Consider the following 57671-nt stretch of genomic DNA (forward strand, 5'->3'; position numbering starts at 1 on the left):
ATGCGCAATAAAAAGGCACGTCCCATCGCTGCCGCAAAACCCGGGTCAAATATTAATCGCATCGGGCTACACGGCAACTCATCAGACAAGTTTGGGAAACGACGCTGGCAATAAGTGACCAGATCACGAAACGTGCGCGGCTCCATCTGGAACAGGGACAAGGCTGGCCCCCTGACCTGCTTTGAATAAGTAAACCCGCCGGATTCATGGGCGGCAATCATACATAGCAACCTTATAGCAGACTCACTGGTGGGAAGCCCATAACGACCCAGTGCCTCCTCAATCATCTGGCGGCAGGCCTTGCCCTCTTCGGTCATTTTCTGTCAGGCTTTGTGATTGACTTGACTGCCCACATAACCCCCTCCTCAAAAGCGGTCATGGCCAGCGCAGTACAACGGTCATCCTTTCCATAAAAATGAACAAGGTCGATTAATTCAACCGCAAGACTCTTAATCTCGGTGACACGAGTATCCCCACTGGGATTAAAATCAATCCTGACACGGTGTTCACCTTCTGTAATGGGCTTTTTTTCTTTCAACTTATAAGCTGCTTTGCCAGTCCGCATCAGGTGTCTCCAAGGTGGTAGATAACATAAGGCTCCCAGAGCCGTTTCGTGGCCTCGGGCATTTCCGACAGCGCACGTTCTACTGCATTCTCACGGTATTCATACCATTGCCCGACCAGTAACAGCAGGCCGTGGCAGATGTCCATGCGCAGGGGGATGTCATCAAACTCGAGGGTGTCGGGGTCAGTGCCGGTCAGGCGCAGGGTTCTGCCGGTAAAGGTGTTAAACCGGCTCACGGCGGCCTCAACCAGATATTTCAGGTAGTCGTCCTCATCATCCCGTTCGCTGCGGATGTGTTTTTTCACCAGCGGCAAGAGCTTATCCATAGCGCCGGGTCTCCGCAGGCCTGATAACCTTCCGCCTGGGCGCGTCCGGCTCAGGCACGGCGATTTTGTCATGCACCATGCGCCCGCCCTCCAGCGGGCTGACTTCCAGCACTTTTCCCTGTTGATAAAGCTGGTCTTCATAGATGACCGGCACCCTCAGGCGGACTTTCATTTTGGTGCCTTCTTCATCTTCAGGGTTTTGACAGCCTCGCTATCCATGAGGTTCGAGTCAGTACGCATAAAGGCAAGAAAACCAATCTGGCCATAATCGATGTATTTCTCAACCATGCGATGCAGGGTAAAACCAAGCACGTCCCGGATAACAAACTCACTCAGGTCGCCGTAAGCCATCGTCACCACATCAGACGCCGGATCAGGGCAGCCCTGGTCGATGACAAACGGGTCGCCGTCAATCAAGGCAGGCGTCCCATCGGCCATGGAGGGCTTCCACAACGGACGATTGTTGTCGTCCAGCATTTCCTTGAGCTGCAACAGCACCTTGTCATTGAACAACCAACGACAGCTGGCCATGTTCCGGTAGGCGGGATCAATAGAATGTTTAAGGTGCAGCAGGTCTTTGTAGTTAATGTCTGTCGGACTTGAAGATGTGTGGCCCACACTGGCGGCAGGCAGCAAGCCCTGCGGCTGTCCACTGCCCGTGCCGGTGGCATAGTGCCTGGCGGTAATTCTGCCAAGGCGCTGCCCAAACTTGCGTGTTATAAAGCTGTCCAGGGCAAAAGCGTTGTCCTGCAACAGCTCAATGCTGACCCTGATTACCTTACTGGAATATTTGTAGGCTCCCAGCGCCTTTTGCCCGAACACCAAATCGCCTTCATCGACTTTGGCATGCTCTGCCACAATCTCGCCTTCGTTGCCGGTGTCGTCGTTGGTGGGCCAGTTAATGACCTCTCCGGCTGTTGTGTTCATAACCGTAGCAAACTGACGTATGCCGCCGTATGCCTGCATGGTTTCAATAATTCGGTTGGACAGTGTCGTGGGGATCAGATAGCCGCCACTGCTGCTTGGTACAACACCTTGCGCCCTCTCTTCTTTGACATAATGATCACGCAGAATCTGTCGTTGGTTCTGATCAAGGTCAAGCATGCCAGGTTGCCCGGAGCGTAACAGGGCCATAAAGGCGTCGGTGTACTGCTGCGCCTCATCCGCCCGCTGGTCTTTCGAGGGTTTCTTCAGCATCACGGGGTTGCCGAAGTCGTCCAGCTCATACTCCCGCGTCTCGGCGGGCAGCGGGTTTAAAGGCACCTCAACTGACCGGCGATGCTCTATCGCCTCTTTCAAGTCAGCAATACGCTGGTCCATCGCTTCCAGCTCGGTACGCATGGTGTTCCACTGGCCGCGCTCATCGCTGGATATGCCGCGATCCTCTTTTTCGGCTACCTCAACCAGCTTTGCCATTTTGTCAGCTATGGTTGCCCGCTTTTCCTGCAGGCGTTTCAGTTCGTCGCTCATGGTGAACGTTCCTTTTATTGGTGGTAGAAATGCCTGCAGGTGTCAGGCGTGTTGAATCAGGTACAGTCGGAATTTGTCCCGCTCAAGGGTCTGTCGGGTTAGCGTATTCCTGTATTGCTGGCAGCTTCTGGCCGCAACACTGGTGTCCGGATAAGCCGGGTAAGTGACCGGGGATATATCGTAGAGTCGCCGGAACTTCTTAACAGTACGGATCACCCGACCGTCCTTGTCCTCGTCCCAGCTGTCGTCCTCCACCCAGAAAGCAAAGCTGCTCTGCGTGACGTCACCTCGCTCAATGCTTTTAATCAAATCTCGGGCGTACTGGGTGTCAGGCGGGTCAATCCGATAACGCAGGCCGGTGTCATCCAGGGACAGCTGCAGGGTATCCGCTGTCGTCCTGCCTAAAATCAGGTGCGGCTCATGGTTGAACAACGCCCGGACGTCGTCCTGCATCACCTGGTCAAAAGCACCGGGCGCTATCTGCTCACGAAAGCCACCGAGGTTTTCCGACAAGCTGTTGAACATGGCGGCGTAGCCACTGATGCGCTGCTCGCCGTCATCGTCCCGCAGCTCGATGGTGCCGAGGCGGGACTCTCGATTTTCTTTCATAAAAAAGCCTTAATCCGGTAAAAAAACGTTCAATAATAAATATACCAATGGTATAATGTAACCATGCTTTCAAGGACAAGGAGTAACGATGACCGAGAAAGAAAAAGCCGAGATCACTAAGCTGGAGGCTGAAGCCAGAAAGCTGAACGCCGAAGCGGACGAGATCAAAGGTAAGGAGCTAAGGCGATGGTTAATATGGTTCTCAATCATTGCCGCAGGACAAACCGCAGCACCGAGTATTTTCAAGGAATTAATTAAAATGATTTAAACAAAACCCGCTCTTCTGAGCGGGACTTAACAGAATGTTGACAAAACTATCCCTTTGGGATATTGTAAGACTGTATTTAAGGAGTTACTTATGAACAAGCAAAGCGCAGACCGCACTATGAAACCAGAAACCCTGTTTTACATTGGACTGACAATTTCTCTGGCTTGTCTGGCCGTAGGTTACTGGATCGCACTATGACACCAAAGGCATTTAGCGACGCACTCGAACGTCTGGGTGTACCCAAGCAAAAGGAGGCGGCTGCATTTCTTCGTGTAGCTCAGTCAAAAGTTTCGGACTACAGAAGCGGAAAGCGCACGGTGCCTGGCTATATAGAGGCCGGTCTGCAGGCTCATTTATTGCTTTCTCCCGAGCAACTCGCCACCCTGCGGCAACTCAGAGGCGTAGACTAGATACTTCTTGTCTTTGAAAGTTAAAAACAAGGTGGACTTTTGTCCACCATCTTTGGCTTAAACCAAGTCTTCCAGTTCCAACTGCATTTGAAATTCTTGCAGTAACTGTTTGTGTCGCTCTTTTAGCTCTAATATTTCTTTCCTCCGCTCTGACAAACCTTTACCGTGAAAACTTCCTAACTTCTTTGAAAAGCGTTCTGCAATCACATAATCATGCAGGGCTTGCCAGCCTTTTTTATGTTTCAGTTCACCTGAGAAGTATTTGTCCAGAACCGTATAGGCACCAACTTCAAAATCAGGATCTATCCAACCCGCATATTTATAAGCCAATAGCTTGTATGCCCATGTCCCTGCTGACTTTCCACCCTTTACTATCTTCAAAACCGGATATCCGGTTTTGACTTCCAGTGACTTGATAAAACCTTTTGTAGAGTCATTATTTACAAACTTTCCAGCAAGATTTTTGGACTTTCCTCCACTGGCCTTCCACATGTCCGTCAGTGATACAAACCCGTCATCATTAACACGAACAGTTTGACCACACAGTTCAAGATTTTTTATTACATCTACTCTTATTCCCCATGTTCAAAAAGTAAAAGCCATCCATGGCGACCCATGTTTCACTTTGGGTTGTTAGTCAAAAAAAATTACTCAGCCCCTGCCGTTTTTCTGGCAGATAAAAAACACCCCTAGCAACCATGTTCGCCAAGGGCTTTTAGTAATCGGGTTATTCGGTGTCGGGCGTGGGTTCGTCTTCGGTAGCGTTCTGGCCGCTACCCATATTCAGCGGTTGCAGGTATTCATCCAGACCGTCAATCCGGTTCAGGTCTTCCAGCTCCCTGACCTCATTACGGGACAGCCAGCCATACTCTATCGCTGTCTTGTAATAGTCTTTCCGTTCGGTCAGTGTGCCACGCAGCAGCCCCTGCAAATTGAACTTCACAAAATAGGTGTTGCTGTCAGGGAACAGCTTCCGGTTAAGTTCCTGCTCCCATCGGACAATCCATGGGGTCATGGTGTAGCGCAGGAAACCAAGGTAAAGCTCGCTGATATTGTTAAAGGTGGCTTTATCAAGGTCGTTGATCATATGGCTGGGGACATTATAAATACGTCCGATCTCAGCTATCTGAAATTTTCGGGTTTGTAAAAACTGGGCGTCTTCCGGATTAATGCCAATTTTCTGGAACTCCATGCCTTCTTCAAGCACGGCGACGTTATGGGCGTTCTCCAGACCGCTGTATAAGTCTTTCCATTGCTTTCTCAGTCTCTCGACCGGACTTGGGTCATCCGGATTTTCTGCTTTCCGCTTTAACCGACCAGGGTGCTTCAGGACACCCGCCACTAATGAACCACTGCCAAACAATTTAGCGCCGAACTTCTGGGCAGACTGAGCCAGCCCGATGGCCTCCCTGTGCAGGGAAACCGGCGAGAGTCCGACCAGTCCGTCAAACCCTAAAGCCGGTATATGCAGAATATCTTCCGGTTCTGCCTCCAGGGGTATCTCATTGATTTGTGTCTGGTACCTCAACTGGTTATCAATGGCCTGCGGATAAGTCCGGTCAGGTAACAGCGGCACTAAAGCCCGAGGCTCACCCATCTGGTTGCGAACAATATAGCTGTAACCATTGCCCCAGCCCACACAATGACTCATGACGGTATTACGCCAGTTGAATGAAGTCATCCATCGGTTCGGGGTGTTATGCAGAATGTTATACAAAGGGTGGTTAACAGCCAGTTCGCTACCTTCAGACGTCCTGCGCCTTACGTTCAGCGGCAACTGTGCCAGGGTTTCCGACAGCAGCCGTATGCAGGCATAGACCGCTGACATTTGCAGGGCTGAATGCTGGTTTACCTGTACGCCGCTGTCGTTGGGCATCAAAACATCGAAGCCAGAACTGCTTGGTTGTGGCGGTGGCGTCTCAGCGGGTTTTGCCCGAAACAGGCTATCTATGATCATGGCGTTTACAGGCGTAGCTTAACAAGGAGGCGTAACTCATCAACATCAGCCCGGCAACAATAAGTACCGCCCAAAGGCTCCAGGCAAGCCAGAGGCCGGTCAAGAACAAAGCTGCGCCAGTGACGCCAAGCAGGTCACATAACCAGAAGGTCTTCTTCGTCATAGACTGAGTCGTTTTCAATTTGTAACAGGGCGCGGTTCATCCCCATAAACAGGGCCACCGGACCGTCAATCTTGCAGTCATCATTCAGTTTGTTCGGAAACACATTGTCGTTCTTGTCCACCCGGGCGTTGACGTTTGACATCATCCACGCCATAACGGGACTGTGTTCATGGTGGATGCGGTGGTCTATCATCACGGCGTCGGTTTCTTTCATCGCCTCACTGAAGTTTTTAACAGACTGCTGTACCTGGACAATGGTAAAACCGTCTTCCTGCAGCTGGGTTGCCATCTGGGTTGCGCCCCAGGGGTCAAAAGCAATCTCGGCGGCGTCGTAATGCTGCGCCCAGTCTTTGGCATCCTTATAAATGACGCTGTAATCAATGATCTGTCCCGGCGTCAGGGTCAGCCAGCCATCCTTTGCCCATTGCTGGTAGAGCTTCTGGATGTGGTGCGCCTTGCCGGACTTCAGCGGGTCAAGTACCGCTTCGGGCAGGTAGAACTTCACCTTCAGGTGGTAATGCCGGTTGTCATCTGGGAACAGACCGACCAGTGCCGTAATATCGCGCTTACTGGACAGGTCAATGGCAAGGTAACAGGGCAGGCTTTTAAGCCTTGGGTCAGGTGCCAGTTCCGGGCAGAGCCGCCAGTGTTCCATATTAAAGTAGGCGGTCTCACCCTCGCACCAAATGTCCAGCCGCTTTCGTTTAAACTCGCTGGCGGCACTGGGCGTTTGCCGGGCTTTCTGACACAATCGGCGCATATCGTATATTTTGACCGATATGCCGAGATTGGGGTTAGCCTGAACCCATAGTGTTTCGTTTGTCCATTCTTCCGGGTCGTCCAGGGTGTAGATCATCCCGAAACAGCTGTCGTCCTCAAACACACCCTCAAGGACTTTGGTCAGGTAGTCCCGCACTTCATAACAGATGCCGGTCCGGTCATCGCCTGCAGTGGTGATGACCAGCAGCAGCGGCTGGCTGCGGGAAGCCATTGACAGCTCGAGTACGTCATAGACCCGGCGGTTCTTATGGGCATGAAGTTCGTCAATAAGCGCAGCATGGCTGTTCTTTCCCTCCAGTGTGTCGCTGTCCGACGCCAGTGGCTTGAAGGCGCTGCTGGAGCCTTCATGGCAGACGCTATGGTTGTATGCCTGGATATGGTTCTTCAGCTTGCTGTTGCGGGTCATATCGCGGGCCGTGTCAAACACAATACGCGCCTGGTCGCGGCTGGTCGCGGCACTGTAGACCTCGGCACCAGGCTCATCGTCCCATCGGGTCATGTACAGCCCCAGGGGCGCGATAAAAGTACTCTTGCCGTTCTTTCTTCCGACTTCTATATAGGCGCTGCGAAACCGTCGTCTTCCGGTGTCCGCCCAGACCCAGCCGTACAGGTTGATGACTATAAACACCTGCCAGTCTGACGGGGTAATGGGCTGGCCAGCCCACTCGCCCTTGATGTGCGGTACATGGTCAAAGAAGTCCAGAACGTCCTGCGCCTTGTCAACATCAAACACCAGGCCGCGTTCGTGGCCGTGTTCCATATCATCAAGGAACCGGCGACAGGCAAGGCGTACCCACTTGCAGGCGGGAATGGTTTCACTGGTTACATCCAGTGCATATTCGTAACCAGCCTGCCAGTTAACAGCCATCAGACACCCTCACGCGCCATCCTTCTTCTCTTCTGCCAGTCCTCAAACTCATCCTGTGGCTTGTCGGTATCAGCACGGATACGGGAACGGCTGGACGGGGTCATGCCAAATTCACACAACATTTGTTTCATCTGCTCGGACAGCTTCAGGCTTGCCTTGAAATAAGGGGACAGTACCGGAACGGTCATGGGGCGGCCTTCACTGGTCTTGCGGTCGGCATAGCGGGGATCGGCAATCACCATGCCTTTCTTCTTGATCATTTCACCCGCCTCAACCCACTGGGCATACAGCTCACAGTAAACTGCCAGGGCATCCTGGTCCATGTTGGTCAGTACGCCACATTCCTCCAGCTCCTTGGTAATACTCCGCCAGTGCTTGCGAGCCAAATCGGAAAGCGCTCTGGGAGCCAATGGCCGTTTGGCTTTTTCCGGTCTCGGTTCCTGGCTGTTGACACGGCAGGGCTGGGCAGTGCCTCTGATAACTTTGAGGTTAGTGGGGATCGGTTTTCTGCCTTTCATGTTTCACTTCTTCAAACGTTTTCCCGGTTGAGCTATGGACTGCCTGCTGGTCGGCGTACTGCTGCCAGCGGTTAATGATCACATCACAGAACCGGGGGTCTATCTCAATCATGCGACAGCGTCGACCTGATTTTTCACAGGCTATCAGTGTGGATCCTGAACCCCCAAAAGGGTCATAGACAATGTCACCTTCTTTACTGCTGTTGGTGATGCAGCGCAGGGACAGTTCAACGGGTTTCTGGGTGGGGTGTACGTAGTCTTTTGACAGGTCGCGGTGTATCTGGAAGACGTCGGAGCAGTTGTCGGCTTTCCTGCCACCATGCCAGAACCTCTTCCCCCCCCATTTCCCTTCCATCCAAAGAAAATCAGCTCGTACTGGCTGTGGTAGTTGGCATTGCGCATCAGGATGTTTTCTTTTACCCAGACAATAATCTTCGCTTCCTTGTGCAGGTGCAGGTTAAACAGGGAAAAATACATAGGGCAGTTAAGGCAGCCACCACACATATAAATCCGTGCGTTCTCATTCAGCACATGCTCAACCGAAACATGGAAACTGACCGGAATCACCGACTGCGTAATATCACCCACAATCGAATCCTGCTTTGTAGAGATGTAATTCACCCCATACGGCGGATCGGTAAACATCATCTCCGCCCGTTCTTCCTTTATATAGTCACGGACTTCATCTCGCAGGGTAGCGTCACCGCAGAACAGACGGTGTTCTCCCAGTTGCCAGACATCGCCCCATTGTGACACCAGCGGCTGATTGTCGTCAGGCTCAGGGCATTGGTTCTCTTTGGCCAGGCTGTCGTCTTCCTCACCGTTGTCAATGAAGTCGTCCTCGGTAAAGCCAGTCAACTCAATATCAAAGTTTGCCGCCTGCAGGTCGGATAACTCAACCCGAAGCAGGTCATCGTTCCAGCCACCGCCCAGCTCCTGCAGACGATTGTCTGCCAGCATAAAGGCTTTTTTCTGGTGTTCATCCAGGTGACTGAGCGTGATGGTCGGCACTTCATCCAGTCCAATACGCTTTGCTGCCAGTACACGGCCATGACCCGACACAATCCGGCAATTGTCATCAATCAGTACCGGCACGTTAAACCCGAACTCAGTAATGGAGGCGGCGATCCGGCTTATTTGGTCATTGTCATGTTGTTTGGGATTGCCAGCATAGGGAATGAGCTGGTCGGTTTTAACCTGCGAAATAAGCATAAAAAATCAGATCAACCAAATTTGCACGTATAAAAAATTAGCTGGGCGCGACGGTATTCGCCCAAAGGCTACAACTATCGGATACCCCCTACCCCAATTCGGATTTTACCTATCTCAGATTCGGAAAACCGAAGCAAGGCTCGACCCATCGGCAGACCAGTACTACAATGGCAGACCTGATCTGAGGTCTGTATGAAAGAATGCCACTGCACAGGGACCGTGAAGCGTATCAACCGCCACTGGTCTGTCGTCTGTCTTGTCCTGTCATTATTGAGCCTGAGTACCGGCATCGTTGTTGGTCTGGGTATCAGTCTGTGAGCGTATCAGCCGATTGATAATCCTTGACCACTTGAAAGGATAAGTGGCGCTGTGTTCAACCTCGTCACCACTTGGTATGCACAACACTTTCATTACCGCGCCGTCGCTTTCACGGTTATAAACCAGCGCATCAAAGCTCAGCTGATGGCACTCGTCCAGGCTTTCACGGACAGCCTGTGGTTGCATGGCACAGCCAGACAGTAACAGACAGGCAAGCACCAGTAACAGGCACCGCTTAATACCAGTCATCATTCTTTTCCCTCGCGGTTTTCTTATCATGGCAGCGCTTACACAACGACTGCCAGTTGTCACGGTTCCAGAACTTCATCCGGTCGCCCCGGTGCGGTTCGATGTGGTCAACGACGGTGGCCTCTACAATCAGGCCCAGTTCAGCGCAACGAATACACAGCGGGTTGTCCATCAGGAACAATCGACGTGCCTTGCTCCATTGCCGGTCATAACCGCGCCGGTAGGCATTGGGACGCTGTTTGTCATTCCGGCAACGACGGCGTACATCACGCTTCAGATGTACGTGTTGCAGGCAGTAATGGTTTGTTGTCGTGTTAGGGCAACCGAAGGCTCTGCAAGGGGTGGGGATTGATGAAGGCAAAATGTTATCCAGAAACAAGCCGTAAACGGCACTGGTGGTAGTCCCTTAACTGGCTTTTACGTTTCTGGTAATCATAACCCAGTGTCAGAAGCCTGGCGTCATAGTGGCGCAACTCTGAGACTTCCTTAAGCTGGTCGTCGTTCAGGGCTTCTGTTATAGGCTTGTCATCTGGCAGGCTCATATCTTCACGCAGGTGCTTTGCATCCTTTCCGAACACAACACCATAAATAAGGTTGTGTTCATTGATGTAATGGTGGGCTTTTGTTTCCTTGCCAATAGCTTCCCGTGTGTCCTGAAGTAACCGGCACATATCCAGACTTCCGGATCGAGAATCAAGGCTGTCTCGAATGTATTCCTCCATCCGGTCAAACTGGTCGATATAATCCAGCTTGAACTGGTTGGCTTTCTTGCCGGTAAAACCAAGAATCAGGTAACTGAAACCACGGCGGGTCATTTCATAACAGTCATAAGACTGCCCTTTTATAGAATATTTGGCTGCTGAAAAGTCAGCAGCCAAACTTGGTTGTTCGACCATACATTTTCTAATGCTATCAAGCACATTTCTGTGTTCCCTTTCAAAGTAATTTGCCACATCCGTACTAACGGCATACAACCGGCCAGTGTGCTTCCTGATCTTAACGACAGGCGCAACTTTCAGTGCATTCATTGGTTTACCTTCTTACAGACGCAACCTGTCGCTGGCGGTGATGGCAAGAAGGTAAAAAAAGCCATCAGCCAGGACAGGCTGCATAACAGGAAAAAAACTGTGAGTATAAAAAAAGCCCTTTCGGGCTGCTTTAAAATGGGGGTTTCTGCGACGATCAGGCACTAAAAACCTGATCTTAGATAAAAGAGTAGTTTTAAATGGGTGTTTTGCAAGTTTTTATAATAATTTTATTTTTCAGTCCGAGCCAGGCACTCAAGGGCAAACTGTACGACATAGGGTGCCTTGCTGTTTTCTTTCGCAGGATTCAGGTAATCACGCATCGTGCGCTCAGGTATGCCAATTTGCTTGGCAGCGCCTCTTTGTGAAAAGCCTGCTTTTTCTATTATATCCCGCAAGTACATTGCGTCAGGGTTGTACAGGCTGCAATCCGGTTTCATAAGCTCTCCATAAAAAATGCCCAGTCAACGCTGGGCAACAAATTAATTAGTTAATTAAAAAAGCGATGGCTAATCCTAATAAAGCCCCCACAATAACTAACTTTGTTCCAAGTTTAAAAATTTCTTTGTATTCGTTATTCATTGTTGCTTGTCTCATGTGGCTGCCTCTAAAATTCATAATTAAGTTGATTGGAGGGCTGTCCCTAGCCCTTTCCGTTTACATTATTTTGTCCCAAATCCAAGCAAATCCTGCGGCTAGCATTGCGATAATCCTTATAAATCGCTCAATAATTTCTAATCGTTTGTTTAACTTCTCTCTGTTTCTTTCTGACTCTGTCACGTCGCCTCCTCAGGCTCGATATTTGCCTAACCGTTATTGGTTGGCATGCGCATATAATAGGCGATCACCGCCTAATAGTCCACCTTTTTCATAGCATTAACTGCCTGTTCTCAAAGGTTTTTTCCAAAGAAACTGACCACCGTTTTTCTCGATAATGTCCTCAGCCTGTAGCCTTTGAAAAAAACCACGCGCCTGGCGGTCTTTAAGGTTCATTTCACGAATACACGCCCGCTGGGACAGAACGCCCTTGCCCTGTTCACGACGTGCCAGCATGGCCCGTTTAAACGCCGGGTAGCTGTTATCCATTGCCGTCACATTACCAGTATCAGCCTGCTGTGTAACAGGCAGGGCAGGTGTCACAGGTTTATCATCCGTTTCGAACACCGGCTGCCTTGTCTCAGGGTCCGGATCATTGTCTTTGTCAGTCATCAGCCGACCCAGAACCCCGTCCCTGATAAACGTCACAGTCAGCGCATCCAGCAAGCAGGCCAGCAGCAGGATGACCGCCGCCTGAACCCACTGAAGCGGCATGGCCAGCAAGGTCGCCAGCAATGACAGTACAGCGGTCAATTCGGGCATATCAGCCTGTTCCAGGTTAGCCAGGTTCGCCTGAAGGTTGGATAACTGCGCCTGCAAGCGGGTCTGCTCCTGTTGCAACTGGCGGTTCTGTTCCTGTAGCGGGCGGGCATCAGAGCGGATCCGGTCCAGCTCAATATACCGATCAATCGACCGGCTGTTCTGGGCGATGGTGTCGTTATTCTGGGCCATCGCCTGCAAGGTCTGGTCAATCTGCGCCTGAAGCCCTGCCCGCTGCTGCTGGTGTGCGCCCAGGCTGGCATCCGCCACCGTCAAAGCCCGGTTCAGGCCACCGGCACTGCCCAGCACAGAAACGCCAATCAGCAGCCATGTAATTAAACGCTTACGGTCGTTTATTGTGACTATTTTCCCCAACTCAAGCGCCAGTGCAATACCCATTAAAATGACCCCACTCAATCGGGAATCGGCAACGGACGTAAACAGTAAAACCGACAGAACCAGACTTAACCCACTGGTCAATATAAAACCAACGTTCCAGAAAAAATAAGGATTATTACCCATAATTCGAAATTTGCTCCCCAAAATTCGCCCTATATTCGCCGCCCTTTTTTGGCTGAAGCCCTTGCGGCACTAGAATATTCGAAAATTCGCTAAATTCTCTATAGATAAACGTGTGTCTGTAAATACTGATTATTAAAAACAGGTTTCTTTATAACCGTTTTAAAAAATAAACAATCAATCAGGTTTTAAAATTTCCTGACCTTCCGGTTATTTCATTCAGGGTATCAATTACCCATTTATTCCTGTTTCAATAATTGCATGACACAAGACGTTTATTAGCCACCGGCCTTTAACCAGCCACGAACAAATGAAGTGCCTTTTCCTATCACCCAGTCCGGTACCAGGGCGGTCACAATCTGGTTGTTAATAGTCAGCGTGATATGAAAGCCATTACAGGCGTCGGCCACAATCCTTGGCCGCACTACACGGACTAACGGCACCAAAACAAAATCAAAGGCAAGCTGGATCATGACAGGGCTCCTTCTGAAATTAAAACGGCCAGTTCAATGTCGCTTTTTGCTAATGGCTTAACACGGATCGGGGTGTTGACCTGATACCAGGCAATAATGCTGTGTCCGTACTTGCAGATAAAGACACGCAGGGCATCCTGAAGAATCTCACAGCGCAGGCCGTTGGCACGGAACAGGGTCAAAGCGTTTTCCGACCATTCAAGGCCGGTCAGGATTCGGGTCTTAACAAACTGGTAAATAAACGGGTGGCAGGCTTTATAGCACTCCTCGTCTTCACAGTGCTGGATGCCTGACTGGGGATCAATGTTTTCCAGTGCATGATTGATGTCTTCATCACTAAAAAACGGAATCAAGTCATCTTCACGTTCAAACCGGGACTGGCTGCTATCAACATTGTCTGACTGGTTAGTCAATTCAGGTAAGGAAGAGGCGGCAGCCTCTTGCTTACCACTCTCAGCCTCTTCAATAACCTCTACTTCATTACAGAAATAATCACTGTCATTAATACAGTCTTTATTAAAATTATTTAAAACCATAGTACCATTAACACCGTTAAACGAATTCTTTAACGGTGTTTTTAGTACTATAGTTTTATATTCAGTTACAGACTTACTCCCATCTGCTTCTTTACAACTATCTAACTGTCCAGATATAGAATTACCTGACTCACCAGTTAAAGAACTGTCGTACAACTCAACAGAATTATTTTCTGTTCCGGTTTCAATTGGCTGGTCAGCCAGATTATTAACCAGCATGTTCAGCAACGCCTGATCCAGCCAGAACCAAATCCTGATCCCCAGATTGGTGCGCTCCCTGCGCTCTTTCAACAATCCCATGTTACGCAGCTGCTGACGCGCTTTTTCCTGCTGGTAACGACTCAGCCAGGTCTCAGCCTGCCATTCTGTCCGGGACTTATAAAACCAGCCCTGTCGCTGGATAACGAGGTCACTTTTAGTTGACCAGTACAGGCATTGCGCGAGAAACCGGGCCACATTGGGCGACCCGGTCAGGCGTACCTGTTCATTAGTAACAAATACGCCTTTGCTCATTTGTCCCCCATAAAATCCAAAGCTTCATCTAAATGTTTTAAATCCTTAAACAGCCAGTTATCCAGCCGGGACTTTGACAAATCATCGAGGGACGATACGTCATCCCTGTTCACGTTCAGCCACAATTCATACGCTCCGAATGCCTCCGCATGAAGGCGTTGTACCGTCTGGTAACTATCAAAATAAAACGCCTCCATCCCTGCCTCTGTCTTGTCTTTCAGCAGGGCCATCAGGGCGACGGTCATCGGGTTTTCCAGCAGGGCATCGTAACGGGTGTGTAAGGTTCGGATGGTAACGCTCATTGGGACACTCTCCGGCCGCAAATCAGTGCGCCGATCTGGTCAGCGACCGTGCGGGCTTCCTTGTAGCTATAAGCAGTAATGTGGGTGTAACGCAGGACAGAGGTGTTACCCAGGTGTTCGGTAACTTCAGCAAGAATTGCCAGGCGGTAGGTTTTTGGCATTTTGTATCCTAAGTTTTGAGAATTACCCCGGAGGGCAATTACCTACTCACTCTGACCCTTAGGATGGTCCCTTGGTTTTTCACGCAATTGCGCTTATTCCCCAATGTCATAGGTAATCGTGTGTAATCTATAACAGTATTGATTGAGAAACAATACTGAAGAAACAATAAACAGCTTCCTAAGTTTTGAGATGCAAACCGTGCTGTTTCGGCTTGTGAAGTGTATACTACCATTGCTTAGGCATACCACCTACTGCATCACAACCCAGTTGCATCGCCTGCTCCAGCAGCTGTTTGCCATTTGGGAACGAGGGAATGCCTTCCTGCGGGAACGCTACCAGCTGAATGTCGATCAGATCGCGCATCTCCTCACGCAGCTCCAGCAACGCATGCAGAGCCGTCAGGCTCGGGTCCGTCGTGTCGACATGGCTGCGGACGTGCTGAACGCCTTGTCCGATGTACCATTGCAGAGCCCGGCTTGCCCGGGATTTAACATCGTCATGGGTCAGGGTTTTCTTGTGTTCTGACCAGTTCTGAATACCTTCAAATAAAGTACCGGAACGGTTCCATACCGGCTCACCCGCCGTCAGGCAGGTGTCCAGATGAACATGAGGGTCAACGAACGGCGGTAGAGCCAGACGGCCATTGGCGTCTATGGAGTCCACAGGCGCAGTACGGTCAGAGCCTGCCGGAGTAATAGACTGAATGAGTCCATTCTCCATGACAATGTCGTATAAGTCTGCCTGCTGGTGCAGGCGAACGTTTTCAAGGCGCATCAAAAATGTCCAGTTTAGAAAGTGTTCGGGTTCGAAAGTGTCCAGTTGCGGGTCAGGGAGAACTTATGCAACAGAATATGACAGGCAGCAGCTACTTCCGACATTTAAACTCCGTTCATGCTTATTAATAGCTGAAATTTTGAATAATTGTGCCGGATGTGCATTCTGTCAGAATGGTGGTTCAAAATCATTGTATTTTGGTGGATTTAAGGGCATCTCCCTAACTGACTACGTGGAATGTTTGCATTTCTGTTGTAAGCCCTCTGTTTTAAAGGCTGTCAATTCTACTATTTGGGCTAGTATCGTTGGTATTATAAATGAGCTAATGATTTTCAGTTATGACTATAAGTAAATGTCTGAAGTATTGCTTTATCTTTTTCCTGCCACTGTTTGGAATTTTATTATCAAATGACTTGAAGGCAGTGGAACATTGTTTTAACAGAACCTGGTTTAAAAAGACAGGCAGCTATTATGATGAAAATGGCCGAGAACATGAACAGGCTGAAAGAGCAGGAGTATACGGAAATATTGTAGAGGAGACAGGGGATAGTGATGAAAGAAGGCGACAGTTTCGTTTGCGTCCTCTTAGTTTGAGTCCTCGCGCGGTCGAAAATACGGACAGTAGTCATGATGATCCTGCTTATATTAACACCCGGCTTTCTGTGGAGTTAATACCAAGACCTTCGTCTAATGATGAGCATTTGATTCAACAAATTCGGGAAAGAGTCGGAGCGAATGAGACTCAGAGTGACCCGGTTGCTGTTATATCAGATGTTCTTGACGCCGGTTCCATACCGGCTGATGTGCGGACAGAATTTTTGTCTGTTGTCGCAGGGCGTTACGTGGCTAATATAGCCGGATTTGGAAACGTAGAGGTAACCAGTGTCGAGGGGGTTTCGTTTTTTGAAGAACTGGTTCAGCTTTTGTTAATCATTAAACGGCTTTCTGGCTTATCTGCTGAACGGTTTACTCAATTAGTCAATGCCGTCAGTTCTGTCAGAACTAACTGTTTCCTTCCTGAGGCTATGACATTTAATCAGTTTTTCCCTTTGGTGCGGCTGAATGAGATTCAGAGGGATACTCCACAAACTTTATCTTTTAAAGCCGGACTCCTGCTATTCCGAAGTGTGACAATGGAAACCGGTTCGACAGGTAGGTTTAGTTTCGATCTTAATTCTGATGGAGGTTTATCGAATACCTTTTTGAGAACCGAAGCTGGAGAAGACACTTATATTGGTCGCTGGGTTTCTGTCGATGCGCGTCCCAATTATTTACGGGAAGATTTGATAACCCTGGTGACAGACGCTCAAAGACCATTTGCTGCGGGAGATGAGCCAGTGCCTGACAATCCCCGGTTGCCCCAAAGACATGAGTTGTTGCATTTTGACTCCGGATATCAATCAGGATATTAACGGCTATTTTTCGATATCGGGCTGCCCGGGCCAGTGATGTTCCGTTGTTGGATGATATATGATGACTGCCGTATAAATTTAATCAAACGATATGAGGACGTTATGACCAAGCGAGTTGCCCTGGTTCTGGGTAGTGGTGGTGCCAGAGGTATTGCCCACGTCGGCGTTATTCGTGAGTTGCTCAGTCGGGGTTATGAAATTTCGGCGGTTTCCGGTGCGTCAATGGGGGCGCTGATTGGCGGTGTCTGGGCCGCTGGCAAACTGGACGAATACTGTGAATGGGCAGAGAAGCTGGATTATCTCGATATGCTGCGGCTGTTGGATGTTTCCCTGCTTGATCCGGGGGTTATAAAAGGCGACAAGCTGTTTGAGCGCATCCGGAAAATTGTTGGTGATTGTCGTATAGAACAGCTGCCGGTGCCTTATACGGCAGTAGCCGCCAGCCTGACGGCCCGCAAGGAAGTCTGGTTTCAGCGTGGCGACCTGATCACAGCGATTCGGGCCTCCTGTGCCATACCTTCATTATTCAAGCCGGTAAAAATGCACGGTCAGTTGCTGGTGGATGGTGCGGTGTTAAACCCACTGCCTCTTGCGCCAGCGGGCGCAGCTCTGGCTGATCTGGTCATTGCGGTGAATGTCCTGGGTGAACCTGAACCTGATTTTGACCAGCAGGAAAGCCCTGAAGAGGAAGACTCTCTGTTTACCGGTTTGCTGAACCGCTGGATTCCCAAACAGAAAAATGAGAAGAAACAACTGGAAAAATCCATGGGATTGCTGGATGTCAGTAACCAGTCCATGGAGCTTATGCAGCAGGCACTGACCCGCTATAAAATGGCCGGTTATGTACCGGATATTCTGGTGACGGTTCCTAAAAATATCTGTCAGTTCTATGAGTTTCATCGTTTTACCGAAGTCGTTGCCACGGGGCGGGAAAGAGCCGTCAGAGCCCTGGATGAGTGGGAGGCGAACAAAGGTATTCAGCTTCTGCTTGAAGCGGAAGCTGAATGTTGACGTGTGACTATTTTTTTCTGATAAGCACCAGAACGGACCCTGTCCCACCTTCAGAGGGAGGCGCTGAACAGAATGCCAGTACATCGGGAATCTGTCTGAGCCAGTGGTTAACATGGCTTTTCAGTGTGTTCTGTCGATCAGTGCTGCGATGAGACTTGCCGTGGATGATACGAACGCAGGCGTAGCCCTGAGTTTTACAGAAGTACAGGAACTCTGAGATCAGTTCTCTGGCTTCTTCAATTTTATAGCCATGGAGATCCAGTTGATAGCGAACAGGAATCATTCCCTGCCGTAGCTGACGCAGACGGGTTTGCTGCAGTCCGGGTCGGGAAAAGTCGATTCGCTGTTCCGGGTCAACCGGTTCGACCCAGGCTTCTGAGAGGGCTGCACCACCTCCGCTCTCAGTTCTCTGTGCTGCACTGCGGCGGGTATTCAGTGTGCTTTGAGGAATGTCAGCAGAAGGTCTGCGCTGCTGGTCGTGGCGTTTTTTGCTCTTAATGGGCTGCACGCCCTGCATCGCTTGTTGGAACAGGCGATGTGGGTCTTCATCGTTGTCGTGGTCGGACATGGGAACAAACTGGTTATTAGCGGCTTGGTCTGGTTCTGGGATTGTACCTTGTTCTGTGTCGTTTTTTATAGGGGTAGGGGGGTATTCGTTGTCCGTCTCCCGCTTTTCGCTGTCCGTAGCCCGCAGCCCGTAGCCCGTAGCCCGAAGCCCGAAGCCCATTCTTGGTTGAGTAGCCAACGGCGAACAATGGAATCCAAACTACGGGTTACGGGTTACGGGTTACGGGTTACGGGTTACGGAAAGCGGACAGCGGACAGCGCTTTATGCTATCTTGGCGCATCTTGCCTTGAGATGGGAGGTTTGGCTTTGCAACGCTATGCAGAGCCCTGGTGTTATCCCTCCCTTAGGAGACTTTGTGACTCAATCCATAGCCCCCCATAGCGGACACACTGACAGTGGACACACTAGCGGGAACAATAGCGGAAGCAATGGCGGACAGGTCGAAAACCTGTCTTACGATGGCCTGGCCAGTATCCGGGATTTTATTCGCTGGGCTGCCAGCCGTTTTAATGAAGCCGAACTGTTTTTCGGGCATGGCAGCGACAACGCCCTGGATGAAGCCATGCATCTGGTGATGCAGGTGCTGCAGCTGCCCTGGGACCTGCCTGAATCTTATATGGATTGTCGTTTGACGCCGGAAGAGCAGCTCTCTGTGGCAGAACTGGTCAGGCGCCGCATCCGGGAACGAAAGCCGCTGGCTTATCTGTTGAACCGGGCATGGTTCTGTGGCCAGCCGTATTATGTGGATGAGCGGGTTCTGGTTCCCCGCTCTCCGATCGCAGAATTGATTAACCATAATTTTCAGCCCTGGCTGGGTGATGTGTCAGTAAGTCGTGTCCTCGATCTGTGTTCCGGCTCTGGCTGCATAGGCATTGCCATGGCGCACCAGTGGCCGGAGGCGTCGGTGGATTTGCTGGATATTTCCGATGATGCCCTGGATGTGGCGCATATCAATATTGACCAGCATGAGCTGTGGGGACGGGTGCAAGCTGTCAAGTCGGACCTGTTTAAGACAATAGATGATAGCCCTGAACGCCCACGCTACGAGCTGATTGTCAGCAACCCGCCCTATGTCGATGCGGAAGATATGGCTGACTTTCCTGAAGAATTTGGTCATGAACCGGAGCTGGGGCTGGCAGCCGGTAATGACGGTCTGGATATGGCGCGTATTATTCTGGCCAGGGCGGCAGACTTTCTGGCAGAAGAGGGTTTGCTGGTGCTGGAAGTGGGTAACAGTCAGTGGGCGTTGCAGGACGCTTATCCTGAGGTGCCGTTTGTATGGCCGGAATTTGCCGAAGGTGGTCATGGCGTGCTGGTACTGACGGCAGAGCAGTGTCGTGAATATCAGGGTATTTTTAAAAGTCGCATGACGGCGTGAGCCGACAGGCTCCTGGGCGCTTTTATTAAAAATAGGTCTATTAAAAACAAGACAAGGGCTGCCTGTTTAGAGGCAGCCTGATGGGAGTTACGATGGCTGGAAACAGCATAGGTCAACTGTTCAAAGTGACCACGTTTGGCGAGTCTCATGGTATTGCACTGGGCTGTATTGTTGATGGTTGTCCTCCCGGACTGCCATTAACGGAAGAAGATATTCAGAAAGATCTGGATCTTCGTAAACCCGGCACGTCTAAATATACGACGCAACGTCGTGAGCCGGATCAGGTGAAAATTCTTTCCGGTGTTTTTGAAGGCAAAACCACAGGAACACCCATTGGTTTGCTGATTGAGAATGTTGACCAGCGCTCGAAAGATTATTCCAACATTATGGATCGCTTCCGCCCTGGTCACGCCGACTACACCTATGCCCACAAATACGGTTTCCGTGACTACCGTGGTGGTGGTCGTTCATCGGCTCGTGAAACCGCTATGCGTGTGGCGGCCGGGGCGATAGCCCGTAAGTTTCTGGCAACACAGGGTATAGCGATTAAAGGTTATCTGTCGCAACTGGGGCCAATCAAAATCGAACAGTTTGACTGGGAACAGGTACGTCAGAATCCATTCTTCTGTCCGGACGCTGACAAGGTGGCAGAGATGGAGCAGCTGATCGACGACCTTCGTCGTGAAGGGAACTCCATTGGCGCGCGTATTTCTGTGAGAGCCAGTGGTATTCAGCCTGGTCTGGGTGAGCCGGTGTTTGATCGTCTGGATGCAGACCTTGCACATTCGCTGCTGAGTATTAATGCGGTGAAAGGGGTTGAAATTGGTGATGGCTTTGCCTGTGTTGAGCAGAAAGGCACAGAGCATCGGGATGAAATAACGCCTGAAGGTTTTCTGTCCAATCATGGGGGTGGCGTGCTGGGGGGAATCAGTTCCGGTCAGGAGCTGATTGCGCATATTGCTTTAAAACCCACTTCCAGCATGACTACGCCGGGACGTTCCGTAAACCTTGAGGGTGAGCCGGTAGAAATTGTCACCAAAGGACGGCATGACCCGTGTGTGGGAATCAGAGCCGTGCCCATTGCCGAGGCGATGATGGCGATTACGGTCATGGATCACTTTATGCGACACCGGGCACAGAATGCAGATGTTGTCAGTCATGCGCCGTTGATCGCGCCTTCTGTCAGCGGTTAACAGCCTGTTAAAACAAAACCCGCATTACGCGGGTTTTGTTTTAACAATCACTGACCAAACGTAGTGATGTCTTCAGCATCCCAGGCGTAGTTGATCCAGTAATCCTTGATATCCCTGCCAATGAAGAAGTGCTTCAGTTTTTCCGGCAGATGACCTTTCTTTTCCTTCAGCTTGTTATGAACGACGAAAGCAGAGAACTCTGTCTCCGGGTAGTGCTCAATCAGTTCGTTCAGGGTGAAGTCCAGCGTTGTGCGCTGATCATCAACTTCATCAATCACCAGCACTTTTTTGCCATTCAGGTTCACCTTGCCTTCCAGCCACTGCAACTTGATTGGAGTATCTGCGGGTGCGGTGCCAATTTCATCGCTGTAACGGGACAGGGCGATGGTCAGGATCGGGCGGGTGATAAAAGTACGCATGATGCGGGCAGGAATCAGGCCGCCACCGCCAATGGCCAGCAGGTAGTCTGGCTGGTAACCGGCTTCGTTGATGGCGTGGGATGCGTCTTTTATGGTGCTATGGATATCTTCGTAAGTGAAGTTGTATTTCTTCACAGTGGTCATATTGTTTGCCTGTTGCCTAACAAAAATAGAAAGGCGCGGAGAATAGGGGACGATGCATTTGTGTTCAAGTAGCGATTTCCGCTATTTCAAAGATATGCGAGGCAGGAACACAAAAAAGGCCCTGCACATGGGTGCAGAGCCTTAAAAACCGGCCAGGAACACAATCAGTGACTGGTTGCAGGCTTCCCGTACATGGCATTAATTTCCTTCTGGAAACGTTCCATAATAGTCTTTCTGCGCAGTTTCAGGGTGGGGGTAATCTCACCCAGTTCAATGGAGAATTCACGAGGCAGCAGGGTAAACTTCTTGACCTGTTCGAAACGGGCCAGTTCATCCTGGATACTGTCGAGACGCTCCTGAAACAGCTTTTCGATATCGGTGTTGCGAATCAGATCCATCTTGCTTTCGTATTTCAGATTCATCTCTCTGGCGTACTCTTCCAGAGCTTCAAAGGCTGGAACAATCAGGGCAGAGACATAGTTTTTAGCGTCAGCAATAATTGCAATCTGTTCAATGAAGCGATCCTTGCCCAAAGTACCTTCAATATGCTGAGGTGCAATGTACTTGCCGTTGGAGGTTTTCATCAGTTCCTTGATGCGGTCGGTGATTCGCAGCTGCCCCTGTTCATCAATCAGGCCAGCGTCGCCGGTTTTCAGCCAGCCATCGGCATCGAAGGTTTTCGCGGTTTCTTCCGGCTTCTTGTAGTAACCGCGCATAACGGTGCCACCTTTCACCAGAATTTCACCACCATCACCAATTTTTACCTGTACGCCTGGCAGTGGGTTGCCACAGCTACCGAACTGGAAGCCAGTGTCGCGGTAACAGGTGATAGTCGCTACGGTTTCGGTCATGCCGTAGCCGATTTTGACGTTGATACCCATGGCATGAAAGAACTTGCAGATACTGTCGTCCAGTCGTGCGCCGCCGCAGGGTATAAAGCGGATACGACCGCCAAGACCCTCTTTGATCTTGCTAAATACCAGCTTGTCTGCAAGCTTGTTCAGGCTTTTCAGATAACCCGGAACGGGTTTGCCCTGACGATGGTATTCCATCGCCTTATAACCGATGCTGCCAGCCAGTTTGAAGATCAGTTTCTTAGCCGCTGAACCCTTAGCGACTTTCGTATGAACACCGGTATAGATTTTTTCGAACAGACGTGGGACAGAGCACATGATGGTGGGTTTTACCACCTGCAACATGTTAGCGATGTCTGCCTGGTTACGAATGTAGTTATTTACAACGCCACGACACAGGGCATAGTTGGACCAGCCACGCTCAAAGATATGGCTCAGGGGCAGGAAGGCCAGTGATGAGTCGGTGTGGTCAACGTGGATCAGCTTGTCGTGGGCATCGAAAGACGCTGCCATATTGGCATAATCCAGCATCACACCCTTGGGTTTGCCGGTAGTGCCTGAGGTGTAAATCAGTGTAAACAGGTCGTCCATGGAGCGACTGGCGAGGCGGGCTTCCAGTTCGGTGCGTTCTGTGTGGGCAGAGACCAGGAAATCCTTGAAGTATTGCGCGTTTTCACAGCTTTTCAGGTCGACGTCTTCATCAAAAACAATGATGGTCTTGAGGTGGGAGGCTTTGCCCAGCAGTTCCAGAGCACCGTCGAATTGAGGCTGTTCGCCTACAAACAGGATTTCCACTTCGGCTTCATCAATGATGTACAACACCTGATCAGGTGTGCTGGTCGGGTACAGCGGGACACTGACGCCGCGTACCTGCATGCAGGCAAAGTCGGTAATGGACCATTCCGGCATATTACGAGACCACAGACCAATATTGCCCTGTATTGGCAGTCCTGCACTCAATAGTGCCAGGCTGGTCTGGTCAACGGATTCAAGGAACTGACTCCACTGGGTTTCATGCCAGCGATCGCCGCAGGCATAGCGCAGGGCTGTGTGTTCAGGATGTTGCTCCGCGCGTTGACGAAACTGGCTGACCAGGTGGGTAGGGTGAATACTATTCATCGGTTCCCTTGAAGGACTCACTGTACAGGGTATTTTCACGGCGATTCGAAACGAATGAAAATACAAAATCAATAATAATAATTCGGCAAGGATACTACAGGACGGCATCAGAATCCCGCATGATTTAGGTCATTTTTTGCGTTAAGCCCCTGCAACATTTGTAACAAGATGTTCTTTACTATAAAAATGCGTTTTCATCGCCTTGGGTGACGAAAGCCCCGGCTTTACCAGAGGGCAGCTTATAGAGAGGACGATGCATTTATGAATGAGATGGCAAATGCACAACTAATGCTGACTTATGCCCGAAATTTTTTTAAGGGGTCTTTAAAGACAGATAATAAAGTCTTCTCTATGAATTATGGGGTGGCCTCTCCACAGAGAAAACAAAAACGTCTTGATAATTCTGAAAAAGCCTCTGAGGCAATAACTAAGTCAAGGCAGTATCATAATATTGATGCATTATCGCTTTTAAGTACCATCCCCCCGGAGCTGAGGGCGGGTAACTGTAATGAGTACACCTTCGTTGCCCTCCAGTTTGGCATGGCTATGAAGATTCCAAATATATGGTTGGCAGAGCATGAAGTTCATGTGTTTTTGGTACTGGCGGATGAATCTAAACTGAAAAATGATTTGCCATTGAAAGAGTTTAGTCAGTATGGGAATGATAATTTTTGGGTGTGCGACCCATGGTTTAATATACATTGCAAGTTGGATATGTACGGGCCAATGGCAACCTTGCAGGCAAGTCGCTGGTCGATTGCCGGTAAGGAAGTATGCAGTTATGAGTGTTTTCAGGAACCTGCAAACCAATGGTGCCTGAGACTGTTTGAAGGCGAAATAAAATTCCAGAGAATGACGGACAGCGTTGGCATAGCTACCCAGGAATGCGATTACTTTTTTAATGTAATGCAATGATTTAATCTGAAATGTATCACTTAACTGACACTCGTCGTTCGTGATGTCTGAAACAGCAGCAATATTTCATCAGCTGGAATAATGAATCCCCGCTTTTGCGGGGACAATAGTCACCCTTTCCAGAACTGGGGTGTGAACAGTACCAGTACCGTTATAACTTCCAGTCTGCCCATTAACATACCGAGACTGAGCAACCACTTGGCAGAATCGGGGAGAGAGGCGAAATTTCCCGCTGGCCCGATGATGTCTCCAAGCCCCGGCCCGACATTGGCAACGGCCGTGGCGGCACCACTGATACTGGTGGTCAGATCCAGCCCCAGCAGACTTAACAGCATGGTCAGCAAGCTCACCAGCAGGCCAAAGAAAAAACTGAAGGCGATCAGGGAGCGTAAAATATCACTGCTGATTTGCTGGCCGTTGTAGCTTTGCACAAAGCAGGCTCTGGGGTGTGCCAGTTGCTTCAGCTGGATCATTAACAGTTTTGCGCCAATTTCAAAACGGAAAATCTTTACACCTCCGGCTGTAGAGCCGGAGCAGCCACCAACAAAGGTAAGGAAAAAGAAGGCGGTTGCAGCAAAGCCACCCCAGAGTGTGTAATCCGTGAGTGCATAGCCGGTCGTGGTAACCACGGATGTGGTGTTAAAGGCAACCAGTGTCAGGGATTCCCAGAAACTGTAATTGGAATGCATAAACAGCCAGATACTGAGACCGGCCCAGGTCAACAGCAGAAACTGGATAAAGGTGACGACCTGGGTGTTCCGTGTAAGGGCTTTGTGATCACCTTTTAAAAACTTCACAAACAGTACAAAGGGCAGTCCACCCAGTAACATAAAAATAGTGGCAGTCCAGTGAATAAAGGGGTTAGAAAACTGCCCCATGGAGTTGTCTGAGGTTGAGAAGCCTCCGGTAGACAGGGCGGTCATGGCATGGTTGATAGCTTCAAAACCGTTCATGCCACCCAGAAAAAACAGGTAGGCACAGCAGACTGTTAACCCCAGATAGATGCACACAATCCGTTTGGCAATGCTGCCAGAGCGGGGCATCACTTTTTCTGACCAGTCAGACGACTCACTCTGGAACAGGCGCATCCCCCCGACTTTCAGAAAGGGCAGTACGGCAACAGCGAGTACGATAAAGCCTATCCCGCCCAGCCATTGCAGCAGTGAGCGCCACAGCAGTATGCCTTTGTTCATGGTATCTAGCCCTGACAGGACTGTGGAACCGGTTGTGGTAATGGCTGACATGGTTTCGAAGTAGGCATCGGTGTAACTGATATCCAGTTGTATCCAGAATGGCAAGGCTGCAAAGCCACTGAGTGTCACCCAGGTTAAATTGGTCAGCAGAAAAATTTGCCGGGCCTTGAGGCTGAACTCTTTTGTACGACAGGAGACGCATAGTATTAATCCGGTCAGCAGGTTAATGGCTGCGGACCAGAGGAAGGCATATTTGCCAGGGTCATGAATGAGTAAGTCGTACAGTGCCGGCACCAGCATAAGCAGCGACTGTACAGTCAGAAAGAGGCCGATAACGTAAAGGACAGGGCGAATGTTCATTATTTGGATCAGGTACGGGAAGTCTGCACACAAAAATATCGCGCAGACTCTGGTGCATTAATTTAGAGGGTAATAGATTGAATACATCAGGCAATGCACTCAATCCATGTCGGAAAATAGCTTACTTCAGACGAATCAGGGTACGGCCAGTCACCTGTCCACGAGTAATGGCTTCAGCCTTTTCTGCAACCTCTTCCAGAGTGACTTCAGAGCAGGCGGCTTCGTAGTAGGATTCTGGCAACAGTTCAGCCAGACGCTTCCAGGCTTCGTTGCGTTTAGCCAACGGACACATAACCGAGTCAACGCCCAGCAGTTTTACGCCGCGCAGAATGAAAGGCATAACCGTGGTTGGCAGGTCAAAACCGCCAGCCAGACCGCAGGCTGCCACCGCACCGTCGTAGTTTACCTGAGACAGTACCTTGGCCAGCACTGAGCTGCCGACGGTATCAACGGCGCCTGCCCAGTACTGGCGATCCAGCGGGCGAACGTTGTCGGTAAATTCGGAGCGGGCTATAACGCGCTTAGCCCCCAGTGCTTCCAGCATTGGCGTGTTTTCCGGACGACCGGAAACAGCGACCACATCGTAACCCAGTTTTGCCAGCAGGTTAACGGCAACACTGCCAACGCCACCGCTGGCACCTGTCACCAGAATGTCGCCTTTTTCCGGGGTGATGCCAGCCGCTTCCAGATCCATTACGCACAGCATGGCAGTTAAACCTGCTGTACCAATCATCATGGCTTTACGCTCGTCCAGGCCTTCAGGCAGCTTAACCAGCTGGCTGGCTTTGACGCAGGCCTTTTCTGCCATGCCGCCCCAGTGGGTTTCACCAACACCCCAGCCGGTCAATACGACTTTGTCACCTTCGCTGAAGTCGCTGCTGGAGGATTCGACAACAGTACCGGCAAAGTCAATTCCCGGCACCATCGGGAAGTCACGGATAATCTTGCCCTTGCCGGTAATAGCAAGTCCGTCTTTATAGTTCAGCGATGAGTAATCGACTGCAACCAGAACATCACCTTCTGGTAAGGCAGATTCATCCAGTTGCTGGATGGAAGACAATGTTTGCTTGTCCTGTTGTTCAAGAACAAGTGCTTTGAACATGCGACAGACTCCATGTGTATGAATTGCGCAGTGACTATAATCTGGAGTATGCGTTAATGGTAGTGAAAAATAAGTAAATGATTGAAAAACAACTGAACTGACTGATGAATGTCTCTGGATTCAGGTTATTTATGTCAGCCGTAAAGCAGTAATGTCCGGAAATGACCGGTTTACTGTTGCCGATGAAAGACATAAATCGCATCCAGTGCTTCAAGCGAAGATAAAGCTTCAGCCAGGATGGTGAGATCAACCAAAAGTATTTGCTCCCCGCTTGGTCCCGGAAGGTTGTGAAGGGCTTCACTACGACTGTGTTGAGACATCAGCACGTTCTCTCCATCAATCTGCAGGTACAGAATTAATGGGGGCGAATGAGGTTTAGTGGAGCAGACAGCAACCAGCAATTCACTGGATGAGTTCGATTGTCTGGATGATCTCAGTATTGAAGTTATTTGTTGAACCAAGCTTTTATCTTTCTGGTCTTCATCTATTACGAACCGGGTGAAAGAATAAATTTCGTTGCCATCGTGTTCCTGGTAGACAAAATCACCCACCTGTCCCTGCCGTATAAGGTCGCTGAGATACTCTGCAACATCATGTCGTTGAAATCCATTAGTGTCAGGTACTCTATTTGATACGGGTTCTGGAATGTTGTCGCAGTGATGAATCGCCGGTCTTTCAGAGGCGCGAATATATCTGTTTATTTCAGTTCTGTGGATAACGTCTTGTATGGAAGAGGCGTCTGGTTCAGTGGGCTGCTGGTTTAACAGGGTAGTCAGTTCAGGAATCGTCTGGCTCAGATGAAGTACTTGTGTTTCAAGCTCCCCCTTAAGCGCACAGGTCTTTTTTTTGAGCGCGTTTAGCACAGAGTCGTAAAAATTACGAGCAACAGAGTGGTAAACCACTACGTCGCCGTTCAGATCAGAGAAAGCATATAAATAGGCTTGTGCGACAAGGTCATAATACCCCACAATCAGACGACTGTAGTTGTATTCCGTGACAACCGCGATATGAACAAAAGCTTGAGGCGAAATGGCAGGTAGCGGTGTGTCTGATGAATAGCCCTGAATGACATTGGGAATGAGTGATGCAACATTCTCTCCTGAAACCGGGGACTGATTAAACAAACGTTCCAGCATTAACCGGGTATTGTCCTGAAGAGATTCAACGGCACGTGCTCCAGCGCTCTCGAGTAGAAAGTCAAGCTCATCATCGTACTCCTCTAAAATCTGACTTGACAGGGTGAAGCCTAATGGCGGGGCCGATGTGCCATTCTGGCCGGGCTCTCGCTGTAGTGCTTTTATTGATTCCAGCAGGGACTGTTGAACCATCAGATCTTCATCACCGAGGTTTAACAGGTATAGCGGTTGTACGCTGCTAAACGGATTAATTTCAATCACTGTACGCCTTCGGGATGTTGGCGGAGCATTATCCTGCAGGCTATCGTCGGAAGAGTCTATTTTTCGCTTTCTGGAAGGCTTGTCTGTTTTACCAGTCTTGCTGTTCTGCCCTGAATGATTGTCTTTGTGATGATTGACGGGTGATGCGTATGTATTCACTTCAATGAGTAGTAACACCAGCCCCAGAGAGATGGCTCGAACACAATGCCTACGCCCAATGCCCTTCATAGCTGCTCCTGTATCCCGTTATTTTACTGGAGGAGAGTAGGCTCTGTTGGTCAGTTTGTCAGGTTTTCAGTATGACGTTCTTCCGGTAAGTTCTGTTCTGCCGCTTCCCTAAGTGTTATCCAGCAGCTCAAGAAAGGCTCTGGCTGCATTCGACAGGGTTCTGTGTTCATGCCGGATGTAGCCTAATTCCCTGACCGGCGGCTGAAAGCTGGTACGCAGTTCCGTCAGATCGTCTCCCAGCATGGATTTTGGCAATATGCTCCAGGCAATGCCAATGGCGGTCAGCATACGTATGGTTTCCAGATAATTCGATGACATGGCGGTTTGCAGAGTCAGCCCCTGTTGATCGAACAGGTTCTGTACCAGTCGGTAGGTAAACGTGCTGGCACCTGGCAATACAGCCTGATACTGGCAAAGCACTTCGGGCGATACCTGTTTTTTTATCTGCGCCAGCGGGTGTTCCCGGCAGGCCATAAACACCAGCGGGTCATTCCATAGCTGGCGGGAAAGGACGTTTTCCGGATTTCCCGGTGCCAGAGTAATAACTCCCAGCTCTACTTCCCCCCTGTGCAAGAGTTCATAAGCGGCTTCAGAATCCACAAACCTGATATCCAGTGTCACATCCGGGTAGGTTCTGGCAAAGGTCTTCAGGATATCCGGCAGTCGACGTAAGCCGATGTGATGGCTGGTGGCTAAACTGAGAGGTCCTTTGATCTGGGTCTTCAAGTTATTTATCTGCTGTCGTGTATCCTTCATCAGTTCAAGCATCTGACGGGCTCTGGGTAATAGTGTTCGACCCGCTTCATTCAGATGGGTGCGGCGGCTGGCAGAGTTTTTTCGGTCAAACTTTTTCCTGTCAAACTTTTTTCTGTCAAACAATGGCGTACCCAGCTGTTGTTCAAGGCTGGCTATACGCTTGCTGACCGCTGGCTGGGTCAGGTGCAACTGTTCTGCGGCAAGGGAAAAGGACCCGCATTCCGCAACAGTCAGAAAAGCAGTCAGGCTGGGGATATCCATAAAGGTTTCGGTGTCTCGCTGATAACTTATTATTCCTGATTGTTATTAATAGCATAAAAAAGATGAATTTGAGTAATTCATGTCCCGGTTCTAGGATGAGCCCATAGAATGATAAGCAGTATTTACGAGGGGAATAACAATGTCAGGCAAAACCCTGTACGACAAATTGTGGGAGAGCCATCTCGTGAAACAACGGGAAGACGGCTCCGCCCTGATTTACATCGACCGCCATCTGCTCCATGAAGTCACTTCGCCACAGGCCTTTGAAGGACTGCGCCTGTCTGGGCGTCAGCCGTGGCGAACCGACGCCAACCTGGCGACGCCTGACCATAACGTTCCCACCACCGTGGCGGAACGTAAAAGCGGCATTGATGGCATTGCTGACCCGATCTCCAGAATTCAGGTGAAAACACTGGATGAGAACTGTGTTGATTTTGGCATCACCCAGTTTGATATGCAGGATCGCCGTCAGGGTATTGTCCATGTTATTGGCCCGGAACAGGGGGCGACATTACCGGGCATGACGGTTGTCTGTGGTGATTCTCATACCTCAACCCATGGCGCTTTTGGTGCGCTGGCACACGGCATTGGCACATCTGAAGTTGAACATGTGCTGGCAACCCAGTGCCTGGTGACCCAAAAAATGAAAAATATGCTGGTACGGGTTGATGGTGAACTGGGTGTTGGTGTCACCGCTAAAGATGTGGTGCTGGCGATTATTGGTAAGATTGGCACAGCCGGTGGTACAGGGTATGCCATTGAATTTGGCGGTGCAGTGATTCGGGCCATGAGTATGGAAGGCCGTATGACCGTCTGCAATATGGCGATTGAAGCGGGCGCCCGGGCCGGTATGGTGGCGGTGGATGATACCACTCTGGAATACGTCAAAGGTCGTCCGTTTGCACCGGCGGGTGAGCAGTGGGAGCAGGCCGCTTCGGTATGGTCTGACCTGCACTCTGATGCCGATGCGGTGTTTGATCAGGTTGTGGTTCTGAACGGTGAAGCGATTAAACCTCAGGTCACCTGGGGAACGTCTCCGGAGATGGTTCTGCCCGTTGATGCCTGTGTACCCGAAGCTGGCGAGGCTGAAGGCTACGCCCGCGCACTGGAGTACATGGGGCTGAGCAGCGGTATGAAAATTAGCGATATCCCGGTTGACCGGGTGTTTATTGGCTCCTGTACTAATTCCCGGATCGAAGACCTTCGTGAGGCGGCAGCTGTCGTGAAAGGCCGTAAAGTGGCAGACACGGTGAAAGAAGCACTGGTCGTGCCAGGCTCAGGTCTGGTTAAAGAGCAGGCTGAGCGGGAAGGTTTGCACAATGTCTTTACTGAAGCCGGACTTCAGTGGCGTGAACCGGGCTGCTCCATGTGTCTGGCCATGAATGCCGACAAGCTGGGCGCCGGAGAACACTGTGCCTCGACCTCAAACCGCAACTTTGAAGGTCGTCAGGGGTTTGGTGGCAGAACGCATCTGGTCAGTCCGGCTATGGCAGCGGCTGCTGCGGTGACGGGGTATTTCACCGATGTCCGTGAATTGATGGAGCAGGGGGTTTAATCGATGAAAGCATTTACCGTTCATCAAGGTATTGTGGCACCGCTGGATCGTGCCAATGTCGATACCGATATGATTATTCCCAAACAGTTTCTCAAGTCTATTAAGCGCACCGGTTTTGGCCCCAATTTGTTTGATGAGTTGCGTTATCTTGATGAAGGTCAGCCCGGTCAGGATTGCACCCGACGCCCTTTGAATGAAGCCTTTGTGCTGAACCAGCCGCGTTATCAGGGTTCTTCTGTGTTACTGGCCCGGAAGAATTTTGGCTGTGGCTCCAGTCGTGAACACGCGCCCTGGGCGCTGGATGACTTTGGTATTCGCTGCGTGATTGCCCCAAGCTTTGCCGAGATTTTCTATAACAACTGTTTCAAGAATGGCCTGCTGCCCATCACCCTGTCAGAAGAACAGGTAGATCAGTTGTTCACTCTGGTGGAAAGCAACGAGGGTTACCAGCTGACGATTGACCTTGAACGAAAGATGGTTGTGCTGGCAGATGGGCAGGAAATGTCGTTTGCAGTGGACGACTTCCGTCGTGACTGTCTGTTGCGGGGGCTGGACGACATTGGTTTAACGTTGCAGGAAAGCGATGCCATTAAGGCATTTGAACAAAAGCATAAGAACGCGCAACCCTGGCTGTTTGCTTAGGGTAGTAACAAAACAGAATTTACCAGCTTATCGTCATTCCCACGCTGCGCGGGAATGACTGTAGGGTATTTTTAGGAGAGAAGAGTAATGAGTCGCCAGATTTTGTGTCTGCCCGGTGATGGTATTGGACCGGAGATTGTGACGGAAGCATTGAAGGTGCTGGACGCCGTCAAACAACGTTTCAGTCTGGATATTGAGGTCAGCCACGCCCTGGTGGGGGGGGCTGCCATTGATGCGGAAGGCACGCCTCTGCCCGCTGAAACCCTGAAACAGGCAAAGCAGTCCGATGCCATTCTGTTTGGTGCCGTGGGAGGCCCTGACTGGGATGACCTGCCTATGACCAAGCGCCCGGAGAAAGGTTTGCTGGGTTTGCGTTCAGGGCTGGACCTGTTCGCCAATCTGCGGCCAGCCATTCTGTTTCCACAACTGGCAGAGGCTTCCAGTCTGAAGGCCGAGCTGGTGGCGGGGCTGGATATCCTGATTATCCGCGAACTGACCGGCGGTATTTATTTTGGTGAACCTCGTGGTGTCCGTACTCTGGAAAACGGTGAGCGGGAAGGGTATAACACTTACGTTTATCGTGAGTCTGAGATCAAGCGTATTGCTAAGGTAGCGTTTGAAGCAGCGCAGAAGCGTAATGGACGACTCTGTTCGGTTGACAAATCCAATGTTCTGGAAGCGACTGCATTCTGGCGTGAGCTGGTGTCTGGCATGGCCGGTGATTACAGTGATGTTGAACTGAGCCATATGTATGTGGATAACGCCGCTATGCAGCTGGTGCGCGAGCCAAAACAGTTTGACGTGATAGTCACGGGCAATATGTTTGGCGATATCCTCAGCGACTGTGCTGCCATGTTAACGGGTTCTATTGGTATGCTGCCGTCGGCTTCCCTGAATGAAAAGAATCAGGGCATGTATGAACCGGTACACGGCTCTGCGCCTGATATTGCCGGGCAGGGCAAGGCGAATCCACTGGCGCAGATACTCTCTCTGGCGATGCTGCTGCGTTATTCTCTGGGTGAAATAGCGGCTGCAGATGCCATTGAGCAGGCGGTTGGCGATGTGCTGGATCAGGGATTACGTACAGGAGATATTGCGTCAGAAGGCTGTCGTCTGGTCAGTACTGCACAAATGGGTGATGCGGTCGTAAACTGTCTGCAATGAAACTGGGTAATAGTGATTCATGATAATGATTCATGGAGGGTAGTATGAAAAAGGTAGGACTTGTCGGCTGGCGAGGCATGGTAGGCTCTGTTCTGATGGAGCGTATGCGGGAAGAGAACGATTTTGCCAGCATTGACCCGGTGTTTTTTACCACCTCACAACACGGACAGCCCGGCCCTGATATTGGTAAGCCAGTTCAGTCATTGCAGGACGCCTTTTCCATCGACGCTTTGCGGGAGATGGATATTATTATTTCCTGTCAGGGTGGCGACTACACCAGTAAAGTCTTTCAACCTTTGCGTGACAGTGGCTGGGACGGCTACTGGATTGATGCTGCGTCTTCGCTGCGGATGAATGACGACAGTGTTATTGTTCTGGACCCGGTTAACCGCCATGTGGTTGACAAGGCTCTGGAGTCTGGTGTGAAAAACTATATTGGTGGCAACTGCACTGTCAGCCTGATGTTAATGGCGGTGGGCGGACTGTTCCGTGAAGGACTGGTGCGCTGGGTCAGCGCTATGACGTACCAGGCAGCCAGTGGAGCCGGGGCGCGTAACATGCGTGAGCTGATCAGCCAGATGGGCTGCATCCGCGATAATGTTGCTGGTGAACTGGCTGATCCTTCCAGTGCCATTCTGGATATTGACCGAAAAACCTCGGACCTGCTGCGCAGTGGTGATCTGCCCCGGAGTGAATTTGGTGTGCCGCTGGCGGGAAGCCTGATTCCTTATATTGATAAGCAGCTGGACAATGGCCAGAGCCGTGAAGAGTGGAAGGCTCAGTCGGAAACCAACAAAATTCTGGGTTTATACAATGGTGGCATTATTCCTGTAGATGGCGTGTGTGTACGCATTGGTGCCATGCGTTGTCACAGTCAGGCGCTGACTCTGAAACTGAACCGGGATATTCCAATGTCGGATATTCAGAGCATAATTGCTGAGTCAAACGACTGGGTATCGGTTGTACCTAATGACCGTGAAGCGACCATACAACAGCTGACACCTGCAGCTGTGACAGGCAAACTGGACATTCCGGTAGGGCGTTTGCGCAAGCTGAATATGGGTAACAAGTACCTGTCAGCCTTTACAGTGGGCGACCAGCTGTTATGGGGGGCAGCCGAGCCTCTGCGGCGAATGTTAAATATTCTTGTGTGATTCTAAAGGTTTAAATTCAGGAAAGGCTGCTTCTGGCACCAAACAGCCATGAGCGGCTCTTTATGACACTTTATGACAAGAGTGCAGCTCACCTCGAAATATGTATGGCACGACTTTTCTGTTCGCTTCTGATAAATTGCGCGACGACAAGCAAGATGTAATAGAGAGAAAGCATGAACAAACTGTTCGATGTAGTGGTATACGATGCAGGCAGCCTGAATGGTGAAACCCTGCTGGCACTGCTGGATGAACGTGTGTTTCCGGTCGGGAGCCTGTATGCCATTGCTGAAAATCCTGAGCCTGATGCCGCCGTAAGCTTTCAGGAGCAGGATGTTGATGTACTCAAGGCGGAAGGTTTTGACTTTGTCGATGCCGACCTGCTAATTCTGCCAGCGGGCTGTAAAGCGTCTTATGAGCTGGTCAGCAGGGCAACAGAGTCTGGTTGTCTGGTTATTGACGGACGCCCGGGCAGTCAGGCAGGGCCGCTAATGATGCCGGGGATCAATGAGGACCAGCTGGACAGTGCCAGAGAGAATAAAATAGTGGTTGTGCCCTCCAGCCCTGCGGCGCTGATGCTACCTGTCCTTAAGCCACTGGAAGAAGCACTGGGCATTGACTCAGTGAGTGTGACGGTGTGCCAGTCGGTATCGGATCTGGGCAATGACGGGATTAATGAACTGCGCAAACAGACCATTGAGCTGTTAAACGGCAAGCCGGTCTCAGGTGGTCGCATGGCATTTAACCTGTTGCCGCAGGTGGGAGAGCTTGACAGCAACGGTGTGTCTTCTCAGGAACAGTGCATTATTAATGAACTGGTTGAAGGGCTCGGCAGTGAGGATGTGCGGATTAACCCAACCTGCGTCAGGGTTCCTGTGTTTTTCGGTGACAGCCTGTCGATTCAGCTGGAGTTGGATAGGCAGGTCGACGCCGCCGCTGTCAGAGAGCTGCTTTCTGGTGTCCGTGGGGTAGAGCTAACGACAGGGGATGATCATCCAACGGTTGAAACCGTTGCGGGAAATGACAGCATTGTGGTGGGCCGAATCCGTCATCAGACGGCATTTGCCGGACAACTGGCATTGTGGCTGGTGGCAGACCCGGTAAGACGTACAGCCATTAACACCATAGACATGGCAGAAATATTGCTAAAAGACTTTTTAAAATGATAACTTAGCTGTTATCGGTCAAGCTCCCTTATTGTCCTTGTTTGAAAGGGGTACAATAAAGTCAGACTGTGGTTTTTGTCCTGTTTGCCGACGAAAACTACATCTGCAGTAAACAGTCATGAGTATGAAATGCCGTTTTCGTTACCTTCAATGATGAAAATGGCATTGATATTGGCATGGTAAAAGGGGCAGGTGGAGTTCCGGGAAAGAGATTGAGGCTCGTCTGTTGGCTTTCCCGGCAAAAAACAACAAGGATTCATGATGAGACTACAGAAGCTTGTAGTAGCTATGGCTATGACAGGAGCTTTGGGCTCGGGTTTGGCTAATGCACTGGGTTTAGGAGAAGTGACCATGCATTCGTCGCTGAACCAGCCTCTGGATGCTCAAATAGAGCTACTGCAACTCAGGGACCTCACCCGCAACGAAATTCTGCCAAACCTTGCCAGCCGCAGTGATTTTCAAAGGGCTGGTATCGACCGGCCTTTCTCTCTGTCCAGTCTCGATTTTAAAACCAGGATTCGTGAAGATGGTACCGGGTATATTCATGTGACCAGTGCGGATGCCGTCCGTGAACCGTTTCTTAATTTTCTGATGGAAGTACACTGGCCCAGTGGCAGGCTGCTCAGGGAGTATACCCTGTTACTTGATCCTCCCACATTCAGTGAGCAACCGGCGCAGCCTGTTCGTCCTGCGACGACTTTCTCCACAACGAGCCAGCCCTACGCGGCCCGTCCTCCGATCCAGCAGCCCGAACCTTATGTTGAGCCTCACAACAGGCGGACTGATGATTACCTGCCTGCTCCGGAAATGGCTCTGCAACCCGAAATCCGCCCAGTCACTGAGCGATCATCTGGCAGCACCTGGCAGACGACACAGGATGATACGACAACCGGTTCCACAATAAGAAGCTACGAGGTTCAGCCAAACGACAATCTGTGGAGTATTGCCCGGGCTGTCAGGCCATCGGGAGAACTGTCGGTTCAGCAAACCATGATGGCTATTCAGCGCAATAACCCGAATGCCTTTATGCGGAAAAACATCAATGAGCTGAAGAAAGGGCAGGTGCTGCGTATTCCAACTCAGGACGACATATTGTCCATGAGTTACCAGGACTCTGTCGCCGAAGTGGCAAAACAGAATCGTGAGTGGCAGGCCCGCCTCGAACAACTGGATGCCAGTCGTCGTTCAAAAGCCGATTCGACGGGTGATGGAAAAGCGGTTGATGGTCGTTTAACTATTGTAGGCTCAGACAATGCCGCTGTGATGGGTAAGGACCTGGGTGGCGGTGGTAGTAGTAGTGCTGACACCAGCGCTTTGCAGAACGATCTCAGTATAACCCAGGAAAAAATGGATGAACTGAGTCGTGAAAACGATGAACTGAGAAGTCGCCTGAAAGACCTGGATGAGCAGATTGCTACCCTGAAACGGCTGATTACTCTGAAAGATGACCAGATGGCGGCTCTGCAGTCTTCGGGTAATGAACCTGAAGCCAGACCCCAGCCCAAGCCTGCTTCAGAACCGACACCAATGGCTCCACCGAAGGAAGAGGACAGCCTGCTGTTCTGGATTCTGGGTGCCCTGGTTCCCGTTGGTCTGGCCGGTGCATTCCTGGCGTATCGCCGCCGCAAGAAGGCTCAGGATGAAGACGATTTTGATATTGATGATGATGGTTCGAAAGAAATGCCGCTCATGGGCGAGGACCTTTTAGCCGACGACGAAGAACTGCAGCTGGATGAGGCTCTGGAGATTGACGAAGAGGCTCTGATTGATAAAGAGTTTGAAGACGAGCCTGAAGAGACCGTTCAGCAGACTCAGGATGCCCTCAGTGAAGCGGATATTTACATTGCTTATGGTCGTTTTCCGCAGGCTGCTGAGCTGTTGGGTAAGTCGATATCGGCTGAGCCTGAGCGCACAGATTTACGTTTGAAACTGTTAGAAGTTCACGCTGAAGCCAATGACCTGGATAGTTTTAAAGCTGCATTAGCTGAGCTGGAAGCCCTGGGTAATGAAGATGCTAACCGGCAGGCCGACGTATTTAAAGCTCGCTTCCTGACTGATGCCTTCACTCAGGAAGGAGAAGAAGCGGTTGTTAATGACCTGATCGATGTTGATCTGAGTGAAGAGGCTGACAGTGAGCTGGAGACCGAAGCCGAAGAGCTTGGGGATGATCTGGAATTTGACTTCAGTGAAGACGATGAAGGGGATGAAGAGCTGCCCGACCTTGATCTTGAAGATCTGGATCTGGTTGATGAGCCCGATGCTGAAGGAGATGATGATCTGGATCTTGGCTTTGACCCTGACTCAGACTCTGATTCAGACTCTGACTTTAAAGAGGAAAGTGCTGGCGACAGCGCAATTTCGGACAGTATGTCCGATTTCGAAGCAGCGCTGGATGAAGACGATGACCTTGACTTTCTTTCTGACGAAGACGAAGTGTCCACCAAGCTTGACCTGGCAAGGGCTTACATAGATATGGGTGATCAGGAAGGCGCCCGTGAGATTCTGCAGGAAGTGCTGGACAGTGGCAACGATGAACAGAAAGAGGAAGCTCAGACTCTGATTCAGGGGCTGAGCAATTGAACTGACTGTCGGTAAATCCGGTTTGCAAATTGCGGCGTCTGTTATTACATTCGCTGCTTTTGTATTCAAGTAGAGTGTTCATGCCCCGTTTCGCAGCCAGTGTTCAATACGACGGTTCCCACTACCATGGCTGGCAGAGCCTGAAAAGCGGCCTGCCAACAGTTCAGGCGGCTGTTGAAGCTGCCCTCTCTAAAGTGGCTAATCATCCTGTTTCTGTGGTGTGTGCTGGCCGTACCGATGCCGGTGTTCACGGTTCTAACCAGATTATTCATTTTGATTCCGATTCGGTTCGCAGCGAACGTGGCTGGGCTTATGGCTCAAATACCAACCTGCCGGATGATGTGGCGATTAACTGGGTCATGCCCGTTTGTGATGAGTTCCATGCACGCTTTTCAGCACAGTGGCGTCGCTATCGTTACGTGATTTATAACCATCCGATTCGTCCTGCTCACCTGCCCAAAGGTGTGACCTGGAATTATCGGCCCCTGGACGCAGAACGTATGCAGGTCGCAGCGCAGTATCTGGTTGGTGAGCATGATTTTACCTCCTATCGAGCGGTTCAGTGTCAGGCTAAGAATCCGGTTCGTACCATTTCCCGGTTAACGGTTACACGGCATGGCCATCTGATTGTGCTGGACATTCAGGCTAACGCCTTTCTGCACCACATGGTTCGGAATATTGCAGGCGTACTGATGACCATTGGTTCAGGGAAGCATGAACCTGACTGGGCAAAGACCGTTCTGGAAGCAAGAGACAGAACTGAAGGTGGTGTGACTGCGCCACCATTTGGTTTGTACTTTGTGGATGTGGGCTACCCGGAAACATTCGGCCTGCCAGCCAGTGAGCCTAATCCGCATTTTGTTGCGCCTTTGTTGCCCTGGCCGTAAGGCTCACTTCATGAAAGACACTCATGGAAGACAAGGAAGTTCGGTTTCTGCTAATATCGATTTTCTTTACCCATCCGCAGTAAGGCAATGTCTCTGGATACTACTTCCTTAAATAAGCAGACCTCTTTAACCAGGCAAACATCCCTGGCAAAAAAGGTTAGTAAAACCCGAATAAAGGTGTGTGGCATTACCTCGGTTGAGGATGCAGTGGCGGCTGTTGATGCGGGCGCTGATGCGATTGGGCTGGTGTTTTACGAAAAAAGCCCAAGGTTTGTCAGTATAGAACAGGCTCGTGAGATCGCTGCCAGTGTGCCACCGTTTATATCTGTTGTGGGACTGTTTGTTGATGCAGAGGATGAGTTTATACAGGCAGTGCTGGAGCAGGTGCCTCTGACGCTGTTGCAGTTTCATGGGAATGAGCCGGATAGCTGGTGTCAGCGCTGGAACCGGCAGTATATCAAGGCTTTGCGGGTGCGCCCGGAAATGTCTGTGAAACAGGTAGTAGCGAAATACCCCGGTGCCAGTGGAGTATTGCTGGATGCCTATCGTAAAGGGGTGCCGGGTGGGACAGGGGAGTCGTTTGACTGGACTTTAATCCCCGACTCTCTGGAAAAGCCGGTCGTTCTGGCCGGTGGGCTGAGTGCAACCAATGTTGCCGAAGCCATCAAAAAGGTTTCACCGTTTGCAGTCGATGTCAGCAGTGGCGTTGAATTGAAACCCGGAGTGAAAAATCACGACGCTGTCAGGGCCTTTGCCAGGGCTGTTGTGAGAGAGAATGATCAGGCTTCTGGTCAGTGTGAAGCAGGCGAACGCTGAAAGCAGTAGCCGGTAGAAATAGTAGGTAGAAAATGTCGGATCAGAGCAAGTCTCAAAAGACTCTTGATAATGAAGCGTACCAGCAACCGGACGACAGTGGCCACTTCGGTCAGTTCGGTGGTCGCTATGTTGCAGAAACCCTGACCAGTGCTTTGCAGGAGCTGGAGGCAACGTATCGGGAGCTTTGGCGGGATCCGGCATTTCAGAAAGATTTTGACTATGATCTGGCTCACTTTGTTGGTCGCCCGTCGCCTTTGTATCATGCTGAGCGCTGGTCAGAGAAGCTGGGTGGCGCACAGATTTATCTTAAGCGTGAAGACCTGAACCATACCGGTGCCCACAAGATAAACCATGCGGTGGGTCAGGCGCTTCTGGCGAAACATATGGGTAAAACCCGTATCATCGCCGAAACGGGTGCTGGTCAGCACGGGGTGGCGACCGCCACGGTGGCTGCCCGACTGGGACTGGAATGCGTTGTTTATATGGGTGCGAAGGATGTTGAGCGCCAGGCGCTGAACGTGTATCGCATGAAACTCCTGGGCGCAACGGTGGTGCCGGTAACCAGCGGTTCCCAGACTTTGAAAGATGCCATTAATGAAGCGCTCAGGGACTGGGTCGCCCGTCCTGAAGAAACTTTCTATATTCTTGGAACGGTTTGCGGACCTCACCCTTATCCGGAAATGGTGCGTGATTTTCAGAGTATTATTGGCCGGGAAGCTAAACAGCAGTGCCAGAAAATGACAGGCAAGCTGCCAGATGTCCTGGTAGCGTGTGTCGGCGGTGGCTCTAATGCCATGGGACTGTTCTATGAGTTTATCGAGGATCAGAGTGTCAAGATCATCGGTGTTGAAGCGGGAGGCCTTGGCGTTGAGTCTGGTGAACACGCTGCCCGTATGGCGGGTGATCGTAAAGGGGTATTCCAGGGGCAGCGCAGTTTCCTGATGTGCGATGATGACGGGCAGATTACCGAAAGCTATTCTGTCTCAGCCGGTCTGGACTATCCGGGCGTCGGTCCTGAACACAGCTACCTGCGTGAGATTGGACGCGCTGAGTATGTTTATGCCACCGATGATGAGGCACTGGCTGCTTTCCGGGGCCTGACCCGAATGGAAGGCATTATGCCTGCGCTGGAAAGTTCGCACGCCCTGGCTTATGTTGAGAAGCTGGCACCGACTATGAAAAAAGATCAGGTGATCATCGTTAATTTGTCCGGTCGTGGTGATAAAGACATTCATACCGTCGCGGCCATTGACGGGCTGGATGTGGGTCTGCAGGGATAAGGAGCAGTAATAATGAGAATCAAACAGCGTTTTGCCAGACTGCAGGCTGAAAACCGTAAAGCCCTGGTGCCTTATATCACTGCCGGTGACCCGGCGGGTAAAACCGTTGAGATGATGCATGAGCTGGTGAGAAACGGAGCCGATGTGATTGAGCTGGGTTTCCCGTTTTCGGACCCGGTAGCCGATGGGCCGGTTATTGCGAAGGCGCATCTGCGGGCATTATCACACGGTGTTACATTGAATGACGTTTTTTCAATGGTAAGTCACTTCCGGGAGACCGATAATGAGACCCCGGTGGTGCTGATGGGCTACCTTAACCCCATTGAAATAATGGGTTATGAGGTGTTCGCTGAGAGCGCATCGAAAGCCGGTGTGGATGGTGTACTGGTCGTTGACCTGCCGCCAGAGTTTGCTGATGCTCTGGTTGCGCAGATCAGGCCAAAAGGCATTGATATGATCAACCTGATTACACCGACCACATCGGATGAACGAATCAAGAAAATCTGTTCAGTGGCTTCAGGCTTTATTTACTACGTATCACTGAAAGGTGTGACGGGGTCTGCCAGACTGGATGTTACCAGTGTGCAGCAGCGTGTGGCGCATATTAAGCAGTTTACTGATATGCCTGTGGGTGTTGGCTTTGGTATCCGGGACGGAGAGTCGGCTGCAGCCATCAGTCAGGCGGCAGATGCTGTGATCGTGGGTACGGTGTTGGTTTCCGAGCTGGCGAAGTTTGACCAGGAAGGTGGAACCTGTTTGCAGCGTGTAGGTACTCAGGTGTCTGAGATGCGTATTGCCATGGATAACCGCTGACAGAGTGGACATTAAGCAGCAGGTGTTACCTGCTGTCGAGAGTGTGACTGCCAGGACCGGCAGCCACACTTTCAGAAAAACAGACAGGAAGCATTAATGAGTAATTGGTTGGTCGACAAGCTGATTCCTTCACTGTCGCGTTCTTCCAGTGAGAAACGCAGCAGTAACGTGCCTGAAGGGTTGTGGCGAAAATGTGTAAAGTGCGACTCCGTACTTTATCGTCCTGAGCTGGAGCGTAACCTGGATGTTTGCCCCAAGTGTTCGCACCATATGCGCATATCTGCCCGCAAACGTCTGGATTACTTTCTGGATAAAGAAAACCGTGAAGAGCTGTTTGCAGATATTGAACCTGTCGACAAGCTGAAATTCCGCGACTCTAAAAAATACAAAGACCGTTTGCATTCTGCACAGAAGGCCACCGGTGAAAAAGATGCGCTGGTTGTGTTCAAGGGTGAGCTTGAGAGTTTGCCGATTGTAGCCTGTGCTTTTGAGTTTGCCTTTATGGGTGGCTCCATGGGGTCTGTTGTCGGTGAAAAGTTTGCCCGGGCTGCAGAACTGTCTCTGGAACTGCGCATTCCCCTGGTGTGCTTTTCTGCCAGTGGCGGGGCGCGTATGCAGGAAGCTCTGTTCTCCCTGATGCAGATGGCAAAAACCAGTGCTGCCCTTGAACGCATGCGTCAGAAAAGTGTTCCTTACTTTTCGGTGATGACAGACCCGGTATACGGTGGGGTGTCGGCTTCACTGGCGATGCTTGGTGATTTGAATATTGCTGAACCAACTGCACTGATTGGCTTTGCCGGTCCCCGTGTTATTGAACAGACCGTTCGTGAAAAACTGCCTGAGGGGTTTCAGCGCAGTGAGTTCCTGCTGGAGCATGGCGCTATTGATATGATCGTTGAGCGTTGTGAAATGCGCGCAACCATTGCCCGACTCTATCGGAAAATGAGTGGCATTACATTAGCACCAGAGGCTGACAGTGCCTTTGATGAAGAGGCTCCGGGCGATATTGATGTCCCGCAGTAAAGAAGAAACAGTGAATTGATCCGTTACGCAGGTTGGTAGCAGCATAAACGCTATGCTCTCACCAACCTTCAAAACGACCTGTAACTTTCCCTCAAATTGACATTAATACTATGGACTTTAATCGTCTTGTTGGTTTGCGAACACACCCTTCATGGCGTCTGCTGCAGGCAGACAGCGCACCACTGATCATAAGTTTCTTATACCAATCCTTTATTCTCACCAATAAGCGATCAATAGCGGCAGAAACCCTGGCGACTCAGCTGGACGATTACCTGCACCATTTGCGTGAGACCACCGGAGAGAACCGCTTTCCCAGAAAAGGGCGTGATTACCTGAATGACTGGGCATCTGGAGAGCAGGGCTACCTGCGAAAATACTACCCCGCCGCCGGTATGGGTGATGAGCCGCTGTTTGATTTGACGCCATCGACAGAGAAAGTCATAGAGTGGATTAACACCTTTGAGCAGAAGCAGTTTGTGGGTACAGAGTCCCGGCTGTTAACGGTATTCCGTTTATTAAGTGAGGTGGCCAGAGACACCGAGACTGATCCCCAACAGCGCATTGACCGGCTGGAACGGGAAAAAGCCAAACTGGAGCAGGAAATTGCCAGTCTGAAAAGTGGTCACATGGTGCCTCATGATCCAACGCGGGTGAAAGAAAAGTTCCTGCAGGCAGAAGACACCGCAAGGCAGTTGTTGTCTGATTTCAGGCAGGTAGAGGAAAATTTCAGACACCTGGATCGTGGTGTAAGGGAGCGTATTACCACAGCCAGCAGCGGTAAAGGGAAAATGCTGGATGATATTTTCTCGGAGCAGGATGCCATTACTGAATCGGACCAGGGGCGAAGCTTTAAAGCGTTCTGGTCATGGCTGATGTCTCGTGCCAGTCAGGATGAATTACAGACGACACTGGAAAAAGTTCTTGCACTGCCGGAAATTCAGAGCCTGCAACACGATGAGCTGCTGTCCAGAATCCGTTTTCGGTTGCTGGAAGCCGGAGAGAAAGTTAACAGCACCTGCGCCCAGCTGGTTGAGCAGTTGCGACGCTATCTTGATGATCAGGCATGGTTGGAAAACCGTCGTATAATGGAGATTGTCAGAGAGATTGAACAAAGTGCCGTAACAGTGCGACAAAGCCCGCCACCGGATAAATTGTTTACGACCCTGTCACTTAATAAGCCTGCGATGGAGATGCCCATGTCAAGAGGGTTGTTCCGGCCTGCGACCCGCCCTGTGATCAGTGAAACGCCTGAAGAAGGTGAAGCTGATTTTGATACTACGGCTTTATACACTCAGCACTATGTGGATGAAAGAGCGTTGCTGGCCCGTATCCGTTTTGCCTTGCAGTCACGACAGCAGATCAGCCTTGCAGAGCTGGTAAAGCTGCACCCTGTGGAGAAAGGGTTAAGCGAAGTCGTCGCCTATCTGCACATTGCCTCAGAGTCTGACCATGCGTTAGTCCATTCTGACAGCAGTGAAGAGATCATCTGGCACGATGCACAGGGGCGTCAAAAAGAAGCAGTAATGCCTGTTGTTATTTTCACACGTTAAAGGTAGAAGGCTGAACTAAAAGTGAATACGAACACGCAAAGCGAGCATTCAGCATCGGACGACCCGGCGCTGGGTACGGTGGTGGTTAATCTGATGAAAGGTGTTGTCTACCGGGATCTTAATCCTGATGTCTGGCAGCAGCTTGAAGAGCTTCATGCCAGGGTGATTGACTATGTGGCGGTCATGGGGCTGAACCTGATTGTTGATGAGGCGGAGGGGTATGCTTATTTGAAACAGGTCAGCGATGAAGAACGCTCTGTCCCTAAGCTGATCGCACGCCGACCTCTGAGTTTCCCGATCAGCCTGCTGTGTGTGCTGTTGCGCAAAAAAATGGTAGAGCAGGATGCGGGTGGTGGCGAGGCTCGACTGATTTTAACCCGTGAGCAGATTGTGGAAATGATGCGGGTTTTTCTGCCAGATCGTGCTAATGAGGCACGGCTCTTTGACCAGATTGATACTTATATTAATAAAGTGTCTGAATTCGGTTTTCTGAAAAAGCTCAACACCAACCCACCTGCCTGGGAAGTGCGCCGTATCATCAAGGCACTGGTCGATGCAGACTGGTTGGCAGACTTCAATGAAAAGTTAAAGGTATATCGGGATCATGCAGAATCAGTCGCTTGATTTTTCATCGGACCAGTCCCGGGCAGGGTTTCGTCTGCAGGGTCTGGAAGTTCTGAACTGGGGAACCTTCCATAAGAAAATATGGACTGCAAAACCCGATGGCAACAACAGCCTGTTAACCGGTGATATTGGCTCAGGCAAATCGACGCTGGTGGACGCCATGACCACCTTGTTAGTACCCAGCCAGAAAATTACCTACAACAAGGCGGCAGGAGCAGAGACCCGCGAGCGTAACATGACGTCTTATGTGAGGGGTTATTTTAAAAGTGCAAAAGACGACGATACGTTGTCTGCCAAAGCGGTCGCCCTGCGAGACCATAACAGCTACAGCGTACTGTTGGCCCGGTTTGTTAATGAAGGCTTTGACCAGACTATAACACTGGCTCAGGTGTTCTGGAGCAGGGACAATAATAACTCCCCGGAACGCTTTTTTATTGTGGCCCGTAAACCACTGTCCATTAATCAACACTTCAGCAACTTTGGCAGTGATATTGCTGATCTGAAGAAAAAGCTGAAGCGGGTTGAGCATGTAAAAGTCTTTGACAGTTTTTCACAGTACCAGGCCGAGTTCCGTCGTCAGATGGGTATCGAGAACGATCAGGCCATGGATTTGCTCTATCAGACCGTGTCAATGAAGTCTGTGGGTAATCTGACGGACTTTGTCCGCAGTCATATGCTGGAAAGCACCGATGTCGAGGACAAGGTAGAAGAACTTAGTCGTCAGTTTGATAATCTGAACCGGGCTCATGAAGCAGTTTTAAAAGCCCGGCAGCAGATTGAACTGCTACAGCCAATGGTGGACGACTGCCAGCGATATGAAGAGCTGGAAGCTGCGATACAGTCCTTCAAACAGTGCCGGGACGCGCTCTACGGTTATTTTGCCGAAAAAAAAATAACGTTGCTTGACCAACGGATTCAGCGCCGGGAGCAGGATCAGAAAAAGCTTGAGAGCCGCTTGAATGAAGTGCTGCTTTCTCTGGAAGACCTTCGGGCCAGCTTGCGGGAAACAGAACGTTCCATCGAGCAGAATGGCGGTCAGCGACTGTCAGAATTGAAAACCGAAATAGAACGGTTGAGCCGGGAAAAGGATCGTCTGGTCAAAAGCAGCGATGACTATCTGGCTTTGTGTCGCTATCTGGATATGCCGGAACCTAAAGACGACAATGTTTTTTTTGCGAATCGTGAAGAAGCGGCAGAAAGTCAGGATCGTCTGGAGAAACAGCAGGCTGAATTACAGAATGAGCAGGTGGAGCAGGCGGTCGGTTTAAAACAGTTGCGGGATGAGCATAAGACTTTAAGCAGTGAAATCGACTCTCTGAAAGGGCGTAAATCCAATATACCCAGCCGAAATCTGTCTATTCGCGACACCCTGTGCAGCACCCTTGGTTTATCAGAAGACGTATTGCCCTTTGCCGGTGAACTGCTTCAGGTGCGGGAAGAAGATAAGCAGTGGGAGGGTGCGATAGAGCGGTTGTTGCATAACTTTGCACTGAGCCTGCTGGTGCCTGAAGAGCATTATGACGCTGTGGCTCACTATGTAAACCGGACTCACCTTAAAGGGCGACTGGTGTATTACCGTGTCCGTACACCGGCAAAGCACCCCCACACTTCAGTGGATAAACGTTCTCTCAGCCGAAAGGTATCCATAAAAACAGACAGTGGCTTTTACAGTTGGCTGGAGTATGAACTGCTGCAGCGATTTGATTACATTTGCTGCGATAGCCTGGACGAATTCCGCAAGGAGTCCCGATGCATAACGGCCACCGGGCAGATAAAAAGCAGTGGCAGTCGTCACGAAAAAGACGACCGGTATCGTATTGATGACCGGTCACGATTTGTACTGGGCTGGAGTAACCGGGAAAAGATACTGGCGCTTGAAACAAGTCGCAGCGTGTTGGAAAAAGGCATTCAGGTAGCTGCCCGTGAGCAGAGTGAATTTACCCGAAAGCTTAAAAAGCTCGGTGATAGTCAGGTCAAGCTGAAACTGTTATTAAATTTTCAGTCCTTTGGTGATATTAACTGGCAGCCGCTGGCTTTGAGCATTCAATCCCTGGAAGTGGAGAAAAAAGAACTGGAAGCCGGTTCGGATATTCTCAAAACCCTGCGTGAACGGCTGGTGAACACTGAGGCACAAGTTAAGGAGAGGGAAGAACTTGAACGTAAGCTGATCAGGGAATCGGGGGCTGCTGTTGAAAAACTGAAGCAGGATCGTTCTCTCAGGGAGCAGTCAGAACAGCAGCTGAGTGATGTGCCAGAAGACCTCAAGACCAGCAGCTTTAAAACCCTGACCGGGCTGGAAGAAGAAGCTCTGGAAGGTAAGAAAATCACTATAGAGAATTGTGACAGCAGTCAGGTCGCATTCCGGAAATGGCTGCAGGATCGTCTTGACAGCAAGGAGCGCAGTGCAAGAAACCTGTCGTCAAATATCACCGGGAAAATGGCTGACTATAAAAATGCTTACCCCAATGAAACCAGGGAAGTAGACGCTTCCATGGCATCAGCGGGTGAGTTCGGTGAGATGCTGAGAACGCTGGCGGGTGAAGATTTGCCACGCCATGAAGGACGCTTCAAGCAGATGCTGAATGAAGGCACCATTCATAACATGGCGATGTTTCAGAACTGGCTCGACCAGCAACAGCAAACCATTCGTGACAAAATTGATACGATCAACCGTTCACTGGCAACGATTGATTACAGTGACGGCACTTATATCCGGCTGGTGGCTGATAGTCATCGTGATGCGGAGATCAATCAGTTCAAAATAGACCTGCGCAACTGCCTGGGTGGTACCTTGTCATCGGATAACACTGAAACCTATGCAGAAAACAAGTTTATTCAGGTAAAAACCATTATTGAACGGTTCAATGGCAGGGAAGGTCAGACCGATCTGGATAAACGCTGGACAAAGAAAGTTACCGATGTCCGTAACTGGTTTTTGTTTAATGCGTCAGAGCGATACCGTGAAGACGACTCCGAGAAAGAGTTTTATTCCGACTCAGCGGGAAAATCCGGTGGTCAGAAAGAGAAGCTGGCTTACACCATTCTTGCTGCTGCCCTGGCTTACCAGTTCGGGCTGGAGTGGGGGGAAACCCGTTCCCGCTCGTTCCGGTTTGTAATGATTGATGAAGCCTTTGGCCGGGGTTCTGATGAGTCAGCACGTTATGGACTTGAGCTGTTCCGCAAGCTTAATCTTCAATTGCTGATTGTGACACCTCTGCAAAAAATTCATGTGATAGAAGACTATGTAAGCTCAGTGCATTTTGTTCATAACGAGGGCGGCTGTAACTCGGTATTAAGAAACCTGTCTATTGAGCAGTACCATAAGGAAAAAGAGCAGGTGGCCAAACAGCAGCGCAGTTCAGAGGCTGTAACACTGAACTAAGATGATCACTCAAAAGGAACTCAAAAAAAAAGCCACACGACCCTGGTCGACCGGTGGCTTTTTAAGACAGTGGCTGGCAGGTGAAACGGTATTTCCCCTGGAAATACCGTTTGCCAAACCATCGGGTCGAACCCTGACCAGTGACTTTGTTAAGGTACGTGACTGGATTGCCATGCTCCAGTGTCATTCAAGCTCAGTCAAAGGATCGGGCTACCGGCTGGAATACAAAACCGTTAACCATAAACAACTGGGGCAGCAACGACTGCCCGACCGGATTGTGTTTGAAAGTCGTGATGACTGGTTAGGGTTCATTGGCTGCAAAGACGCGTTCAGGCAGTTTAACGAAATAACGGGCATGACTAAACGTCAGCTGCCAGACGTTATGCCGTTTTTATCTGAAAAGCCTCTGAAGGTCATTGAGCATGCAGACAGTTGGCACAACCTGATCAGGGTTTGCCGGTATTTCCAGATTCGTCCGCAGCCAGATCGCTATATACGACAACTGGATATACAGGGGGTTGATACCAAGTTTATCGAAAGTCATAAAAGTATTTTGAGCGAACTGCTGATCCTGGCACTTGAAGATGATGACTTTGATGATTCCGTCACTGGTCTGGCGGAGAATGGTTTCGAGCGTCGTTTCGGGCTACGCTTTGATGAGCCGCTGATACGGTTCAGGCTACTTGACAGCCAGAAGCCTGTGACAGACATGAGCGTACCCCTGTCGCAGTTTGTCGAACCGACAGAGCAGAATATTACCGCCGTTTATATTACCGAAAACAAAATTAATGGGCTGACTTTCCCTGAAGTGAAGGATGCCATGGTGATTTTTGGTCTGGGCTATGGTGTCCGGTCACTGAAGAACGTGGAGTGGTTGCAGGGGAAAAAAATTATCTATTGGGGTGATATTGATACCCATGGTTTTTCAATTCTCTCGGCTGTTCGTCAGTCTTTCCCTCAGACCGAGTCCCTTTTAATGGATCAGGCGACGCTGGATCAGCATAAGCACCTGTGCGTTCAGGAGAGCGAGAGCAAACGATTTACAGGCCAGCTGAATAATCTTACTGTGCCAGAATCTGCACTATTTACAGCCCTTAAAAACAATGAGCAGGCCGATAACCTGCGTCTGGAGCAGGAGCGGGTTGGTTACTCCTTTATCATTCAGGCACTGAAACAGCCTGAATAATCGCTGTCCGCTGTCCGCTGCCCGCTGTCCACTACGGGCTACGGGCTACGAAAACCTCTTAACCTGAACACACCATCTGAAACTTAATCATGTCACCTACAACATTTAAACAACTCAACGACTGGCTGCACTGGCTGGAAACAACACGACCAGAAACCAACATTGAGCTGGGGTTAACCAGAATCCATAAGGTGCTGGACAACGCCAGACTTTTAAAGCCAGCCCCCTTTGTAATTACTGTCGCTGGCACTAACGGGAAAGGCTCTACCGTTGCATTGCTGGAATCCATTCTCACAGGTGCTGGTTATAACGTGGGTGCCTACACTTCGCCCCATATCCATCGATTCAATGAGCGAATAAGAATCAATGGAGTGGAAGTGTCCGATCAAAGCCTTTGTGAGGCGTTCTGTGACATTGACCGTCATCGGAAAGATAACTGGCTCAGCTATTTTGAATTTGCTGTAGCGGTAGCTGCCTACTGTTTCAAACAGGCTGATGTCGAGATTGCAATTATGGAAGTGGGTCTGGGTGGACGACTGGACGCCACTAATGCCATTGATCCTGACTTGTCCATTATCACCACCGTGGATCTTGATCATCAGGACTGGCTTGGCGACACCATTGAGGAAATAGCCAGAGAAAAAGCAGGCATTATGCGACCCGGTGTGCCTGCTATCTATGGTGACCCATCGGTTCCTGAGTCAATTATTGAGCAGGCTATTGCAGTTGAAGCGCCGCTTTATCGGCGTGGCACAGAGTTTAATATTTCTGTCGAAAAAACGACCTGGTACTGGCAGGGCAAGACCAGGCAAGGGCTGGAAGAAAATATCCAAAAATTACCCGTACCTCAACTGGTTATAGATAATGCTGCAACCGTTATTCAGGCAGTCAAACTCTTGCCATATCCAGTGTCGTATGATCAACTAAGTGAAGGGATAGCCAGAGCGCGTCTCTCAGGAAGATATACGAAGGTTGTCGTAGAAAATAAAAATAACGACCCCGTAGAGGTAGTTTTTGATGTGGCCCACAACCCGCAAGCTGCCCGAAAACTGAGAGAACGACTAGAACAAGACCCTGTGCCTGGTAAAACCCGTGCGCTGATCGCGATGTACAGAGACAAAGATTATAAGTCTGTAGTCAACATATTAGCGCCTGTAATCGATGAGTGGTATGTCAGCGAGTTCGACTCGCCACGGGCTTTGGCTATGTCTGATTTGAAGGATGTAGTTAAGGACTGTGGCGGTAGCGTGGGAGATAATACCCCAATGACCGATATCGTCGATTGCTCCTCCTCTATTGATCGTTTGTTGATCGTTGGTTCATTCCAGACTGTCAGTCTGTACCTCAACCAAGCGGTAGAATAATAACGCACCATGTAGGTTGGGACGAGCAAAGCGACTCCCAACACTCAACTTGACCAGGAAAGATAAAGCCCTTACTTATTCTACGAAAATCCATTTTCGCCCAAAAAAACAACACTGCTATTATGCTCTCTGAAATTAATAGAAGGCTCATGTAAGTGTGGCTAACAGATAACGAATAGAGTGCTATACGAAACGTTATATATCGATTCCCAATGAACGACGTCCAGTCTTAAGTCTCTTACAAAAAATCGTACAAAAAGAATAAAAATCTTTAAGCCATGAAAATAACACCAATAATATTATCAGGCGGCAATGGAAGCCGCCTGTGGCCGCAGTCAAGGGCTCTTTACCCCAAACAGTTTTTAGCACTGGTTAATGATAAAACCATGCTTCAGAACACGCTGGAACGGGTGGGTAATTCTGATATTTACTCTGACCCGGTTGTTGTGTCCAATGAAGAGCACCGGTTTATTGTTGCCGAGCAAAGTCGTGATACAGGGGTTGTGCTGGAGACTATCATTCTTGAGCCTGTTGCACGTAATACTGCACCAGCGGTAGCTATCGCTGCCCTCAATGCATTAGAAGCAAAGGGCGTTGAAGAAGATGCGCTGTTGCTGGTTTTAGCAGCCGACCATGTGATAGAAAATTTAAGGACATTTGAGAAGGCTGTCGATCTTGCAAAGCAATCGGCCCTTGAAGGTAAGTTGGTAACTTTTGGTATTGTCCCTGACCAGCCTGAAACCGGCTATGGGTATATAAAAGCAAAAGAGAAGGGTGGTGTGCAGCCGGTTGAGAGGTTTGTCGAAAAGCCTGATAAAACGACAGCGCAGGATTATGTGGCCTCTGGGGATTACTACTGGAATTCTGGCATGTTCCTATTCAGCGCAAGGCAGTACCTGAATGAGTTACAAACCCTTGAGCCTGCCATGTATCAGGCTTGTGTTAATGCCTATCAGTTATCGGTTAAAGACAGGGATTTTATTCGTCTTGATAAGGCTGCATTTGAAGAATGCCCGGATAACTCCATTGACTATGCAGTGATGGAAAAAACCCGGAACGCAGTAGTTGTTCCAATGGCTGCAGGATGGTGCGATGTTGGTTCCTGGTCGGCCCTGTGGATGCTGGAAGAAAAAGACGACGCTAATAATGCAATTCAGGGCGATGTGATTTTAAATAATGTGCAAAACTGCTATGTCCGTTCAGAAAAAAAATTGATTGCAGCGGTTGGTGTTCAGGATCTGGTTATAACAGAAAGCGACGACGCATTGTTGATTGTTCATAAAGAGGCTGTTCAGGATGTTAAAAAAGTAGTTGAACAGCTGAAAAAAGAGAACCGGCCTGAAGCGTTGATGCATAGAAAGGTATACCGCCCCTGGGGTTATTATGACTCAATAGATTCAGAAGGTCGCTTTCAGGTAAAACGCATTACGGTTAATGCAGGCGAAAAACTTTCGGTTCAGAAACATCACCACAGGGCAGAGCACTGGGTTGTGGTCAGTGGAACAGCGAAGGTGACGCTTGGTGATAAAGAACTTCTGGTGACGGAAAATCAATCAACTTATATCCCTATTGGCGAAGTTCATGCTCTTGAAAATCCCGGAAAAATACCTTTGCAGTTAATTGAGGTGCAGACGGGCAGTTATCTGGGAGAGGATGATATTGTTCGGTTTGATGACCTTTATGGGAGAGCAAAATGACTGACCTGACTTGTTTTAAAGCATACGATGTTCGAGGCAGGTTAGGGGAGGAGTTAAACGAAGATATTGCTTATCGAATTGGGCGTGCTTTTGCACAGCATTTGCAAGCCAAAAGAGTAGTGGTTGGCAGTGACGTGCGCTTAAGCAGTGAGCCTCTGAAGCAGGCTTTGGCAAAAGGGTTAATGGATGCGGGTGCTGATGTTATTGATATTGGCACAACAGGCACAGAGGAAGTCTACTTTGCAGCGTTTCATCTGGATGTGGATGGCGGCATTGAGGTCACTGCCAGTCATAACCCTATTGATTTTAACGGAATGAAGTTTGTAGGTCGGGGTGCCAAGCCTCTCAGTGGTGAGACGGGGTTAAGGGAGGTAAAGACCATTGCTGAAAATCAGGACTTTATTACACCTGTAGCGGCAGGCTCTTTGACAAAGCTTTCAATACTCGACAACTATGTCAGGCATGTACTCGGCTTTATTAATTGTAATAATATTAAGCCATTGAAACTGGTCGTTAATGCCGGTAATGGTGCTGCTGGGCATGTGATTGATGCCATTGAGTCCCGGTTTAAGAAAGAAGGGGTTCCGATAACGTTTATCAAAGTTCACCATGAACCCGATGGTCATTTTCCTAATGGTATTCCGAACCCGCTCATTCCGGAAAAACGCGAGGCAACATCATTAGCCGTCAAACAGCATGAGGCTGATATGGGCATCGCCTGGGATGGTGATTTTGATCGTTGCTTCTTCTTTGATGAAAAGGGTGAGTTTATTGAAGGCTATTATATAGTCGGGCTTCTTGCTGAGGCTTTTTTAAAGAAATACCCCGGTGAAAAAATTATTCATGATCCAAGGCTGACATGGAATACCATTGATATTGTCAAAAAAAATGGTGGCATTCCTATTCAGTCGAAAACGGGTCATGCATTTATTAAAGAACGTATGCGGGAAGAGAATGCTGTTTATGGTGGGGAGATGAGTGCTCATCATTATTTCAGGGACTTTGCTTATTGTGATAGTGGGATGATTCCCTGGTTGTTGATTTCAGAGCTTCTCAGTGTTTCTAATAAGACACTATCAGAAATGTTAGATAGCAGGATGCAAGTTTATCCATGTAGTGGTGAATTAAATTACAAAGTAAAAGATGTTAGAGAAAAATTGTCAGAAGTGATGGTGTTTTATAAAAGTAAAGCGTTGCATAAATCTTTCGATACTACAGATGGTATTAGTTTTGAGTATGATGACTGGCGATTTAATCTTCGTGGATCGAATACTGAACCTTTATTGAGACTTAATGTTGAAACTGCTTTTAATATTAAGCATCTTCAAGAAATAGTTTTTGATATTGAAAACTTGATTAAGGGTTGAAATTAATGTTCGGTATTTTAAGAAGCTTGTGGCAATATCGCTATTTTGTTCTCAGTTCTATCCGTAATGAACTTGTGAATCGTTTTGTTCGTAGCAAATTAGGTGGCCTATGGATGATAATAAATCCCTTGGCGCAAGTGGCAATATACGCATTAATCCTTTCAAATGTTTTAGCAGCAAAGCTACCAGGGATTGATAATAAATATGCTTATGCAATATATCTGATGGCTGGTTTGCTAGCGTGGGCTCTTTTTAATGAAATTATTAGCCGTTGCCTGAATTTGTTTATAGAGCAGGGTAATCTAATGAAAAAAGTACAGTTCCCAAAAATAACTTTGCCTGCTATCGTTGTTGGTAGCAATCTGATCAATAATTTTTTTTTGTTTCTAGCAATGACAGGGATTTTTTTTCTACTTGGTCATCAATTCACTAAAGCTTTATTTTGGTTGTTGCCATTAACCTTAGTACTCTGTGCCTTTTCTCTTGGTGTTGGTTTATTGCTAGGTATTATGAATGTATTTGTTCGGGATATAGGCCAATGTACTCCAATTATTCTACAAATTAGTTTCTGGTTTACCCCGATTGTTTACTCAGTCGATATTATACCTGAAAAGTTTAGATATCTTTTGAATTTCAATCCAATGTACCACTTTACCAGTGCTTATCAGAATGTTTTGGTATATGGCAAGGCTCCTGAACTTGAGGGTTTTTTTCTTATTTGCTTAATGGCCTTAGTGTTCTTAGCAATGAGTCTACTATTGTTTCGTCGTGGTAGTGAAGAAATGGTGGATGTATTGTGACAATATTAAGTGTTAGAGGTGTTGGCAAAGCTTTTCGAGGCTATAGATCTGAATGGCATCGTTTTGCAAGATGGTTTGGTTTGCCAATTAATCCGGTAGTAGAGTCAAGAGTTTTAAACAATATTAGTTTTGATATCAAGTCCGGAGAAGCAATTGGAATAGTAGGGCAGAATGGTGCAGGCAAAAGTACATTGCTGAAAATTATAACCGGTACTCTTCAACCCACAGAGGGAGTTTGTAAGGTCAATGGGAGAATAGCTGCAATTCTAGAACTTGGTATGGGTTTCAATCCTGACCTGACAGGTCGCGAAAATGTACGACATGCTGCTGGTTTGATGGGGCATGGAGTAAGAAAAATTGATGATGCAATGGCTATAATTGAAGAATTTGCTGATGTAGGAGTCCATTTCGATTATCCAGTACGGACCTATTCTACTGGAATGTACGTGCGTGTAGCCTTTGCTATAGCTATAGCCTGGCGACCCGATATACTTATTGTTGATGAGGCATTATCAGTAGGTGATATTTTATTCCAACAAAAGTGCATGAAAAAGATTCAAGAATACCGTTCTAAGGGTACTTCGTTAATTTTTGTTACTCATGATTTTAGTACGTTAACAACTATCTGTGATCAAGCGTTACTTTTATCTGATGGGAAGGTTAAAAGAAAAGGTACATGCAAAGAAATCATTGAAGAATATTTTAATGACCATTCTAATGAATTAGAGATCAATCAGAAAACTGATAAAAATGTGATTCTAGATGAAAAAAAGCCTGTTAGTTGCAACCTACCTAGAATTCACAGTAAATATATATCTGACATTAGTGTGGTTAGTAATAATGGTGTATTAGTTGAGGGGGATATAGGCCGAATAATAATAAGATGTAAAGGGCTATCTTCCTTCAAAGATCCACATGTTGGAATAAGAATTCAAAATAGACAAGGCACAATATGTTATGAAACTAATACATTTTGTCAAAAAAAATACTTAAGAAAGTGCTTGAGAACTGACGACTATGTAAGGATAGATATTAAGTTTAATGTTAATCTTCCTGCAGGAGAGTATACATTAGCTGTCGGAATCGAAAATATAGGTAGTGGTAAAGGTGTGTTTGAACAGATTATTTGCCCTACTGCTGTGCTTAAAACCTTTCAAATAATCAAAAATGAAAAATTAAATGTATGGTCAGGTAGTACAAATCTGCATGCTCACTTTGAATTAAAGTAAGTCAAGGTTATGAATATGATTAAAGATTTGGAAAGATTTGAATTTGGCTTTATAAGTCATCTGTTTAGTAAAAAAGGTGTCTGGATAGGTGATAATAGCCCGATTAACTGTAAAGCTATAAATATTGGGTTGTGTAAGAACTATAGACTTAGTCCAATTTATCACAGAAAATACGATGTGGTATGGTTGTATGAAGATATAGTTTTCAATTATGGTTCAGGCTGGAGGTTGGTTATTGATGAATCTATAAGACTTATTAATGAATCTGGCTATCTTGTAATAAGAACTAAAGACTCAAATAAAGGAACTATATTTGAATTAAAAAGTTTACTAGCAAGGAATACTGGCCTTGATGTTAGTCTTGATCAGCAAGAGCTGCTTAGAGATGGTAGTATAGTAAGTGTTTTTAAAATTAATAGAAAAAATATCGAATTGTATTCAAATAAATTATGGACGATAGGTGTTATAACTAATGGAGAGAAAGAAGATGTAATTTCTAGTTTGATACTAAAAACTTTAAAATTAATAGACCGTGATCTAGTTGAATTTATAATTGTAGGGCCCAAGCTTAATGGCCTAAGTGAAATAGATCTTGATCTAAAATATTTTGATTTAGAGTATAAGGATGACCTAGCTAGGATTTCGAAAAAAAAGAAACTCATTCTGGAAAAAGCAAAAAACCCGAATGTTGCAATATTTCATGATAGATACATAATTAACGATGACTTTTTTGAAGGGTTTGAATATTTTGGATATGATTTTGACTATTTGACGATTAGCCAAAATTATGAATCTGGTAGTTATTTTCCCTCGTATGTTGGCTTTGAATATAGAAGCTTTAAATGGCAAAATCCTTGTTATGAAAAAAGTTATAATGAGCTGTTTGAAGGACATTTTGTAAATGGAGGACTGATAATACTAAAAAAAACAAAACTAACTATTTCCTCATTTAATTCACTACTACTTCATAATGAAGCTGAGGATGTTGAGCTGGCTTTTTTATTAAGATGTCATGGGATTGTTCCTAGAATGAATTTTTATTCAAGTGCTACTACTGTTGGTATCGCAGATAATTATACAGATTCTTTTAAATTATATGTACATTTAAAAACTCAAGAGCCTGCTATTGTTGAGCATATGAAAAAAATAGCAGAGAACTTATGGAAAAAACTACCTAACTCATTAAAATCTAGACTCAGATATTCACGAGCTTATAACTATGTCAAAGAGTTTTTGTTTCATTATTGATGATAGTATTTTAACCACCCATCATGGTGTGAGAAGATATATATTTTCAATTGCTGAGTCACTGAAGGTTTATAATTATAAAGTTGAATTTCTAAAGAAAAATAAAGATAAATGGGATTCAATAGTTTTCAATGATAATTATTTTATAAATAACGGTTTTCAGTCTGATATAAAATTTGCAGACTCTCGATCAGAAATATTAAGCAAATTAAAAAATGCAAAGTTGAATAAATATTTCGATGGTATTTCTACTGAGTCAGTTAATTATGAAACTAGAAGCTTTAGCAGTGATTTTTTATACGATATATGTATTTTGTGTGCACCTTGGGTTTATAAAAGTCAAAATCTTCCAAAGTCAAAAAAGACGTACTGCATTGCCTATGATGTAATACCTAACAGATATTACTTTGCTAAACCAAGTGATGAAGGTTTGAAATCTTTTGCAGCTGAACATAGTAATGGAT

At 48.8% G+C, this 57671-nt stretch carries 57 protein-coding genes and 1 pseudogene (2 of these 58 running past the window's edge); 29 read left to right on the forward strand and 29 right to left on the reverse strand.

Translation table 11 applies throughout. The features are described from left to right. The 6 genes in view from NX722_RS05650 to NX722_RS05675 are tightly spaced (at most 42 nt apart) and all read right to left on the reverse strand, a layout consistent with a single transcriptional unit that may run on beyond the window. Positions 1-317: the 5' portion of a hypothetical protein gene (locus NX722_RS05650; protein WP_262567115.1), read on the reverse strand. The gene continues 139 nt to the left of window position 1, outside the view; 317 of the gene's 456 nt are visible here — the first part of the coding sequence; the start codon lies at positions 315-317; its stop codon lies off the left edge, out of view. Further along, positions 314-538: an Acb2/Tad1 domain-containing protein gene (locus tag NX722_RS05655; RefSeq protein WP_262567116.1), complete on the reverse strand. Its 225-nt coding sequence runs from the start codon at positions 536-538 to the stop codon at positions 314-316. The genes NX722_RS05650 and NX722_RS05655 overlap by 4 nt, the downstream gene beginning before the upstream one ends. A gap of 26 nt (positions 539-564) precedes the next feature. Further along, a complete protein-coding gene (locus NX722_RS05660) occupies positions 565-891 on the reverse strand; it encodes a head-tail connector protein (protein ID WP_262567117.1) in 327 nt (108 codons plus the stop codon). Further along, the gene (locus tag NX722_RS05665) at positions 884-1063 is read right to left on the reverse strand and encodes a hypothetical protein (protein WP_262567118.1); all 180 of its coding nucleotides are present in this window, start codon (positions 1061-1063) and stop codon (positions 884-886) included. The genes NX722_RS05660 and NX722_RS05665 overlap by 8 nt, the downstream gene beginning before the upstream one ends. Next, positions 1060-2361 carry a phage major capsid protein gene (locus NX722_RS05670; RefSeq protein ID WP_262567119.1) on the reverse strand — a complete coding sequence of 434 codons (1302 nt, stop codon included), beginning with the start codon at positions 2359-2361 and terminating at the stop codon, positions 1060-1062. Before NX722_RS05670 ends, NX722_RS05665 begins: the two co-directional genes overlap by 4 nt. A gap of 42 nt (positions 2362-2403) precedes the next feature. Then, positions 2404-2970, reverse strand: coding sequence for an HK97 family phage prohead protease (locus tag NX722_RS05675; RefSeq protein ID WP_262567120.1), 567 nt, complete (start codon positions 2968-2970; stop codon positions 2404-2406). A gap of 88 nt (positions 2971-3058) precedes the next feature. Here NX722_RS05675 and NX722_RS05680 point away from each other — a divergent pair, with 88 nt between their 5' ends. Together NX722_RS05680 and NX722_RS05685 are read left to right on the forward strand one after the other, a co-directional pair. Next, positions 3059-3238 carry a hypothetical protein gene (locus NX722_RS05680; protein ID WP_262567121.1) on the forward strand — a complete coding sequence of 60 codons (180 nt, stop codon included), beginning with the start codon at positions 3059-3061 and terminating at the stop codon, positions 3236-3238. Between the two features lie 194 nt (positions 3239-3432). Continuing rightward, complete coding sequence (locus NX722_RS05685; protein WP_262567122.1) at positions 3433-3648, forward strand: hypothetical protein; 216 nt, start codon at positions 3433-3435, stop codon at positions 3646-3648. 57 nt (positions 3649-3705) lie between these two features. Here NX722_RS05685 and NX722_RS05690 read toward each other — a convergent pair whose 3' ends face one another. The 16 genes and pseudogenes from NX722_RS05690 to NX722_RS05765 all read right to left on the reverse strand — a co-directional run bounded on the left by NX722_RS05690 (position 3706) and on the right by NX722_RS05765 (position 15373). Then, the gene (locus NX722_RS05690; RefSeq protein ID WP_322740967.1) at positions 3706-4224 is read right to left on the reverse strand and encodes a KilA-N domain-containing protein; all 519 of its coding nucleotides are present in this window, start codon (positions 4222-4224) and stop codon (positions 3706-3708) included. A gap of 151 nt (positions 4225-4375) precedes the next feature. Then, entirely contained in the window at positions 4376-5605 is a 1230-nt protein-coding gene (locus tag NX722_RS05695) for a phage portal protein (protein ID WP_262567123.1), read from the reverse strand. 134 nt (positions 5606-5739) lie between these two features. Beyond that, positions 5740-7416 (reverse strand): terminase large subunit, encoded by a 1677-nt coding sequence (locus tag NX722_RS05700; RefSeq protein ID WP_262567124.1) that lies wholly within the window; start codon positions 7414-7416, stop codon positions 5740-5742. Then, on the reverse strand, positions 7416-7934 hold the full coding sequence (locus tag NX722_RS05705) for a phage terminase small subunit P27 family (RefSeq protein WP_262567125.1): 519 nt from the start codon (positions 7932-7934) through the stop codon (positions 7416-7418). Before NX722_RS05705 ends, NX722_RS05700 begins: the two co-directional genes overlap by 1 nt. Beyond that, positions 7906-8046, reverse strand: coding sequence for a hypothetical protein (locus tag NX722_RS05710; RefSeq protein WP_262567126.1), 141 nt, complete (start codon positions 8044-8046; stop codon positions 7906-7908). The genes NX722_RS05705 and NX722_RS05710 overlap by 29 nt, the downstream gene beginning before the upstream one ends. A gap of 24 nt (positions 8047-8070) precedes the next feature. Beyond that, positions 8071-8289 (reverse strand): annotated as a pseudogene (locus NX722_RS28780) (DNA methyltransferase); the annotation flags it as partial. A gap of 1124 nt (positions 8290-9413) precedes the next feature. Next, complete coding sequence (locus tag NX722_RS05720) at positions 9414-9716, reverse strand: hypothetical protein (protein WP_262567128.1); 303 nt, start codon at positions 9714-9716, stop codon at positions 9414-9416. Next, entirely contained in the window at positions 9700-10074 is a 375-nt protein-coding gene (locus NX722_RS05725) for an HNH endonuclease (RefSeq protein WP_262567129.1), read from the reverse strand. The genes NX722_RS05720 and NX722_RS05725 overlap by 17 nt, the downstream gene beginning before the upstream one ends. Positions 10075-10078: 4 nt before the next feature. Further along, positions 10079-10741 (reverse strand): Rha family transcriptional regulator, encoded by a 663-nt coding sequence (locus NX722_RS05730; RefSeq protein WP_262567130.1) that lies wholly within the window; start codon positions 10739-10741, stop codon positions 10079-10081. 227 nt (positions 10742-10968) lie between these two features. After that, positions 10969-11178 (reverse strand): hypothetical protein, encoded by a 210-nt coding sequence (locus NX722_RS05735; RefSeq protein ID WP_262567131.1) that lies wholly within the window; start codon positions 11176-11178, stop codon positions 10969-10971. A gap of 436 nt (positions 11179-11614) precedes the next feature. Then, positions 11615-12616, reverse strand: a complete 1002-nt coding sequence (locus NX722_RS05740) for a coiled-coil domain-containing protein (RefSeq protein WP_262567132.1) — start codon at positions 12614-12616, stop codon at positions 11615-11617. Between the two features lie 275 nt (positions 12617-12891). Next, positions 12892-13086 (reverse strand): hypothetical protein, encoded by a 195-nt coding sequence (locus NX722_RS05745; protein WP_262567133.1) that lies wholly within the window; start codon positions 13084-13086, stop codon positions 12892-12894. Then, positions 13083-14135, reverse strand: coding sequence for a hypothetical protein (locus tag NX722_RS05750; protein ID WP_262567134.1), 1053 nt, complete (start codon positions 14133-14135; stop codon positions 13083-13085). Before NX722_RS05750 ends, NX722_RS05745 begins: the two co-directional genes overlap by 4 nt. Then, the gene (locus NX722_RS05755; RefSeq protein WP_262567135.1) at positions 14132-14437 is read right to left on the reverse strand and encodes a hypothetical protein; all 306 of its coding nucleotides are present in this window, start codon (positions 14435-14437) and stop codon (positions 14132-14134) included. Before NX722_RS05755 ends, NX722_RS05750 begins: the two co-directional genes overlap by 4 nt. Then, positions 14434-14598, reverse strand: coding sequence for a hypothetical protein (locus tag NX722_RS05760; RefSeq protein ID WP_262567136.1), 165 nt, complete (start codon positions 14596-14598; stop codon positions 14434-14436). The genes NX722_RS05755 and NX722_RS05760 overlap by 4 nt, the downstream gene beginning before the upstream one ends. Positions 14599-14824: 226 nt before the next feature. After that, positions 14825-15373 (reverse strand): amidohydrolase family protein, encoded by a 549-nt coding sequence (locus tag NX722_RS05765; protein ID WP_262567137.1) that lies wholly within the window; start codon positions 15371-15373, stop codon positions 14825-14827. A gap of 338 nt (positions 15374-15711) precedes the next feature. On the opposite strand from NX722_RS05765, the gene NX722_RS05770 reads away from it, so the two are divergent. Next, positions 15712-16785, forward strand: coding sequence for a hypothetical protein (locus tag NX722_RS05770; RefSeq protein WP_262567138.1), 1074 nt, complete (start codon positions 15712-15714; stop codon positions 16783-16785). 102 nt (positions 16786-16887) lie between these two features. Further along, positions 16888-17796 (forward strand): patatin-like phospholipase family protein, encoded by a 909-nt coding sequence (locus tag NX722_RS05775; protein WP_262567140.1) that lies wholly within the window; start codon positions 16888-16890, stop codon positions 17794-17796. 7 nt (positions 17797-17803) lie between these two features. Here NX722_RS05775 and NX722_RS05780 read toward each other — a convergent pair whose 3' ends face one another. Beyond that, on the reverse strand, positions 17804-18541 hold the full coding sequence (locus tag NX722_RS05780) for a Smr/MutS family protein (protein WP_262567142.1): 738 nt from the start codon (positions 18539-18541) through the stop codon (positions 17804-17806). A 178-nt stretch (positions 18542-18719) separates the two neighbouring features. Here NX722_RS05780 and prmB point away from each other — a divergent pair, with 178 nt between their 5' ends. Next, a complete protein-coding gene (gene prmB, locus NX722_RS05785) occupies positions 18720-19742 on the forward strand; it encodes a 50S ribosomal protein L3 N(5)-glutamine methyltransferase (RefSeq protein WP_322740912.1) in 1023 nt (340 codons plus the stop codon). Between the two features lie 92 nt (positions 19743-19834). Beyond that, positions 19835-20935 (forward strand): chorismate synthase, encoded by a 1101-nt coding sequence (gene aroC, locus NX722_RS05790; RefSeq protein ID WP_262567143.1) that lies wholly within the window; start codon positions 19835-19837, stop codon positions 20933-20935. A 47-nt stretch (positions 20936-20982) separates the two neighbouring features. Here aroC and NX722_RS05795 read toward each other — a convergent pair whose 3' ends face one another. After that, entirely contained in the window at positions 20983-21498 is a 516-nt protein-coding gene (locus tag NX722_RS05795) for a phosphoribosyltransferase (RefSeq protein WP_262567144.1), read from the reverse strand. Between the two features lie 164 nt (positions 21499-21662). Continuing rightward, positions 21663-23471: an AMP-dependent synthetase/ligase gene (locus NX722_RS05800; RefSeq protein ID WP_262567145.1), complete on the reverse strand. Its 1809-nt coding sequence runs from the start codon at positions 23469-23471 to the stop codon at positions 21663-21665. Between the two features lie 261 nt (positions 23472-23732). On the opposite strand from NX722_RS05800, the gene NX722_RS05805 reads away from it, so the two are divergent. After that, positions 23733-24386 carry a hypothetical protein gene (locus tag NX722_RS05805; RefSeq protein ID WP_262567146.1) on the forward strand — a complete coding sequence of 218 codons (654 nt, stop codon included), beginning with the start codon at positions 23733-23735 and terminating at the stop codon, positions 24384-24386. A 110-nt stretch (positions 24387-24496) separates the two neighbouring features. Here the strand turns inward: NX722_RS05805 and NX722_RS05810 are convergent, their stop codons facing one another. The 4 genes from NX722_RS05810 to NX722_RS05825 all read right to left on the reverse strand — a co-directional run bounded on the left by NX722_RS05810 (position 24497) and on the right by NX722_RS05825 (position 29683). Then, positions 24497-25939 (reverse strand): TrkH family potassium uptake protein, encoded by a 1443-nt coding sequence (locus NX722_RS05810; RefSeq protein ID WP_262567147.1) that lies wholly within the window; start codon positions 25937-25939, stop codon positions 24497-24499. A 121-nt stretch (positions 25940-26060) separates the two neighbouring features. Further along, a complete protein-coding gene (acuI, locus tag NX722_RS05815; protein WP_262567148.1) occupies positions 26061-27041 on the reverse strand; it encodes an acrylyl-CoA reductase (NADPH) in 981 nt (326 codons plus the stop codon). A 170-nt stretch (positions 27042-27211) separates the two neighbouring features. Next, positions 27212-28666: a hypothetical protein gene (locus NX722_RS05820; RefSeq protein WP_262567150.1), complete on the reverse strand. Its 1455-nt coding sequence runs from the start codon at positions 28664-28666 to the stop codon at positions 27212-27214. Between the two features lie 108 nt (positions 28667-28774). Next, the gene (locus NX722_RS05825; protein WP_262567151.1) at positions 28775-29683 is read right to left on the reverse strand and encodes a LysR family transcriptional regulator; all 909 of its coding nucleotides are present in this window, start codon (positions 29681-29683) and stop codon (positions 28775-28777) included. A gap of 139 nt (positions 29684-29822) precedes the next feature. Between NX722_RS05825 and leuC the strand changes: the two genes are divergently transcribed. The 22 genes from leuC to NX722_RS05935 form a co-directional block, all read left to right on the forward strand. Beyond that, positions 29823-31238, forward strand: a complete 1416-nt coding sequence (gene leuC, locus NX722_RS05830; protein WP_262567152.1) for a 3-isopropylmalate dehydratase large subunit — start codon at positions 29823-29825, stop codon at positions 31236-31238. A gap of 3 nt (positions 31239-31241) precedes the next feature. Then, positions 31242-31880, forward strand: a complete 639-nt coding sequence (leuD, locus tag NX722_RS05835) for a 3-isopropylmalate dehydratase small subunit (RefSeq protein WP_262567154.1) — start codon at positions 31242-31244, stop codon at positions 31878-31880. An 87-nt stretch (positions 31881-31967) separates the two neighbouring features. Further along, the gene (gene leuB, locus NX722_RS05840; protein WP_262567155.1) at positions 31968-33044 is read left to right on the forward strand and encodes a 3-isopropylmalate dehydrogenase; all 1077 of its coding nucleotides are present in this window, start codon (positions 31968-31970) and stop codon (positions 33042-33044) included. Between the two features lie 44 nt (positions 33045-33088). Continuing rightward, positions 33089-34198, forward strand: a complete 1110-nt coding sequence (asd, locus tag NX722_RS05845) for an aspartate-semialdehyde dehydrogenase (protein WP_262567156.1) — start codon at positions 33089-33091, stop codon at positions 34196-34198. 173 nt (positions 34199-34371) lie between these two features. Then, positions 34372-35361, forward strand: coding sequence for an Asd/ArgC dimerization domain-containing protein (locus NX722_RS05850; protein WP_262567158.1), 990 nt, complete (start codon positions 34372-34374; stop codon positions 35359-35361). Positions 35362-35619: 258 nt separating this feature from the next. Beyond that, positions 35620-37941 carry a FimV/HubP family polar landmark protein gene (locus NX722_RS05855; protein WP_265442337.1) on the forward strand — a complete coding sequence of 774 codons (2322 nt, stop codon included), beginning with the start codon at positions 35620-35622 and terminating at the stop codon, positions 37939-37941. 80 nt (positions 37942-38021) lie between these two features. After that, on the forward strand, positions 38022-38828 hold the full coding sequence (truA, locus tag NX722_RS05860) for a tRNA pseudouridine(38-40) synthase TruA (protein WP_262567160.1): 807 nt from the start codon (positions 38022-38024) through the stop codon (positions 38826-38828). Between the two features lie 87 nt (positions 38829-38915). Beyond that, on the forward strand, positions 38916-39644 hold the full coding sequence (locus NX722_RS05865) for a phosphoribosylanthranilate isomerase (protein WP_262567161.1): 729 nt from the start codon (positions 38916-38918) through the stop codon (positions 39642-39644). 32 nt (positions 39645-39676) lie between these two features. Further along, positions 39677-40924 (forward strand): tryptophan synthase subunit beta, encoded by a 1248-nt coding sequence (trpB, locus tag NX722_RS05870; RefSeq protein ID WP_262567162.1) that lies wholly within the window; start codon positions 39677-39679, stop codon positions 40922-40924. A 9-nt stretch (positions 40925-40933) separates the two neighbouring features. After that, positions 40934-41737 (forward strand): tryptophan synthase subunit alpha, encoded by an 804-nt coding sequence (trpA, locus tag NX722_RS05875; protein ID WP_407648058.1) that lies wholly within the window; start codon positions 40934-40936, stop codon positions 41735-41737. Between the two features lie 96 nt (positions 41738-41833). Further along, positions 41834-42760 (forward strand): acetyl-CoA carboxylase, carboxyltransferase subunit beta, encoded by a 927-nt coding sequence (gene accD, locus NX722_RS05880; protein WP_262567164.1) that lies wholly within the window; start codon positions 41834-41836, stop codon positions 42758-42760. 110 nt (positions 42761-42870) lie between these two features. After that, a complete protein-coding gene (locus tag NX722_RS05885; RefSeq protein ID WP_262567165.1) occupies positions 42871-44310 on the forward strand; it encodes a DUF3375 domain-containing protein in 1440 nt (479 codons plus the stop codon). 21 nt (positions 44311-44331) lie between these two features. Beyond that, complete coding sequence (locus NX722_RS05890) at positions 44332-44934, forward strand: DUF4194 domain-containing protein (protein WP_262567166.1); 603 nt, start codon at positions 44332-44334, stop codon at positions 44932-44934. Beyond that, positions 44915-48316: an ATP-binding protein gene (locus NX722_RS05895; RefSeq protein WP_262567167.1), complete on the forward strand. Its 3402-nt coding sequence runs from the start codon at positions 44915-44917 to the stop codon at positions 48314-48316. The genes NX722_RS05890 and NX722_RS05895 overlap by 20 nt, the downstream gene beginning before the upstream one ends. Position 48317: 1 nt before the next feature. After that, positions 48318-49502 carry a DUF3322 domain-containing protein gene (locus tag NX722_RS05900; RefSeq protein ID WP_262567168.1) on the forward strand — a complete coding sequence of 395 codons (1185 nt, stop codon included), beginning with the start codon at positions 48318-48320 and terminating at the stop codon, positions 49500-49502. An 89-nt stretch (positions 49503-49591) separates the two neighbouring features. Then, entirely contained in the window at positions 49592-50866 is a 1275-nt protein-coding gene (gene folC / locus NX722_RS05905; RefSeq protein WP_262567169.1) for a bifunctional tetrahydrofolate synthase/dihydrofolate synthase, read from the forward strand. Positions 50867-51144: 278 nt separating this feature from the next. Further along, on the forward strand, positions 51145-52563 hold the full coding sequence (locus tag NX722_RS05910) for a mannose-1-phosphate guanylyltransferase/mannose-6-phosphate isomerase (RefSeq protein ID WP_262567171.1): 1419 nt from the start codon (positions 51145-51147) through the stop codon (positions 52561-52563). Further along, on the forward strand, positions 52560-53930 hold the full coding sequence (locus tag NX722_RS05915; RefSeq protein ID WP_262567172.1) for a phosphohexomutase domain-containing protein: 1371 nt from the start codon (positions 52560-52562) through the stop codon (positions 53928-53930). Before NX722_RS05910 ends, NX722_RS05915 begins: the two co-directional genes overlap by 4 nt. Before the next feature lie 5 nt (positions 53931-53935). Continuing rightward, positions 53936-54730 carry an ABC transporter permease gene (locus NX722_RS05920; protein ID WP_262567173.1) on the forward strand — a complete coding sequence of 265 codons (795 nt, stop codon included), beginning with the start codon at positions 53936-53938 and terminating at the stop codon, positions 54728-54730. Then, on the forward strand, positions 54727-55959 hold the full coding sequence (locus NX722_RS05925) for an ABC transporter ATP-binding protein (protein ID WP_262567174.1): 1233 nt from the start codon (positions 54727-54729) through the stop codon (positions 55957-55959). The genes NX722_RS05920 and NX722_RS05925 overlap by 4 nt, the downstream gene beginning before the upstream one ends. Positions 55960-55974: 15 nt before the next feature. Then, positions 55975-57207 (forward strand): hypothetical protein, encoded by a 1233-nt coding sequence (locus tag NX722_RS05930; RefSeq protein WP_262567175.1) that lies wholly within the window; start codon positions 55975-55977, stop codon positions 57205-57207. Beyond that, on the forward strand, positions 57179-57671 hold the beginning of the coding sequence (locus NX722_RS05935; RefSeq protein WP_262567176.1) for a glycosyltransferase. Its footprint extends 662 nt past the window's final position; only the first 493 of its 1155 coding nucleotides appear in the window; it begins with the start codon at positions 57179-57181; the stop codon falls past the right edge of the window. Before NX722_RS05930 ends, NX722_RS05935 begins: the two co-directional genes overlap by 29 nt.

The sequence above is a fragment of the Endozoicomonas gorgoniicola genome (assembly GCF_025562715.2).
Classification (GTDB): domain Bacteria; phylum Pseudomonadota; class Gammaproteobacteria; order Pseudomonadales; family Endozoicomonadaceae; genus Endozoicomonas_A; species Endozoicomonas_A gorgoniicola.

Bases quoted from the DNA above. Each gene is read 5' to 3' on its own strand.
- NX722_RS05660 (WP_262567117.1), bottom strand. From the start codon at position 891: ATGGATAAGCTCTTGCCGCTGGTGAAAAAACACATCCGCAGCGAACGG.
- NX722_RS05665 (WP_262567118.1), bottom strand. From the start codon at position 1,063: ATGAAAGTCCGCCTGAGGGTGCCGGTCATCTATGAAGACCAGCTTTAT.
- NX722_RS05670 (WP_262567119.1), bottom strand. From the start codon at position 2,361: ATGAGCGACGAACTGAAACGCCTGCAGGAAAAGCGGGCAACCATAGCT.
- NX722_RS05675 (WP_262567120.1), bottom strand. From the start codon at position 2,970: ATGAAAGAAAATCGAGAGTCCCGCCTCGGCACCATCGAGCTGCGGGAC.
- NX722_RS05680 (WP_262567121.1), top strand. From the start codon at position 3,059: ATGACCGAGAAAGAAAAAGCCGAGATCACTAAGCTGGAGGCTGAAGCC.
- NX722_RS05685 (WP_262567122.1), top strand. From the start codon at position 3,433: ATGACACCAAAGGCATTTAGCGACGCACTCGAACGTCTGGGTGTACCC.
- NX722_RS05695 (WP_262567123.1), bottom strand. From the start codon at position 5,605: ATGATCATAGATAGCCTGTTTCGGGCAAAACCCGCTGAGACGCCACCG.
- NX722_RS05700 (WP_262567124.1), bottom strand. From the start codon at position 7,416: ATGGCTGTTAACTGGCAGGCTGGTTACGAATATGCACTGGATGTAACC.
- NX722_RS05705 (WP_262567125.1), bottom strand. From the start codon at position 7,934: ATGAAAGGCAGAAAACCGATCCCCACTAACCTCAAAGTTATCAGAGGC.
- NX722_RS05710 (WP_262567126.1), bottom strand. From the start codon at position 8,046: ATGATTGAGATAGACCCCCGGTTCTGTGATGTGATCATTAACCGCTGG.
- NX722_RS05720 (WP_262567128.1), bottom strand. From the start codon at position 9,716: ATGATGACTGGTATTAAGCGGTGCCTGTTACTGGTGCTTGCCTGTCTG.
- NX722_RS05730 (WP_262567130.1), bottom strand. From the start codon at position 10,741: ATGAATGCACTGAAAGTTGCGCCTGTCGTTAAGATCAGGAAGCACACT.
- NX722_RS05735 (WP_262567131.1), bottom strand. From the start codon at position 11,178: ATGAAACCGGATTGCAGCCTGTACAACCCTGACGCAATGTACTTGCGG.
- NX722_RS05740 (WP_262567132.1), bottom strand. From the start codon at position 12,616: ATGGGTAATAATCCTTATTTTTTCTGGAACGTTGGTTTTATATTGACC.
- NX722_RS05745 (WP_262567133.1), bottom strand. From the start codon at position 13,086: ATGATCCAGCTTGCCTTTGATTTTGTTTTGGTGCCGTTAGTCCGTGTA.
- NX722_RS05750 (WP_262567134.1), bottom strand. From the start codon at position 14,135: ATGAGCAAAGGCGTATTTGTTACTAATGAACAGGTACGCCTGACCGGG.
- NX722_RS05755 (WP_262567135.1), bottom strand. From the start codon at position 14,437: ATGAGCGTTACCATCCGAACCTTACACACCCGTTACGATGCCCTGCTG.
- NX722_RS05760 (WP_262567136.1), bottom strand. From the start codon at position 14,598: ATGCCAAAAACCTACCGCCTGGCAATTCTTGCTGAAGTTACCGAACAC.
- NX722_RS05765 (WP_262567137.1), bottom strand. From the start codon at position 15,373: ATGCGCCTTGAAAACGTTCGCCTGCACCAGCAGGCAGACTTATACGAC.
- NX722_RS05770 (WP_262567138.1), top strand. From the start codon at position 15,712: ATGACTATAAGTAAATGTCTGAAGTATTGCTTTATCTTTTTCCTGCCA.
- NX722_RS05775 (WP_262567140.1), top strand. From the start codon at position 16,888: ATGACCAAGCGAGTTGCCCTGGTTCTGGGTAGTGGTGGTGCCAGAGGT.
- aroC (WP_262567143.1), top strand. From the start codon at position 19,835: ATGGCTGGAAACAGCATAGGTCAACTGTTCAAAGTGACCACGTTTGGC.
- NX722_RS05795 (WP_262567144.1), bottom strand. From the start codon at position 21,498: ATGACCACTGTGAAGAAATACAACTTCACTTACGAAGATATCCATAGC.
- NX722_RS05800 (WP_262567145.1), bottom strand. From the start codon at position 23,471: ATGAATAGTATTCACCCTACCCACCTGGTCAGCCAGTTTCGTCAACGC.
- NX722_RS05805 (WP_262567146.1), top strand. From the start codon at position 23,733: ATGAATGAGATGGCAAATGCACAACTAATGCTGACTTATGCCCGAAAT.
- NX722_RS05810 (WP_262567147.1), bottom strand. From the start codon at position 25,939: ATGAACATTCGCCCTGTCCTTTACGTTATCGGCCTCTTTCTGACTGTA.
- acuI (WP_262567148.1), bottom strand. From the start codon at position 27,041: ATGTTCAAAGCACTTGTTCTTGAACAACAGGACAAGCAAACATTGTCT.
- NX722_RS05820 (WP_262567150.1), bottom strand. From the start codon at position 28,666: ATGAAGGGCATTGGGCGTAGGCATTGTGTTCGAGCCATCTCTCTGGGG.
- NX722_RS05825 (WP_262567151.1), bottom strand. From the start codon at position 29,683: ATGGATATCCCCAGCCTGACTGCTTTTCTGACTGTTGCGGAATGCGGG.
- leuC (WP_262567152.1), top strand. From the start codon at position 29,823: ATGTCAGGCAAAACCCTGTACGACAAATTGTGGGAGAGCCATCTCGTG.
- leuD (WP_262567154.1), top strand. From the start codon at position 31,242: ATGAAAGCATTTACCGTTCATCAAGGTATTGTGGCACCGCTGGATCGT.
- leuB (WP_262567155.1), top strand. From the start codon at position 31,968: ATGAGTCGCCAGATTTTGTGTCTGCCCGGTGATGGTATTGGACCGGAG.
- asd (WP_262567156.1), top strand. From the start codon at position 33,089: ATGAAAAAGGTAGGACTTGTCGGCTGGCGAGGCATGGTAGGCTCTGTT.
- NX722_RS05850 (WP_262567158.1), top strand. From the start codon at position 34,372: ATGAACAAACTGTTCGATGTAGTGGTATACGATGCAGGCAGCCTGAAT.
- NX722_RS05855 (WP_265442337.1), top strand. From the start codon at position 35,620: ATGATGAGACTACAGAAGCTTGTAGTAGCTATGGCTATGACAGGAGCT.
- truA (WP_262567160.1), top strand. From the start codon at position 38,022: ATGCCCCGTTTCGCAGCCAGTGTTCAATACGACGGTTCCCACTACCAT.
- NX722_RS05865 (WP_262567161.1), top strand. From the start codon at position 38,916: ATGTCTCTGGATACTACTTCCTTAAATAAGCAGACCTCTTTAACCAGG.
- trpB (WP_262567162.1), top strand. From the start codon at position 39,677: ATGTCGGATCAGAGCAAGTCTCAAAAGACTCTTGATAATGAAGCGTAC.
- accD (WP_262567164.1), top strand. From the start codon at position 41,834: ATGAGTAATTGGTTGGTCGACAAGCTGATTCCTTCACTGTCGCGTTCT.
- NX722_RS05885 (WP_262567165.1), top strand. From the start codon at position 42,871: ATGGACTTTAATCGTCTTGTTGGTTTGCGAACACACCCTTCATGGCGT.
- NX722_RS05895 (WP_262567167.1), top strand. From the start codon at position 44,915: ATGCAGAATCAGTCGCTTGATTTTTCATCGGACCAGTCCCGGGCAGGG.
- NX722_RS05900 (WP_262567168.1), top strand. From the start codon at position 48,318: ATGATCACTCAAAAGGAACTCAAAAAAAAAGCCACACGACCCTGGTCG.
- folC (WP_262567169.1), top strand. From the start codon at position 49,592: ATGTCACCTACAACATTTAAACAACTCAACGACTGGCTGCACTGGCTG.
- NX722_RS05910 (WP_262567171.1), top strand. From the start codon at position 51,145: ATGAAAATAACACCAATAATATTATCAGGCGGCAATGGAAGCCGCCTG.
- NX722_RS05915 (WP_262567172.1), top strand. From the start codon at position 52,560: ATGACTGACCTGACTTGTTTTAAAGCATACGATGTTCGAGGCAGGTTA.
- NX722_RS05920 (WP_262567173.1), top strand. From the start codon at position 53,936: ATGTTCGGTATTTTAAGAAGCTTGTGGCAATATCGCTATTTTGTTCTC.
- NX722_RS05930 (WP_262567175.1), top strand. From the start codon at position 55,975: ATGATTAAAGATTTGGAAAGATTTGAATTTGGCTTTATAAGTCATCTG.